Origin of the sequence: Legionella norrlandica (assembly GCF_000770585.1) — a bacterium.
In the GTDB taxonomy this organism is placed as follows: Bacteria; Pseudomonadota; Gammaproteobacteria; order Legionellales; family Legionellaceae; genus Legionella; species Legionella norrlandica.
The window spans coordinates 1-57,671 of the sequence record NZ_JNCF01000002.1 but is presented as its reverse complement, the minus strand read 5'-3'; the positions used below and the strand labels follow the sequence as shown (position 1 = coordinate 57,671).

Sequence of the window (57,671 nt, the reverse complement as noted above, 5' to 3'; positions counted from 1 at the left end):
CTAATTTCTCGAGATTGCGCATAACGGCCTAAAGCATCCAAACTGCTATCACCGATCCCGCGTTTTGGGGTAGTGACAGCTCGCAAAAAAGCAGCATCATCCGCTTCATTACAAAGCAACTTAAGATAAGCAAAAATATCCCTGACTTCTAGTTTAGAAAACCAGGATTGGCCTCCACTGATATGGTAGGGAATTCCATAATGTCTTAAGACCTTTTCAAATATTCTGGCTTGATGATTTCCTCTATATAAAATAGCGTAATCACCATAATCTGTTCGAGTTCGTAATTTATGACTTATCAGATCAGCAACTACATATTCCGCTTCATCCTGCTCATCTTTACAACTGATAACCCTTAGCATTTCACCATAACCTAAATCACTCCATAATCTCTTTTCAAATAAATGTTGGTTATGTGCGATTAAGTGATTTGCAGCATGTAAAATCCTGCTCGTCGAGCGGTAATTCTGTTCCAATTTAATAATTTTTAGCTGTGGATAATCTTTTTGCAGTTGCGCCAAGTTCTCAGGCTTGGCACCACGCCAAGCATAAATTGACTGATCGTCATCCCCTACTACAGTAAAGTGAGCACGAATACCAACTAATTTTTTTACTAAAAGATACTGACTGGTATTCGAGTCTTGGTATTCATCTACTAATAAATGGCGAATTTTATTCTGCCAATACTCCAACGCTTCAGGATAATCATTCAATAAACCCACCGGTAATCGAATGAGATCATCAAAGTCTACCGCATTATATGCTTTTAATGCTTGTTGGTAACGTGGGTAAATCATAACCGCTTCTTCACAGAAAGATGTCTGGGGACAGTTTTGAAGTATTGATTCAGGGCTTAATAAATCATTTTTCCAACGAGAGATTTGTTGTTGAATTTTTAGGACAAACTCTTTATCACTTGCCTTATTTATAGGCAAAAAACCATGCAAAATCTGTAAACAATCTTCATTATCAAAAATAGAAAATCCTGGTTTCAAATCACAAAAAGCAGCATGACGTTTTATAATGCTTAAACCTAATGTATGAAACGTTGCAACTTTTAATCCTCGTCGATTGGAAGCCGGCAAAAATGCTGCAACTCTAGCCCGCATTTCATTTGCTGCTTTATTTGTAAAAGTAACCGCGCAAATTGCACTAGCAGCATAACCGCAGGTATTAATTAAATAACCAATTTTTTGGTGATAACTCGTGTTTTGCCACTACCAGCCCCTGCAAGCACCAACAATGGCCCATCAATATACTTTACCGCAGCCATTTGTTGGCTATTCAACATACTTTATTCTCGTTCAAAAAAGGGGCATTATCACTTACGCTTTCATTTTTAGGCAAGATTTAATTAATAGAACGCTGTACATCAAATTCCTCTTCATTGTCCAATTCAATAAACTCAGGTTCTTTTTTTATTTCATTAATTTCTTCAATTCCAAATAGTAATTTATCTATTTTTTTAAATAAGGGGTCAAGTAAACCATCATTCTTCATGATATCTCCTTAGAATTTTTAAAAGGGTTTTTAAAGAATAGTTCATAAAAAGGATATAATCTAATATCAGTAACAATATCAGTGAACATTATGATAAAATGGCTAATTTGCCTTATGAGTTTGATATGAAAGAAGCCGATACATTACAGCGTTTTATTTTTGAAAATGCAAATATCCGGGGTGAAATTGTTCATATTGAAAAAACTTTTCAAAGCATTATGAAACAACACGATTACCCTCCCATGGTGAAAAACCTGTTGGGTGAGGCCTTGGTTTCTTGTCTACTACTAACCAGCAGCATCAAATTTAAAGGCAATTTAAGTTTACAATTCCAAGGTGATGAAAGGTTATCATTATTACTTGTTCAATGTGATCATGACTTAAATATAAGAGGTTTTGCAAAATTCAAAGAAGGCCTCGAAATTTCGGATTATGCATCAGCTTTTCTCCAAGGCCGAATGGCAATCACTATTAATCAATATAACCAAACTCAGTCTTACCAGAGTCTAATACCTATTCAATCTACTTCTATGAGCGAAAACCTGATGAGCTATTTTGCACAGTCAGAACAAATTGCTACTCGCGTTTGGTTAGCAGTCAATGAGGAAATGGCTGCTGGTATGCTACTACAACTTATGCCAGGACAAGACACGATTCAAAGAGAGCAGTTTTGGGAATATGCCATTCAATTGGGTCAGACCGTCACTGAAGGTGAGTTACTCACTATCGATAACCAAACGTTACTCTATCGTCTTTATCACGAAACAGAACTAAGAATTTTTGAAAGTCGTCCTACCAATTTTCAATGCCGTTGTAATGAAGATAAAATGAAACAAGTTATTTCTATTTTAGGTGAAGAAGAAGCGAAAGAATTAATTAAAGAAAAAGGTATCATAGAAATTACTTGCGATTTTTGCAATCAAAAGTACATTTTCGACGCCATAGATGTCACTATGCTATTCCATAAGTAAAGCAAAGATATCTTACTACATAGCGTTTAGAAAGAAGGCTATTGCAAGGGTAGGTCTGTATCCGCTATGATTCCACACTCTACTTTACCAAATTGCAGATACTCCCCCCTCATTGCCTGCAATATCTGCTGTAAAGTAATAAATTGCTCACTTAATTGGAAATATAGATCAGCTGTTTGATTTTCTTCTAATTCTCCAACTGTCAAATAAGCCGCTTGTCCCATGTCAGAAAAGTAATTCAAGCTCACATGACGTTTTTTAGCGATGCCAGGGAAAAGTCCACAAAATAATAAGCTCTTATCACCCACATCCCGTAATAGCTCTACTTGTAATTGGCGTGGTTTACGCATAGATTCTAGAAAATCTAGAGCAACAATGGATTCTATAAGTTTTGGACCTTGAGAAAAACGCATCAGCAGGAATACTAAATAACTTTCCGTATTTTCATTTAATACTAACCTTGTGGCAGCTTGTGCTTCATTAACTAAGGCATGCCATTGGCTAATATCGGTGGGATGTAATATTAGTTGTTTCATAAATACCCCCCATATTTACTTCTTACTATTAGTCTAGCAAAACCTATTAGTCTAGCAAAACAAATACGACTTGTTTTTAACTAATAATTTTGATTATTTGATTAATAGAATACAGGTAAATCATTTCGAGCCTATGGCACTAGCTATTACATTAAATATACAGTTTTTTCCACTCTGTCCATGTACCTGAATACCCCATCAGAGATTGGCGAGAAAACTCATAAAAATTAATTAAAAACTGAAGCCTTTGTTCATAATAAGGAGTTAGCTCAGGGGTTTCACGTTGAGTTACGGATAAATTATAAAAAGGGGAAATAGACGCTTGCCTTGCAATAATCTCCTCAAAGCTAACTTTATCCGCATTTTTTAACATATCAAACATGGCAAAAGCAGTCGTGGTACGCCCCTTCCCACCGCGGCAATGAATATGGTACCAAGTCTCTTCAGGATTGCTTTTTATTAGTGCGACCAGTGCATCGACTTCAGAATCTAAAGGAGCACGATGATCAGATATGAAAATACGATAATATTCAAATCCTTTTTTATTAGCATAATATTCTTCATTTTTTATTGAATTTACTACCAAAGATTTGCCCTGAGAGTATTCTTTAGCAGCATATTGAGGAACTGTTAGGACACCACCTACTACCCTCTTGGCTCTTAATGAGGCTAACCAATTTTCTTGATCTAATACGCTCTGAGTATTAGTCTTTCCTAAATTTATCCAGTTATAAGAATTAACCAGGGTGATTGCTCTGCCATTCAGGTAACCATGACTTTCCTGCCGCAAATCTAATGCCACTACCTTTTTGATCCCAGAGCTTCTTTTGTTAGCGATATAGTCTGCAATGAGATCCCAGCCTTTTTCACTTGGTTGCTCACTCCCTGATAAATAAATATCTTTGATGCCTCTCGTATTGCCAGTATAGACATCAGCTATCAATGAGGCGTCTCGCAACCAATTAACAGGTGAAAATCGAGTTTTACTGTCTTGGACAATACATGGATTTTCTGAAGTGGAATCGCAAACAGTAGGGGCGGCTTGTTGAGATGCAAAACTTTGCATAGATAGGAGCATCAAGAATAAAACAAAGGTAATAGCTTGATAGTGCATAATAAATCCCTTTAAAATGAACCACCGCATTCTATGTAAATGATTATCACTCTTCAAGATATTTTTGGTCAACATACCCTAATGAATGCAAAAATTTTCCGCATAAGAACTCCATTGGTAGATATTCTTTAGTAATTAACTAGTGTATAATGTTGAATCTATGAACAATTATCAGTTATTTTCTTAAAATAAATTTAAGTCTCGCTTATTTCCCCAATTAAAGGTTTTTTATGATTGAAAAAATTCGCAATATTGCCATCATTGCACACGTTGATCATGGCAAAACGACTCTTGTTGATAAACTCCTGCAACAAACAGGAACACTCAATGAAAGAGCACCCAAAGTTGAACGGGTAATGGATTCTAATGCTCTTGAAAAAGAACGTGGAATCACTATCCTAGCTAAAAATACTTGTGTCTATTGGAAAGGTTACCAAATTAATATTGTAGATACTCCTGGCCACGCTGATTTCGGTGGCGAAGTGGAACGCATACTCTCTATGGTTGATAGTGTTTTGTTATTAGTCGATGCCGTCGACGGCCCAATGCCACAAACCCGATTCGTTACTCAAAAAGCATTTGCGCGTGGTTTAAATCCTATCGTAGTGATTAATAAAATTGATAGACCAGGTGCAAGACCTGATTGGGTAATGGACCAAGTATTTGACTTGTTTGATAACCTGGGAGCTAATGATACTCAACTAGATTTTCCAGTAGTTTATACTTCCGCATTAAATGGCTATGCTAAAATCAAGCTGGAAGATAATACAAATGATATGAGTGCCTTGCTGCAAACAATTATAGATAAGGTAGCACCACCTAATGTCGATGCAAACGGCCCATTTCAAATGCAAATTAGCTCCCTAGATTATTCTTCTTATGTGGGCACCATAGGTATTGGCCGCATTACGCGGGGACAAATCAAAGCAAAATCCCCCATAAAAATTATTGATAAAGACGGTAATATGCGAAGTGGACGGCTATTACAGTTGCTGGGCTTTAAAGGGCTTGAACGTGTTGAAATCGAGGAGGCCAGTGCCGGTGACATCATTGCCATTACCGGAATTGAAAGTCTTAATATATCCGATACTATTTGTGACCCCAATCAAGTGGAAGCATTACCTGCACTTTTAGTTGATGAACCAACTATCAGCATGACTTTCCAAGTAAATGATTCTCCACTCGCTGGACAAGAAGGCAAATTTGTTACCTCCAGGAAAATCCGAGAGCGATTGAATACCGAGTTACTACACAATGTGGCACTCCGTGTGGAAGATTGTGATGACCCTGATAAATTTAGAGTTTCCGGACGCGGTGAGTTGCACTTGTCAATTCTAATTGAAAATATGCGCCGCGAGGGCTATGAATTGGCAATAAGCAAGCCAGAAGTGATCATTCGTGAAGCAAACGGCGAGCAACAAGAACCCTATGAGCATTTAACCGTTGATGTCGAAGAAATCCACCAGGGTACCATTATGGAAAAATTAGGTGAACGCAAAGGAGAAATGCAAAATATGGTGCCTGATGGTAAAGGCAGAGTGCGCTTAGACTATATTATCCCAACTCGAGGACTAATAGGTTTTCATAACGAATTTTTATCTTGCACCTCAGGAACAGGTTTGATGTATCATGTCTTCGATCATTATGGACCGTTGATTAAAGGACGCATTGGTAAACGTATCAACGGAGTAATGATCGCCAATTGCCCAGGAACAGCACGCGCTTTTGCTTTATTTAATTTACAAGAACGCGGGAGACTATTTCTAGAACCGCAATCTATCTGCTATGAAGGAATGATCGTAGGCATTCATGCCAGAGATAATGATTTGGTGGTTAACGTGACCAAAGAAAAGCAGTTAACAAATATCAGGCTTCAGGCTCTGATGAAAACATCATTTTGACGCCCCCAATAAAATTATCTCTTGAACAAGCACTAGAATTTATCGATGATGATGAATTGGTTGAAGTGACGCCGCAATCTATTAGATTACGCAAAAAATTTTTAAAAGAACATGATAGGAAAAGAGCTTCTCGAATTGCTACAAGTGAAGAATAGTAACTACTATGAAACAAAAATTTAAACGAGCTATCCTTTATGCTCGCTCTTACAGAGCCAACCACGAGGTAAGTGAAAGCTTACATCGTTTGGTTGATTTCTTGAATACTCAAGATATAGGGATCTATCAAGATCAAGATACTGCTACTGGATTTGAGTTGAAAATTCCCGTATTGCCCAGAGAAAATATGCGTGCCCAAAATGACCTGATCATTGTCATTGGCGGTGATGGAAGCATGCTTTCTGCATCACGGATGGCTATAAAAGTGAACACACCAGTCATCGGAATTAATCGGGGGCGTTTAGGATTTTTAACCGATATCTTACCCCAAGATATTGAATCTCATTTAGGCCCGTTTTAAATGGTCAATACAAAGAAGAAGAGCGTTTCTTATTACATACTCAAATTTATGATAAAGAAAATATTTATTTTGAAGGCGATGCACTTAATGATGTAGTACTTGGGCGAGGAAGTGAAACTCATTTGATTGAGTTTGATGTCTATATCAATCAGCAATTGGTAAGCCATTACCGATCAGATGGGATGATCTTATCCACACCAACAGGCTCCACGGCCTATGCTTTATCCGCTGGAGGCCCTATTATGCACCCACAACTCAATGCTATTGTATTAGTTCCTATGTTCTCGCACAGCTTAAGCTCCCGGCCATTGGTTATTGATGGAGAAGCCGAAATTGAGCTATTTATCAGTGAATTCAATGAAATAGATTTGCGCGTAAGCTGCGACGGACATGAATCAAAAATAGTTAAACCAGGTCAAAAAGTATCTGTCAAAAAAAATGGCAATCGTTTGCGTTTGCTCCATCCTCTTGATTATCATTATTATGATACTTTACGTAGTAAACTTGGCTGGGAATCAAAGCATCAGGGATAAACCATGCTCACGACATTGCGCATTGAACATTTTGCTATTGTTAAACAACTGGAATTAGATTTTAAACAAGGAATGACGACCTTTACAGGTGAAACAGGAGCTGGTAAATCAATCATGATTGATGCTTTAATGCTGGCTTTAGGTGACCGGGCAGATGCCTCAGTAATTCGTCCTGGTGGAGAAAAATGTGACATCACTGCAGGATTTCACTTTGATGAATCCTCTGAGCCAGCTCAATGGTTGGCGGAACATGACATCTCTTCTGATAATGGCGAAATCTATCTAAGACGCATTATATACGCTGAAGGTCGCTCTAAATCCTATATTAATGGGCAACCTTTTCCCTTACAAAAAATAAAAGAATTAAGCGAAAAACTAGTCCACATTCATGGGCAGCATCAACATCAAACCTGATGCAACATGCCACGCATAGACAACAACTGGATCGGTATGCCAATAACTATCTTTTGCTAAATGAAGTACATCAACTTTATAAACAACACCAACAAATACAACAGGAAATAGTTTCCTTACAAAATAAGGAACAACAAGCAGATAGGATAAAATTATTACAATTCCAAATTGATGAACTTCAAGCACTCAATATCCAAGAAGGTGAAATTGAAACTTTACATCAAGAGCATCAAATGCTACATCATGCCAGAGAGTATTTAGAATTAACTCAACATATCCATGAACTATTAAACAGTGATGAACAAGCCAATATTCGCTCTGGCTTAAACCAAGTTTTTCAATTTCTCCAACAGCTACCCCAAGAACAAACTCAAGTAAAAAACACTATTGAATTAATTAATTCGTCAATAATCCAATGTGAAGAAGCAATTAGTGAAATGCAACAACTTGCTGATAAAATTCAATTGGATCCAGAGCGACTACAATCCGTTGAAGCCCGAATGAGCTCTATTCATCAATTAGCTCGCAAATATCATATTGACAGTAAATATCTTCTGGAGCATGAAAAAACTTTACAAAGCGAGTTGGACAATTTACAAAATATAGAAAGCAAATTAGCTCATTTGCATTTGCAATTAGCTCAAATCGATAAAGCTTATGAAAAGGCCGCATTACAACTAAGAGAATCACGAAAAATTCATGCCATAAACCTAGCAAGAGAAATAACTGCTAGCATCCAACAATTAGGTATGCCTAAAGGTTGGATTGAAATAGAAATAACTCCTTTAGATAAAATGCACTCGCATGGACTAGATAAAGTAGAGTATAAAGTCTGTACTAATCCAGGTATGGAACCTGATTCACTGAGCAAAATTGCCTCAGGAGGTGAATTATCTCGAATCAGTCTTGCAATACAAATGATCACAGCACAAAAAGGATCAACACCCACCTTATTATTTGATGAGGTAGATGTCGGTATTGGCGGCTCAACAGCAGCGCTAGTTGGACAAATGTTACGAAAACTAGGCGAAAGACTGCAGGTTTTTTGTGTTACCCATCAACCACAAGTTGCTGCTTCAGCACATAATCATTTTGTTGTCACCAAAAAAAGTAATAACAACCAGACTTTTACTAATATTACTTTGCTCAAAACAACTGATAAAATTGCTGAAATTGCTCGAATGCTAGGTGGACTAACGATCACAGAACAAACCCTGTCTCATGCCAAAGAACTATTACTTCTTAGTCATGAACAGTTATCTTAATCTTCTATATTGTAAATTGATACAAACAAGACTCTAGAGCAAAATCATTTCTTTCACAAAGTAGACAGATTGATTATACCATCACCTCAAATTAAAATTTGAAAAAAATTAATAAAAAAAACAGGACAATTGATAAAATAATGCTACAATAGTTGCGTAACAATTTAGGAAATTAATATGTCAGAAAAAATTCGCGGTACTGTGAAATGGTTTAATGAGTCCAAAGGTTTCGGTTTTTTAGAAAGTGGCGGAAAAGATTATTTCGTACATTTTAGTGCTATCCAAGGCACTGGTTTTAAAACCCTCGCTGAAGGTGCTACTGTAATGTTCAAAGCTTGCAACGGCCAAAAAGGACCTCAAGCAGAAGAAGTTGAAGTAATCTAACTCATAAGATTAACCCTATTTCTTTTATTGATTATTAAAAGTAATAGGGTTTTTTTTATCAATCTTTTCATAAGATAAAGACTGAGTCTTGCTAACACAAATCCAAAACCTCAGGTATTATGCTTCTAAAATAAAATTTTCAAAGCTAGATTTTTGCAACCACTCTCAGTATCCTAAATAAAATAATTACGCTTCCAAATCTATTCATGTCATCAAAAAGATCTACTGTTTTAATGGTCCCTCCTGAGGGGTTTTGCTTCAACCATGAAACGGCAAGCAGCAACCTATTCCAATCATTAATTCCTGTTAAGGATATTAAAAACAAAGCTTTGGAAGAATTCGCTAATATGGTATTGCAACTAAAAAAAGAGGGTATACATGTATTAACTCTTTTTCAAAACAAACAATTACCAGATGCTGTATTTCCAAATAACTGGTTTTCAACCCATGTCAACTCCCAAAGAGGCAATTTTCTGATTATCTATCCCTTATTAGCTAAAAATAGACAAGCTGAAGTGAATATTAAAGGATTAATTGAAGTACTAAAAAAAGCACATTTTGAAATCAACGAAATAATCGACTTAAGAGATAGCAATGAAATCCTTGAAGGGACTGGAAGCCTAGTTTTAGATAGGGGACATCAACTTCTTTATGCTTCGTCATCACCTAGAACTTCTATAAATTTAGCAACCAAAGTAGCGGACAGCCTAGGATACACACCTATCTTATTTCATAGTGTAGATAGGCAGAATAACCCTATATATCATACCAATGTTATGTTGAGCCTAACTAAATATTGTGCAATTATTTGTCTGGAAGCAATTAAAGATTACCAGCAGAGAACAACCATTATAGAAAATCTAAGCAATACAGGCAAAACAATCATAGATATCAATTGGGATCAAATGCAACACATGTGTGGCAATGTTTTGGAGTTATATAATGACAAAAATGAGAGCCTTTTAATTCTATCAGAGCAAGCAAAAAGGTATTTTACTCATGAGCAACTTCGAATCCTTCAACAATTTTCAAAATTAGTATCAATAAATATCCCCACAATTGAAGCAATTGGAGGTGGAAGCGTCCGATGTATGATGGCGGAGATTCTTTATTAAAAATTTTTCGTTTTTCAATGACCCTCCTTAATTCATTCCTGGCTTAAATGTGTCCTTCTTTCTTGCATAGTTTCTACACTATTGATAACGGTTTGATAACATATTTCTTTCATTACAGGGATATCTTTCAATGGATATCCTTGATGAATGGCATAAGCGATTAAAAAACTGTCTTGCCATACTTTTTCATTTTTCTTATGTTTTGCTTTAACCCACAAGGCATTCCATAAAAAATGAAACTGCCACTTGTCTCGATTTAATTCCATTTCTTCTTCAAATACTGCGTCCATAGCATCAGCTAACCGGCAAACTTTCACCCCATCAACAAAACTACTATTATGATTGACAATTTTATCGACCATTGGATTTTCAATATACCAAGACTCTGTAAATTGTTTGGTTTTAAGCCAAGATTTTGAACGCTTTAGAGACTCGTCTATTTTCTGCTGGGTAAACGGTACAATTTGTACACTTAATTGCTCAATTAAATAATCCAAATCTAATTTATTCGGTCTAAAACGAACTCCTAAAAATTCCATCATTTCTAGAAAATGCAAACTTGGCATATCACCTTTTTCAACCATAATCGCTAAGAAATGCTCCACCATTATTTGCAAATAAGAAAAATCAACTGTCCTTAATGTCACACTTCCATCAAAAGCCTTGCTGTAATAATCTGCTACTTCAGTCAAAGGGATCTCTGGCGTGATCCAAGCGTCTTTTATTCCGAAATCATACTTTAGTAATAAACCACAAAGTCTGTTTCTTTTATTTTTTCGCCCGTGAATAAAAACACCTTGCGAACCAGTACCATCCACTTCTGTTGCTTTGATAGACATTTTTGCAGGGACTGGCTCTGAATCAAAAGTTACTCCTTTTTTTCTTTGTGTTTTAAGCCAGCGATCAAAAACTGCATGATAATGAGCAGGATACCAATATTTAATAATTTGCAATCTTGTGAGTGATGTGGATGTCAGCTTAATTGCTTTCATTAGTTGATCGATTGTCGATACTGCTATCTCTCGTATTTCGGCTTTTGGATGAAGCAACGTGAGTAGAGCAATGTCTTGTCCTTCATCAATGCTATATAAATCCAGGATTAAATCAGCAAAAAAATCAGGAGGCATAGCATAACTTTGGGCAAAAAAATTCTCAATTATATCAAATATACTCAAATCCGATAATTCATGTATTAAATCTCGGATTGAATCCAAGTGATTAAATGGCTCATCAGAACTAATCGCATCGTCCTCTTGGCTTGCCAACTCATAATAAGCATCTTTCAGCTTATCAGTTAATTCGACATGCACTTCATAAAATGCATTCAATACAGGCAACCAAAAACTTAAACTATGCTTGTGGGTACCAATCACTTCTGCCAAATGATTCATTAGTTGCGTTAATAATTTAGCAGCATTTTTGTTATTTGTTTCAGCTGATGCCTGCAATTGGGCAATACAGATATCCAGGGCAAAAATACATGCTGAGTAAATTGGTGGGCCATCATACTCCCATTCCTCACTTAAATTATTAATGAGCGTTATTAATTCAAAACTTATTTCTGGATGTTGGAAGAAAAAGGCATATAATTGAGGATCAGGTTCTGCATTTTGCTCAATTAATACAGCCATATCAGCTATCACCTGCTGCAATTCTTGAATATTATTAGTCATTCTGTTTTTGGTACCTGCCTTGGTTTTCCCTTTTCATCAATAGCAACAAAAACAAAGGTGCCTTCTGTAACCTGGTATTTTTCCATCTTTATTGATGAGTTAGTCCATACTTCAACATGAATAGTCATAGAGGTATTTCCCACCTTAACTAACTCCACATGACAACTCACAACATCACCTACGTGGACTGGTTTTAAAAAAGTCATTGAATTAATTGCAACTGTAGCAACACGCCCCTGTGATATTCGTTTGGCTAGCACACCAGCTGCCAAATCCATTTGAGATACTATCCATCCCCCAAAGATATCGCCATTGGCATTAGTATTTAAAGGCATAGCCAAAGTTTGGATAGTCAGTTCACCTTTGGGGGTTTGCATCTCTATTCTCCGCTACGTTTTAATTTAGCCAGCGCATCTGCCATTGCCGTATTGAATACGGTTTTTTTGACTAGTTCCGGTTTTTTGGTCTTATCTTGCTTTTTCTTAAATTCAGGTTTTTTCTTGGCTTCAGGCTGTTTTTGCTCAACTTGCTTTTTAGCTTGTGATTCTTTTGCAGTTTTCTGAGATACCTCTGACTCTAGTTCGCTACCCAATTTCATACTTAAACCGATTCTTTTACGCTCTTTATCCACTTCCACTACTTTGACTTTTACTATGTCACCAGCTTTTACAACCGAACGTGGATCAGTAATAAATCGATTTGTCATCGCTGAAATATGCACCAAGCCATCCTGATGCACTCCTATATCAACAAAAGCACCAAAATTAGTAACATTACTGACAACACCTTCAAGAATCATTCCTTCGTGTAAGTCCTTAATATCCTCTACTCCCTCTTTAAACTGGACTGTTTTAAATTCTGGCCTTGGATCTCGTCCTGGCTTTTCTAACTCGCGTAAAACATCTCTTATAGTGGGCAAGCCAAAACTTTCGTCAACATATTGCTCAGCATTAATACTTTGCAACAATGTTTTATTCCCTATAATTTCCTTTATATTAACTTTTTGATCTGAGATGATTTTTTCTACTAAAGGGTATGCTTCGGGGTGAACACAAGAGGCATCTAGAGCATTATCACCATTCATAATACGCAAAAATCCAGCTGCTTGCTGAAAAGCTTTTTCTCCCATTCGATTGATATTTTTTAATTGCTCTCTGTTTTTAAAAGCGCCGTGCTCGTTGCGAAATAAAACAATATTCTTAGCTAAAGTCTCATTGAGTCCTGAAATACGAGCTAACAAAGCCGCAGAAGCAGTATTAACATCCACCCCAACAGCATTCACACAATCTTCAACAACACCATCCAGAGAACGAGCCAGTTTCGCTTGATTAACATCATGTTGATACTGACCAACCCCAATGGATTTGGCTTCAATTTTTACTAATTCGGCCAAAGGATCCTGTAATCTTCGAGCAATCGATACAGCTCCTCTTAAAGAAACATCCAAATCCGGAAATTCATTGGCTGCGATTTCTGAAGCAGAATAAACAGAGGCGCCTGCTTCACTTACAATCATTTTTGTTAATTTTAAATCAGGGTACATTTTAATTAAATCACTAACCAAGCGCTCTGTTTCCCTAGAGCCTGTGCCATTACCTATACTGATTAAACTAACCTGGAATTTCGCGGCAAGTTTGGCCAAATCCGCAATAGATTGATGCCATTCGTTTTGGGGAGCAAAAGGAAAAATAACCATATAATCTAATAATTTTCCAGTAGCATCCACTACCACTACTTTCACACCAGTTCTAATACCAGGATCAAGTCCAATCGTGATTTGAGGTCCTGCCGGGGCTGCGAGCAGCAAGTCACGTAAATTCCTAGAAAATACTTTGATTGCTTCTTCATCAGCCATCTCACGCAGGCGCGTTAATAGCTCGAGCTCTAATTTAGTAAATAACTTTATTTTCCAAGTCATTCTAACCGTATCTAAAAGCCAATTATCTGCTTTTCTTTGTTGGTTGGTGATATTAAAATATGCAGCAACTCGGTTTTCTCCATAATTAACATCCTGTTCAGGCAAAACTAAACTTACTTGCAGAATGCTTTCGCGCCGCCCACGGAACAATGCTAAAGCACGATGCGATGGAATTTTCTTCACTGCCTCAGAATAATCAAAGTAGTCAGAAAATTTACTGACCTGTTCTTTTTTCTTGCTGTTTCCTATTGATTTAATTATACCATGTTGCCATAGGTACTCTCGTAATTCATTTATCAATTCAGCATCTTCAGCAAAATGCTCCATTAAAATATGCCGTGCACCTTCCAGTGCCGCTTTGGCATCCTCTATTCCTGCTTCTGTATTTATAAATTGAGCAGCTTGCTCTTCAGGATCCAAAGTAGGATCTTTCCATAAAGTATGAGCTAAAGGCTCCAATCCAGCCTCAATAGCAATCTGCGCTTTTGTGCGACGTTTCGGTCTATAGGGTAGATACAAATCTTCCAAACGCGTTTTCGTATCAGCTGCTAATATGCTTTGTTCCAGTTCTGGAGTTAGTTTTTCTTGTTCACCAATGGATTGTAGAATGACTCCGCGTCTTTCCTCTAACTCGCGTAAATAAAGTAATCTTTCAGCAAGATAACGTAATTGCACATCATTAAGTCCTCCAGTTGCCTCTTTACGATAACGAGCAATAAAAGGAATTGTCGCTCCCTCATCCAGCAACTGAATTGTAGATTCTACCTGTGACACTTTGACTTTGAGTTCTTGCGCAATAATTGCGGCTGATGCCAACATTACTTGTGCCATTCATATCCCCGTAAACATGATAAAAAAACATCTCATTAGACTTTTACATAACTTGTAGATTTTATTTTAGAGCAAGACACAAATGTTCTGAGGAACACGTTTACAAATAGTAAATAAGTACCTTAAGAGCATTTGCAGTATAGTTACTTTAAAACAAAAAGACGCTGGTTATACAAAAGGACTATTATATACTTATCACATATCATAATGCGATATAGAAATTGACCAAATATCCCAACAAACCCAAACACCCCCTAGACTGATTTGAAGTTTATTCTTTTTTAATAATCCAAACATGATCGGTAACTTGATTCAATCCATTCATAAATAAAGGATCATTATTATCATAGACTCGTACTTGTGACTTCAATAACTGTATTGCTGCACATTGCTGATATAAAGTAGCTACTTCTTCTGCAGAAACACTATAAGGAGGGCCTTGCATCTCCTCTTGTTGATATTCCAAAGTCTTTAATAAAATATTCCCCTCAGACTTAAGCCATTTTAAACAAATCTCTGCATAAAGCGATCTTAATTTTTTTGGTAAAGCAACTAAAGCAGCTCTATCATAAATTGCATCAACCGGCCTTACCAGCATAGGATTCAAAGTAAAAATATCGGCAACCCACAAACTCAATTTATCTGTAAAGAAATGTTTTACCTCGCCTATAGTTTCCTGTTGAAAAAGAATTTGATGTTCTTGAGCAAACTGAAGAACCGCAGACTCTATAAGTTCTATCCCGACCACATGATAGCCTTGATGATTCAACCAAAGCATATCCAGACTTTTTCCACATAATGGAACTAAAATTGTTCCCTTTTCAGGAACATTTAAATATGGAAAATAAGTAACTAAATCTTCGTTCACTTCTTCCTTATGAAAAAACGTACGGCCATCGCGCCACAGCTCAGCCCAAAAATGTTGGCCTTTATTCACTCTACAGTCACCGATTTCGCAAGATTTCGAGGCTGATCTACATCAGTTCCTTTGGCTACAGCGACATGGTAAGCTAACAATTGCAAAGGTATGGTATAAACAATTGGGGCAAGCCACACACCACAAGATGGTACTTTAACTAAACGAGCCCCATTAGCTTTCCAATTTTGAGAATCATCAACAAATACAAACAACTGGCCTCCTCTTGCGCTTACTTCATGTAAGTTGGATTTTAACTTATCCAAGAGCTCATCATTAGGTGCTACAGCAATCACAGGCATGTCCTTATCGACTAAAGCCAGTGGACCATGTTTTAATTCACCAGCAGGGTAAGCTTCTGCATGTATATAGGATATTTCTTTGAGTTTTAATGCGCCCTCCAGAGCCACAGGATATTGAACTCCTCGACCTAAAAATAAGGCATGCGCTTTATTCACAAATAAAGAAGCCAAAGATTCAATTTCGCCATTCATATGCAACACACGCTCACAACAGGCTGGTAATTCCTGCAACTGTTTGAGAACTGCCTCAGCTCGGACATCATCACAAAGCGCTGCTGCCAACATTAAAAATGCAGCCAACTGGGTGGTGAATGCTTTGGTCGAGGCGACACCAATTTCAATTCCTGCCCTGGTTAAAAAGACACAATTTGCCTCTCTCACCAAAGTACTGGTTGCCACATTACATATTGCCAAACTGGCTAAATAATTTAGCTGCTTTGCTTTATATAAAGCAGCAAGAGTGTCTGCTGTCTCACCTGACTGAGAAACAGTAATGAATAAAGTATTATCAGGAACAACAACCTCTCTATACCGATATTCGCTTGCAATTTCAACTTGGGTCGGCAACCCGGCTAGTGATTCAAGCCAATATTTGGCAACCATACCTGCATGATAACTAGTGCCACAGGCTACAATGTGAATTTGCTTCACTTTTGGAAACACATGTGATGCCTGCTCACCAAAACTAGCCCTAAGCACTTCAACACTATTAATTCGACCTTCTATTGTGTCAGTGATAACCTTGGATTGTTCAAATATCTCTTTAAGCATAAAATGCCTATAGGGGCCTTTGCTCACGATTTCGGAATCGCTATTTAAAGGATGGACTGGCCGTTGAACGGATGTTCGGCTTGAATTATACACTTTAATATCTTCTGTAGTAACGCAAGCACTGTCGCCTTCTTCCATATAAATCACTGACTGAGCAAAGGATCTTAATGCCAAGGCATCAGAAGCAATAAAATTCTCACCAATACCAAATCCCAAAACTAAAGGACTCCCTTTGCGAATAGCAACCAACTCATTAGGCCTTTGCTGATGGATGACTCCCAATGCGAAAGCCCCTTGCATTTCTGCTGCAGCTGTTTGCACAGCCAATAATAAATCCTCATGCTGTAAATAATAATAGTGAATTAAATGAGCAGCTACTTCGGTATCGGTTTCAGACGTAAACTGATACCCATTAGCAATGAGTTTTTGTCGTAAGTGCTCATGATTTTCAATTATACCATTATGTACTAAGGCTATTTCTCCATGAGATAAATGAGGATGAGCATTTTGCTCGGAAGGCTTACCATGAGTTGCCCAGCGAGTATGAGCTATACCTGTATTTCCAATAATAGCTGTTTCCTGCATGGCATCGGCTAAATTTTGTACTTTCCCCTGAATTCTTACACGTTTTAGACGACCTTGATTATCTATTACAGCAATGCCGGCAGAGTCATATCCTCTATATTCCAGTCGGCGCAAACCTTCCAATAGAATCTTACTAATATCCCTTTCTGAAACAGCTCCCATAATCCCACACATAACCCACTCCTCTCATCAACAACCGTTCCATAGAAAAAAGCTAACTTCATTCTTATTTCCTACTGGCAATAGAAAAAAAGTAAAGTGCATAGGAATATATGCTCGTTTCTTAAATATACGGTTATAAGGTGCTTTAAATTTTGTAAAAAATTTCCTCGTATGAATGAAGTATATCAATAAAAAGACGGAATTATGACATAAACATTTACAAATCACTAAGGCAAATTATCCTTAATGATATAAAACAGATAAATTATCATGAAATCGCCTTGAATAAAGTCTAATCTGCATGTGATAAACACATTCTGCAGCTAGCTGCAGAATGTGAGCTGTGTTTCGGTATCAGCATATTGAATATACTGCTGTCTATCCCACGGATTCCGGCATCTTACAAGTCACTTCGTAACCATGTTCTTCCATTGCTAAACACACCTGATAGGCCAGATAATTATGTGCTCGCGTACTTGGATGAATTTCATCCCAGAATAAATAGTCCTCTGGTTCACTACACATATGATAATTCGTTTCCCCTGGGGCAAATTGTTGATCTCGATATTGAAGGACTTGCGCATATTGCAAAATGTAGTTGCGAGCAAATGGGGAGTGAATAAATGCATTAAACATAGGGAATTTCACATCAATGCAAGCATCTTTTACATTATAAAATCCATATGTTTCAGGGTCGCTTAATGCCAATTTCAAATATTCTTCTGTATTTATGAATAAGAAATCAGCATCTGGATATTGCTCTTTCCATGTTTCTATCCGTTTTGCGAGACGCTCATTATGGCGGTCCACTGCAGCATTTAATATCTCACGATCTGTTGTCCGTACAAATTTGGGAGTGTCTCCAATATGAGGTATGCCCATAATAACAAAACGTCTTGCTCCGGCATTAGCTAGTTTTAGGACAGCAGAACTTAGTCCATCCAAAACATTGTCAACATAGGTGCTCATTACTTCAGTATTGTAATTATCTTCAAAAAGCAAGACATTGATGTAATCATTACTCCCTGAATAAACAAAATAAAGTGTTTCATTGCTTAATCGCTCATTCTCTAACAAATAAGCTTGAACCGTTAAACCTAAGCTAGGTGGGATTAATTTACCGACAATCAAAGTCTTAATTGTTCCCAGTGGATGACGTATCAAATTCCAAACAGTTAATTGATAATCATAAGTAGCAGCCCAACTACCTCCAAAAGCTTTATTTAAATAAACTTCTTCATCACTTTTTTGTATGGACAGCATTTCAGCCAAATATTCAACCCAGACTCTACCATTGGAAAAACGATTTTTCCAATAGGGCTTGCCTGGTAAAATTGGTACTAGTTTAACCTTGCTGACCAAGTTGGCGATGTAAGGAGCCAAATCATGATCAAAAAAATCCGTAACTGCTGCAATCCCTGCATCGAGTACCATTTGCGGAACATAATAATCGTTAGCAAATTCTATCATTTTGTTCACTACAAAAATCTTGAAAGGAGCAACCAAAAAGGCAGGATCCTCTTCTTGACGCAAACTTTTAAGTAAGTGAGTAGTATTACCGTTATCAGATAAACTATCCCCAAATACGACGATGGATTTTACCGGGGTAGCTGAAAAACTAACGAGAGGCAAAGAAAGGAATACAACAAAAAGCCAGCGACAAATCCTATTGTTTTGGATCATAAAAATCTCCTTATATAAAGCCCGCAGAACAAAATGGCAGCTTAGCCTCTAGAGTATGATCAGAATTTATTTATTGTCAACGGTTCTTTAATGAGGAGGTAGAATGCCTCTAATTCATTCCTATTGATTAAATTGTGAGTAAATGATAATTTCTTCAGATCAATTTTTGTTTATTTTAGGTAGCAACGTGAAAGAAATTATTATTGCATCATTCTATAAATTTGTTCCACTCAATGATTTTGAATCTATGAGAGAACCTATACTTGCGAAAATGAACGAAATAGGTATAAAAGGTACTATTCTTTTAGCTCAAGAAGGCGTTAATGGTGGATTTGCAGGGAAAGAAGATCAAATGAATACTTTTTATCATTACCTGCGCTCTGATTCACGATTCTCTGACCTGAATTTTAAAGAAACCTATGATAACAAAAATCCTTTTGAGAAAGCCAAAGTGAAACTTCGTAAAGAAATAGTTACTATGGGGGTTCCGGAAGTTGACGTTAACAAAAATGAAGGCACTTATTTAGATGCTGAGGAATGGCATCAGTTTATTCAAGATCCTAACGTTATTCTATTAGATACTCGTAACGATTATGAATATCAACTTGGCACTTTCAAAAATGCAATTAATCCGAACATAGAAAATTTCAGAGAATTCCCTGACTACGTTCAACGCCATTTAAGTGATAAAAAAGACAAAAAAATTGCTATGTTCTGCACTGGCGGGATTCGTTGTGAAAAAACTACTGCCTTTATGAAACAACTAGGTTTTCAACATGTTTATCAGCTTCATGACGGTATCCTCAATTATATTGAGTCTATTCCTGAAAGCGAATCGCTATGGGAAGGGAAATGTTTTGTTTTTGATGACCGTGTTGCAGTTGATCAAAAATTAGAACGTGTTTACCCACAATTACCTCAGGATTATAAACACGACAGAGAGCTACCTTAATATTAGATCAAATATGACCACCAAGAAACATCCAGATTCCACAATAGCATTAAATAAAAAAGCTGGCTTTAATTATTTTATTGAAGATCAATACGAAGCAGGTTTGGTTTTGGAAGGCTGGGAAGTGAAAAGCCTGCGAGCAGGAAAGATTAACTTATCGGACTCTCATGTGATCATCAAGCATGGGGAAGCTTTTCTGTTAGGAGCACAAATTCAACCTCTCCCCACTGCGTCCACTCATTTTATCCCTGATCCCATAAGGACACGTAAGTTGTTAATGAATAAAAAAGAATTAAACCATCTCATAGGTAGTGTGGAAAGGCAAGGATACACAATAGTCCCCCTTTCTTTGTATTGGAAAAAAAATAAAATCAAAATAAAAATCGCTCTTGCCAAAGGAAAAAAAGAACATGATAAGAGAGATACTATCAAAGACAGAGAGTGGCAAAGAGATCGATCGAGAATAATGAAAAAAAATACTTAAGGAGAGAGGCCTTATGAGGATAGGTGAAGTTGTTCCTAATTTTGAATTCACTGCTACTAACAATCTGCATGGACATCTTAGTGATTATAAAGGACAAATAGTTGTACTTTATTTTTACCCTAAAGATGCAACTCCGGGTTGCACTACGGAGGGTCAAGATTTTAGAGATGCTTATTCGCAATTTAAAGACTTACATGCCACTATTTTTGGGATTTCCCGAGACAGTTTGAAATCTCATGAGCAGTTCAAAACCAAGCAAAATTTTCCCTTTGAACTGATTAGTGATACCGATGAAAAACTATGCCAAATGTTTGATGTCATCAAGATGAAATCCATGTACGGCAAACAAGTTCGAGGAATAGAACGCAGTACTTTTATTATAGATAAAGCAGGTACTTTGAAGCACGAATGGCGGAAAGTGAATGTGAAAGGGCACGTAGAGGAAGTTCTCAACACAGTGAAATCTCTAGCATAATATCGTCTAGTCGTAGATTAATCCTAACCTACGGCTAACTATAAAATTTTTATCCAGTAAAAGATCTTCTGATCTAAAATAGTACTTTTTATAGAATATTTAATTAATTTTTGTTATTATGCCTATGGGCAAAGCCCCTCAAAATCATCCTTTTTCGAGTTCTCTATGTTTATTCGGAATCTACAACTCTTTATTGTTGTTGCCTCCTGCATACTTGTTTTAATCGGCACAGACATACTCTTGCCCAGTTTACCACATATTGCCTATTCACTCTCGGCATCATCCAATGAAGTAAAAATGCTCATTTCTATCTTCATGATAGGACAATTCGTGACTGTTCTTATTTGGGGAATAATTGCAGATCAATTAGGCAGAGGGAAAACTTTATTTCTAGGAATGCTCATTTTTTTTATTGGCTCAATCCTAAGTTTAGAAGCCAATTCAATTAATTTTCTACTGGCCTGCCGCTTTCTACAAGGCACAGGAGCAGTAGTGGTTCCAGTAGCGGGCTGGGCTTTGATCCAAGATCTTTTCCCCAAAGACGAAGGGGCCCGTATCATGACTTGGATTGGAACACTAACTGCTGTAATTCCTCTTTTTGCCCCAGCCCTGGGAGGTAAACTGGATGTATTATACGGCTGGCGCTCAAATCTTTATTGTATTGCATTTTATTCTTTTATTTTATGCCTAATGATGATGTGTTTACCCAAACATCCTACCATGCCAAAAAGACTAAATCTCAGCCTTAGAGAAAAACTGCACATCTATAATCGAATTGTAAAAAATAAAACATTTATATCCTATATTGCTCTGTTTGGATTACTCAATTGTGGGGAATGGTGCTTCCTTACCGTGGCGCCATTTTATTATTCTAATGCTAATATCGCACCCGACAAAATGGGAATTTTACTCATGGTTACCTCCATGGGATTTGTATGCGGTTCCTTACTGGCGTCCAGATTATTCAAGCAATTTGGAATCGATAAAATTATTGCGTTAGGAATCCAATTAGCTTTAATAAGTAGCCTAATGCTCTTAGTTGGGGAATACTTCCATTGGAGTCAACATCAATTTTATAATGCTGTAGACATTGGCATTTACATACTCAGCTCAGCTCTGCTGTGGGGCGCAACCACTTCAAGAGCACTACAATGCTTTGATGATTATAGAGGCGCTGCATCTGCAGTGCGAAGTTTGATATTGCTATGCTTTGCCGCATTTGGAACTTATTCCGGTCGATTAGTCAGCCATAATAGTCTCTATCCAGTTGGACTATTTTTATTTTTTATGGCATTGATTACATTAATTATTTTCAATAATAAAGAGTTAAAAACAGAACGACTCTCTGGAGAAGCCGCGATTTAAAAATAGGAAAATTGTTTATTAATTCGCTAAAATAGAGAACAATTGCTATTCCTTAACGCAGGTGCAACCAATTGCAGAAAATGAAAGCCATGTTCGTTTTTAACAGAATTAATTAGCAATCTCTAAGAAATTCTTGACGGAATTACGATACCTCAGCACAATGAATATAAAACTTAAGGCTCAGGAATTTAACTGTCATTACTGGATAGAAAAGCAATAAATTCTACTTGACTTAAAGTGACCTCTTATGAAACTTGCTGTGGAACAATTACGGTTAGCAATATCTTGTCGAAAGAGGTCTAAAGAAATATTTTAGCTGATAAGGTGACCTTATGGATAATACCAATACCAAGCTGTTCGTACTTGATACTAATATTTTGATGCACGATCCAACTGCTATTTACCATTTCGACGAACACGACATCTACTTGCCTATGGTAGTCCTTGAAGAATTGGATAGCCATAAAACAGGCACCTCAGAATTAGCCCGAAACGTTAGGCAAACCAACAGAATGCTAGTAGAACTAATGAGTAACGCTACCCATGATCAAATTGTCTCAGGGCTACCTATTCCCTCTTATATAAGCAACAGCAGCAATAAAAGCAGTGGGAGGTTATTTTTTCAAACGGATGAATTTGATCAAGTGGTGCCTTCGACTCTACCAGGTCATAAGGTAGACAATACAATCTTAGCTACGGCTTTAGGCTTGCAAAAAAAATATCATGGTCAAAAACAAGTTATCATAATTTCTAAAGACATCAACTTACGCATAAAAGCGGGAATACTGGGTATACATGCTGAAGATTATTATAATGACCAAGTACTTGATGATGTCAACTTACTTCATCGCGGCCTGCATATTTTAGACAATAATTTCTGGGATACTCATGCTAAAGATATCGGCTCTTGGCAAGAAAGTGGCAAAACTTTTTATAAGATAACAGGTCCTTTGGTAAACCAATGGAATCCAAATGATTGCCTCAGCACTGAAGATGATCAATTCCAAGCTGTAGTCAAAAAAATTGACGGGAATAATGCCGTAGTGCAATTAATACGCGACTATACTCAGCCCAAACACTCTGTCTGGGGGATTACTGCGAGAAACCGTGAGCAAAATTTTTCTCTAAACTTACTACTTGATCCGGAAATTGATTTTGTAACCTTACAAGGTTCAGCAGGGACAGGAAAAACATTATTAACCATTGCAGCCGGCCTAACCCAAGTCATGGATCAAAGTCGCTACAGCGAAATATTAATGACAAGAGTCACTATTCCTGTTGGAGAAGACATTGGCTTCTTACCTGGTACGGAAGAAGAAAAAATGACCCCCTGGATGGGAGCCTTAATGGACAATCTTGAGGTACTTCATAGTTCACAAGTAGGCGGTAGTTTTGGACGAGGGGCAACGCAAGATTTATTGCAAAATAAAATTAAAATTCGTTCATTAAATTTTATGCGGGGGAGAACTTTTTTAAATCGTTACATCATTATTGATGAGGCACAAAACCTTACATCCAAACAGATAAAAACTCTAGTCACAAGAGCTGGTCCTGGCAGTAAAATTATTTGTTTAGGAGATATCAAACAAATTGACACTCCTTATTTAACTGAAACTACTTCTGGATTAACCTTTGCCGTAGATCGGTTCAAAAACTGGGAACACAGTGCTCATATGACTTTAACCCGCGGAGAGCGCTCAAGACTAGCATTTTATGCAGCAGAGCATTTATAATACTTGTTTTACGAGGATTTAAAATGACCGATCAAGCGATCACCTTTGATGATGTCCTACTAGTTCCATCATATAACCATCATGAATCAAGACGAGTTGTTGCAATTAGCAATACAGACAGATTAGGGAAGCTAGCTTTAGATCTTCCTATTATTAGTGCCAATATGGACACAATTACAGAAAGTGGTATGGCTAATTTCATGCACAGTAAAGGGGCAATAGGCGCTTTACATCGGTTTATGACCATAGAAGACAATATAAAAGAATTTAAACAATGCAAAGGCCAAGTTTTTGTATCTGTGGGTTGTACTGAAACAGAATTACAACGAGCTGAAGCATTGCGAGATGCCGGAGCCGATTTCTTTTGTATTGATGTCGCACACGCTCATGCCAAATACGTAGGTAAAACTTTAAAAAGCTTGCGGCAATTATTAGGAAGCCGCTGCATCATGGCAGGAAATGTGGCTACTTATGCAGGGGCAGATTATCTTGCCTCTTGCGGTGCTGATATTATTAAGGCTGGAATTGGCGGTGGTTCGGTCTGTAGTACAAGAATTAAAACCGGCTTCGGCGTTCCTATGCTGACCTGCATCCAAGATTGCTCTCGAGCTGATCGATCTATAGTCGCCGACGGAGGGATAAAAACATCAGGTGACATTGTCAAAGCATTAGCTTTTGGCGCTGACTTTGTCATGATAGGAGGTATGTTAGCTGGTTCTACCCCTACTCCAGGAGAAGTCATTCAAAAGGATGATGGAACTAAAGTCAAACGATATAGAGGTATGGCATCCCGTGAAGCTCAAGAAGAATTCCTAGGGCAAATGCAAGAATGGAAAACTGCTGAAGGCGTTGCTACTGAGGTGCCGTTTAAAGATAATCCTGACGCCATTATTGCCGATATAGTGGGCGGATTACGTTCAGGCCTTACTTATGCTGGCTCAGACTCTATTAGTGAACTGCAAAGAAAATTAAATTATGTCCTTGTTACCCAAGCAGGACGTATAGAAAGCTTACCACACAAGTTATTGGAGCGATAAATCACAATTCTTGGTGAGCTAATATATTACTGGATTTTGGACATCTTTCAAACTCGCTGCAATGAGGGAAGTGCAAGGAGGCAAAGCACAGAACCTCAGTATACACGTTAGTATCTGAGGATTCGAGCAACCGTATCGACGCAATTTTCCATGGTAGTAGGGCTTCAGAAGAAATCTATTTTTGCACACTCTCCATGTTCATAACACTAACATGGAGAGGTACTTTTTACATATCCATCGATGGACCGGACTCCACATCTGAACTGACATCTGAGCCAGGTGATTGTGAGCCACTACCATTAACACTGCTTGAAGCGCTGTCATAGTTAGAGCTGACATCATCAAAAGATGGAGGGCCATTATTGGTATCGGGTGGAGGACTCATATCAGTTGTATCAGAACTTTGTGTTTCTTGCGTTTCTGAAGTTTGGCTACTTGTTGTATCTAAGTTTTGCGTATCGTCTGTCTCCGAAGTTTGGGAGGTTGTTGGCGTTGGGGTTGGTGTATTTGAACTTTGTGTTTGTGATGAAGATGAGTCTGAGTCTTCCGGTTTTGGATTTGACGAACCCAGTTCTTTCGCTTTTGCATCTCCGGCATCTTGTTTAACTTGCTTATCTCGCTGAGCTTCCTGAGTTTGCTTTTTATCATCTACCAGGTCTTCCTCCGCTTTATCATCTTTTGCAGATTTACTTTTAACACTCTCGAACGCCTTGTCTACAAGAGACTGGGCACCTTCTTTAATTTTATTGCCCAGATAAACAAAAGGGGAATTGAGAAAGCTTTGAATTTGCTCAACCAATTTCATATAATTTTCAAGCATCTCCTGGACATTTTTAGCAGCCTTATCTTCTTCTTTTTTATCATCTTTTTTTTCATTTCCTGGGCTGGCTTGACCTGCATTGGCTTTTAGCTGATTACCAAATTTTTCAGCTATTTTACCTACCCCCTTCCCCAGAGCACTACCTATTTTGCCTAGAGTACCCTGTTGAGAACTTGGCCCTTGAGTCTGGGAGTCTGACCCTGGATTTGGAGAACTCGGCCCCGCAGGTTTGGTAGTCGGTGGAGTTTGTGTTTTAGATTTTGGATCTTCTGCCATATTACATTACCATATTGAGTTATACACAAATTTATTATGTTATATGTAAATTATAGTACCTCATAAATATTATAAACATTTAATTAATACTCTTTTTCGAGATAGATTGTCTGGAAAAATAATCTTTTTAATTACTATATCAAAGAATGAAACTAGCCCACCTTCTGTTTAAATAATTTACATTTTTTTAACTAAACAAAAACCTAGCTCTCATTGCAGCATTTGCATCATCTTTGCGTTATAATTAGTCGTTTTATATCATGGTAGGTATCCTATAGTTATGACAAATGAACGTAAAATGTTAGTGACCAGCGCTCTTCCCTATGCCAATGGGCATTTGCATTTGGGGCATTTGGTTGAACACATTCAAACAGATATTTGGGTTCGCACTCACAAGATGTTGGATATTCTATGCATTAGTGTTTGCGGCGATGATGCTCATGGCACCCCAATTATGTTAAAAGCAGAACAGATGGGGATCACTCCAGAAGCATTAACCACTGAAATCAAACTCAGCCATGAACGTGATTTTAAAGCCTTTGCTATAGATTATGATTGTTATCACACGACTCATTCACCTGAAAATCAAACCTTGGCAACAAGCATTTACGAACAGTTGCAAGAAAATGGCGATATAGTCAAAAAAACAATTCGCCAATTTTATGACCCAGTTAAACAGATGTTTTTGCCGGATAGGTATGTTAAAGGCACTTGTCCTAAATGTGGCGCAGCCGATCAATACGGTGATAATTGTGAAGTGTGTGGCGGAACCTATTCTCCAACGGATTTAATTAACCCTGCTTCTGTTATTTCTGGCGCAAAACCTATAGAAAAAGAATCAGAACATTATTTTTTTGATTTGCCACGCTATGAAGAACTATTAAAAAATTGGACGATGACAGGTCACTTACAAACAGAAGTAACTAATAAGCTAAGGGAATGGTTTGAGGCTGGCCTAAAACAATGGGATATTTCTCGCGATGCCCCATATTTTGGCTTTCCTATACCTGGCCTCCGTGATAAATATTTTTATGTCTGGCTGGATGCCCCTATTGGCTATATGGCCAGTTTCAAAAAATATTGTGATGCACACGGCGTTTCTTTTGCTGAATTTTGGAATAAAGATTCGAAAACAGAATTGTATCATTTTGTTGGCAAGGATATCGTTTATTTTCATGCCTTATTTTGGCCTGCCATGCTAGCTGCTAGTGGTTATAGAACACCTACTGCAGTTTATACTCACGGCTTTCTAACAGTAGAAGGACAGAAAATGTCCAAATCTCGCGGCACTTTCATTGAAGCGCGAACTTATCTGAAACACTTGCACCCTGAGTACTTACGTTATTACTTCGCAGCGAAACTGAATGGGCGAGTCGATGATTTGGATTTGAATTTTGATGACTTTATCAATAGAGTTAATGCAGATCTAGTGGGCAAAGTGGTCAATATTGCCAGCCGATGTGCAGGATTCATCAATAAGCGCTTTGATAATCGCCTAAGTCAAGAGTTAAGTGATCCGAAACTATATAATGACCTGGTTAGCGTAAGAGAATCAATAATTGAAGCATTTGTTTCGAGAGATTATGCACGAGCAATAAGACAAATTATGGATTGTGCCGATAAAGTTAACCAATACATTGATGCTAATAAACCTTGGGTATTAGCTAAAGATGAAACACGACTGGCTGATGTGCATACCATATGCACAATGGGACTCAATTTATTTCGTATTTTAATCACTTATTTAAAACCAGTCCTGCCAATGATGGCAAAAGCAGCAGAACAATTTTTAAACTCAGCCCCCTTAACCTGGAGCTCCATTAATGAGCCCCTCTTGAATCATACAATTAATGACTTTCAACCTCTATTGGTCAGAGTAGAAAAAGAGAAAATTGAAGCCATGTTGGCTCAAAGTAAGGAATCCTTAATGAGCATACCCGCGAAAGAAAGCAAATCAGGGAACACTGATAATTTAATCAGCATCGAAGATTTCGCCAAGATTGATTTACGTATAGCCAAGATTATCAACGCAGAGCCCGTAGAAGGTGCCGATAAATTAATGCGCTTAAGCCTGGATCTAGGTGATACTCAAAAACAAGTTTTTGCTGGGATTAAGAATGCATACGATGCTGAAGAATTGATTGGACGTTTGACTGTAATGGTCGCTAATTTAGCACCACGCACCATGAGATTTGGTGTATCAGAAGGTATGGTATTAGCTGCAGGAGATGGTCAAGGAATTTACTTATTACAACCAGATGCAGGGGCGCTTCCCGGTATGAAGGTGAAATAATGGCTTCTGTTAAAGAAATTGACGCTTTATTACCTCAAACCCAGTGTGGTGAATGCGGCTATTCAGGTTGTTTACCCTATGCGGAAGCATTAGCTCAAGGCACAGCCCCTATTAATAAATGCCCACCTGGAGGTGTAGAGACGGTGGAAGCATTAGGGAATTTGCTGCGCATTGATACTGCCCCCTATTTAAAAGAGGCAATAGAAAATACCCGTCCTCCCTCAGTGGCTATGATACGTGAAGAAGAGTGCATTGGTTGTACCAAATGTATTAAAGCCTGCCCTGTTGACGCTATTATAGGTAGTAGCAAATTAATGCATGCGGTCATTGCCCATGAATGCACTGGATGTGGTTTATGTATAGAACCTTGCCCTGTTGATTGTATCGAAATGATTAATTTACCTACCACAGAATATGATAAGGAGTTAGCAAGGCAGCGCTTTCAGGCTAAACAAATGCGTCAAATACGCAATGAGCATGAAAAACAACAAAATTATAGAGAAAAAACAAGGCTTATAACTCATTCACACGATCGTTCTCTAGACATTCAAGCAAAACAGAATTATATTCTTCAGGCTTTAGCTCGGGTGAAAGCGAAAAAATCCCATGAATAAACAAAAATGCCAAGAAATTTTCAAACGTTTTCGCAAGCATAATCCTCATCCCACTACTGAATTGAAATACAACTCTACCTTCGAGCTGTTAATTGCCGTCATACTTTCAGCTCAAGCTACCGACGTCAGTGTCAATAAAGCCACAGCTAAATTATTCGAGGTCGCTAATACACCTCAAGGTTTCTTAGAATTAGGGCTAGATCGATTAAAAGAGTACATCAAATCCATAGGCCTATTTAACAGCAAAGCACAAAATATTATTAAAGCTTGTGCAATACTTATTGAAAAATATCATGGAGAAGTTCCCAAACAAAGAGAATCCTTAGAGGCATTACCGGGTGTTGGACGAAAAACTGCGAATGTAATTTTGAATACAGCATTTGGACAAGCGACCATAGCCGTTGATACCCATATTTTTAGAGTTGCCAATCGAATAGGAATTGCAAAAGGGAATACACCTCTAGCGGTTGAAAAAGAACTACTAAAAAAAATACCCTCTGAATTCCTGCATGATGCCCATCATTGGTTAATATTGCATGGGCGCTATGTATGCACAGCACGTAAACCACATTGCAAGGGGTGTTTAATTGTTGATCTTTGTGAATACACAGATAAAAATTTGTAAAATTTAATCACATACACATTATAAAATATTGTAATAAAGTTCAATAAAAGCGCTTTTTCCCTCTAGCATTTCTCAATTTTTATTCATAAAATGAAATCTCGCTGTAGCAGGGAGAGCGTTATGAAGTGGTTATTATCATCAGTAGTAAGTGGAGCAAAAACAATCGGGTCAAACCTCTGGGATGGAACAAAATGGGTATGGAATAATGCCTCATTATCAAAAATCTCGACCGGGTTATTCAGTTATACAGCCAATACAACCTTTCAAGTTTTAGAACAAGGTATCGCCTTACGCGATGCAATCCCCACCTTGGTAAATAACCCTCAAGCAAAAAAAATTGCTTATGGGATGGGTTACATCTTGGTCAAGGATGTGTTACCCATGGTTGCCTTAAATTTTGTAAATAATACCGCGCAAAATTATTTCAGAGATGGCTATGATGAAGACGCCGCATGGTATGCTCCTTATGCGCTATTTTTGTCAGGTTTATCTCTTGTAAATTATGCTGTTGCCGCGTTTACATGGCGGCAAGGAGCTCAAACTTTTGCCCATGTTGCAACCCTGGATTCCGTAGGTCCCCCCGCCTTTAATTCAAATAAAGAAACACTACCACATTCAATATGTGACGAATTAGATTGTAATTTTAAACGTAAATTCAAAGGATGGGGAAGAGAACCATTGATACTGCTAGGTAACAGTCTTCTGACTTCTGCGATAAAAATAGTACCCTACGTAGGTGAACCACTTGCCAAGGCAGCGAGTATTTATTTTAATGGTCGCTATATTATTCGTTTAGCCACACCAGAATTATGCGAGCGGCATAAATTCTTGGCTATGAAACCAGAATCAGTCTTAGGATTTGGCCTAACTGCCGAAGCAGCAAACATGCTAATGGATAAGGCCTTAGAATCCACCGTCGGAATGCCACCTTATTTATACTACATGGCATTACGTCATTTATTACTGTTATTTCATGTCAATGTTGCTGCTCACATGACATTACCCAAAATGGATATAAAAGACAATTCACCTTATTTGGATCCATTTACTATTTATGAACGAATCAATCGTTTTGTAGTAGATGTAATATTTTCTGGTTTGATAAAAAGAATACCGATTGACTTTAAGCCCGATAAAGATGCCAAACCCTTAATTCCTTTATCCCCAGCCTTGCAATTTGGCACTATGGTGTTAAATATGGATTTAGAGCTTGAACAAAAGCAAAAAAAAGCTCCAGGATTTTTTAGAAATGCCCTCGGCAAAGCCTATGTTTTGGTTGCCCCACCTATTTTTCAAGGAGTCGACGGTTTAATTAAGGATCCCATTGTATTTATGTACTGGCCCAACATCAGCTCAGGAGTGATTTCCGCTGTTGAATTCATAGAAAAAGTTGGGAAAACAAAGACTATGGCCACTCTGGCTTGGGCCCCTAAAACCGTAGCATCTGCAGTAAATTTTAAATTTGGAATACCCAAAAAATTGACTAAATTTGTGTTGATGCTGAGTAAAGAGGAGGATTTTTGGAATTTGGCTACCGCATTAAAATTATGGTTTGAGCGACATAGTGTAAATGGAGAAATCAAATTAGCAACAAGCTCCAATTTTACCTTAAATGGGGTAAAAGCTCTTGAGCCTACTCCAATACTTACTGAACCGCATACTTTACCGCCTCCTGAGCAACTGCATAGTGAAAGAGATAAAGAAATGGTTATCCCCGCTGATAGTTTAGTTCCCAGTAAATCTCAAAAACAACAACCTGTTCTGATTTCCTTTACTATCACCCCTGATAACTTATTCACCACAAGAAGACGAAAAGGGAATCAGGAGAATCAAGAGAGTCGAAAGGAGCAGGAAAGAGGAAAAGTAATAGGCGAGCTTAGTCTTGTACAATGAGGCCCTTGCTTTATAAAGATTTATTGAATGAAGCGAGTTATTTTTCATTTTCTTAGAATATTTGGTGCTAGCTAAGCACCAATCTTCAATGAACAATAGGGTGTTGACAATTGCATCCCATTAACTTAATCCTAAAATAGTTTCTTTCGCTTAAAAAAATACAACATAATTATTGCCAAGAGAACCATAGTTCCAAGGATCAAGGGATAACCATAACGCCAATCAAGTTCAGGCATAAATTTGAAATTCATACCATAGACACCTGCTATAAAACTTAGGGGAATAAAGATACTGGCAAACAAAGTCAGAATTTTCATAGACTCGTTCATTCGATTGTTAATTGTCGATAGATAAATATCTAGCATGCTAGCAGACATTTCCCTATGCAAATCAATAGATTCCACGAGGCGAATGCAATGATCATGCAAATCAAGAAAATATAGGCTGTATTTTTTATTTATTAACCCACTATCATCAGTTAATAATAAATGGACTATATCTCTTAAAGGGGGGATCGTTTTTCTAAGAGTGATTGTTCGTCTTTTAATAGTGTATAAGGTTCTGAGTTTTATAGTTTCTGGTTTATTAATTAATTGCTCTTCCAACGTTTCCAGCAGTTCAGCGGTGGCTTCAACAAAATTAAAATAATCATCAACAATATAATCCATTATAAGGTAAGTCAGATAATCACTGCCATGCTCTCGAGTTAAAGAATGCGTCCCATTAAGGCGGTGATAAAGAGTAGATAAGTTATATCTTGGAGATTCCCTGAATGTTAACAAGAGCTTATGCTTGATTATTAAGCTGAATTGTTCAGTATTATAAGTTAAGAGATCTGATGAAGATTGCAATAACTTAAAAACAACAAAAATAGAATCTTCAATTACATCCACTTTGGGTCTTTGTTTAGTATTAAGTAAATCCTCGATAATTAAGGGATGAATACTATAGAATGAACAAATTTTTGTGATTTTCTCTATATCAGCAAGCCCTGAAATATCTATCCAGATATTTTTTCCTGCATCAAAAGCTTCCTTTACCTGCTGTTCGTCAAATAACTCCAGAACTTTATAATGGAATTTATCATAAATATGTATAAGAACCTGGGTTGGTTGAGGCGGTTGCTCGCCTACATATACTGCAGTTCCAGGTAACAACCCTGTTTTTGCCGAAGCCTCTTTTTTATGATTGCTCATGAGATGCTCTCATTTCATGCCTTAGGAATTTATTATTTTAGACTCTTTCGAAACTCTGCAAAGCAAGAAGCGCAAAATTAGAGTGCGCCATTCTCCTTTGCAATAGAGTTTCTCAAAAACTTTCTATTATTAAATTATCATTTAGTTATGATTCAAGTCGATAGTTTTCGTTTGTCTTGCTAAGATAAGGACTATGGTGCTATATTTGCGAGCTGATTAACCTAATAAGGGACAATATTTGTCTGTGGATTAATATTATAAAAGGAACCAATAACCTTATAGTCAATCCTTTTCAGCAGTAACCGTTCAGGGTACAAAATTTGAATCTTGGTGGAAAGCCAAGGTTGCGTCCAGTTTTTCGCGCAAGATGGAACCCAATTGGGCACTCTGCCGATAACGCGTGAACAGTTACTATCAATAAGATAGGATTAGTTAGTATATTAGGAAGCTCGCATCGCATGAATCAGTCTTTGTTTCCGCAACAATCACCAGGTTTTATATTCATTGCTGTGAGTATGATAACTTGCCTGATATTACTGATTAATATTTCTTTTAAAATCGTTCTACTTGACGGGCTTATATTTGCAATCAGCAGTTTAATTTGTCCCTTAATTGCAACTTTATACTTATTTGCATTAAGGAACTGTACATTTAAAGAACAGCGCCATCTACTCAATATTTGTCTGATTACTCTATATATGTTTTGTATTGGAGTTTATGTGCTTGTTAATTTACCTGCTGCCGAATACATGAATGATAATCCGGTATATCAGGTTATTTTTGAGGACATCCCCAAAAAGTTTTTCGCTACAACTATTGCATTTGCACTGAGTTTTTACCTCCCCCACCTGTTGTTTTGTAGCAAATCTAATAGGGTTTTGTCTACACCCAAACAATGCGTATTATTGGCTTTATTGGGAGGAATCAGCTTTTTTTGCCTGGATTTTTATCTTTTATTTTATACACCGCATGCACATAGCTTTAAACAAATTTTTATTGATTCTCTTCTGATTGTCTCTCTTTTGCTTCTAATCATTGGTGTAATTTATTTGACATTTTTGCTAAATGACAAGGTATTAGCTCAGACTTCCCCTTTCCCCGGATTCAACATACAAACCACGGGATACCATCATAAGACAGTGAGCCATTGCAACGACAAGCGCTGCCAAGATAAGACAATAATAACAAATTCTGAAGGATCTTTTTTTCCAATTTACCAATACTTGATTTGCTTTACCGTGACCGTGATGTTGATAAGTCTAGCCTGTGAATACCGACTTATAGCAGTAAGTAAAGACACCATCTTGTCAGCCAGCTGTATCTTTTTTCCTATTACTATGATAATTAGTTCAATAGTAGGTGAGTTATGGGGTTATCATGCCAATCTAAAATTAGCCTTGGCTCTTCTTGCAGCGCAATTCGTTTTTGACATTTTATTAATAGCAACTGTTGCCTTACCCTCCCCTCCTTTTTTTAATTTAAATCCTTTTTATAATTTCATTATGCCTAGGAGATTATCGGCAGCCTCCCTCTCCTTATTTGTTACTTTCCTTAGTAATGCAATGATGTTGCATTACTTAAAGCGTTCAAAGTGGCAAATTAATAAGCCAGTGCGGATAGCAGTTGCTAATATAGTGGCCAATTCCTTATTATGCCTCGTTGATTATAGTTTGTTATACGGTGGCATCTATTCTTATGAACAAATCATTAATTTAGCTATTAATGTTTGGCAGTATAAGTTATTAACTACATTAATTTCTCTTCCTCTTATTATATGGGCATGCAAGGCTTTAGAAAAAAATTATTCATTAGTTATGCAACCTAATTCCCATATTACACTATCTTCTAAGTGATCTCGTACTCGCCACTTTGTAGCGACGACTAATCAAAATCATACCCTACAGAACTCTTTTATTTAGTCCTCTTGACCTCTCTTAGACGGTCTTTTCCAGCCATAAATGGTTTTTTGTCGTGATTCAGTTAAAGTCAATTCGTCAGGGGGTACATTTCTACGTATAGTACTACCTGCACCTATTGTAGCATTAGCACCTACTGTAACTGGAGCCACTAATTGTGTATCGGATCCGATAAAAACACCGTCCTCTATAATAGTTTGATGCTTATTAACCCCATCATAGTTACAAGTAATAGTACCTGCGCCAACATTCACATTTTTACCTAATTTGACATCTCCCAGATAACTTAGATGACTGGCTTTAGTGCCTTCATCAAAAATAGCTTTCTTGGTTTCTACAAAATTGCCAATTTTACAATGTGCAGCCAATTGTGTCCCTGAGCGAAGCGCGCAAAAGGCCCTATATGACAACCCTCTGCAATCTCGCATCCTTCTAATAGACTGTTGGCGTAAACTTCACATCCATCTCCCAAAGTAACATTGGTTAAACTGCAATTGGGGCCTATTTTGCATCTATCACCGAGAATAACCTTACCCGTAAAGACACAATTAATATCGATATACACATCCTTGCCACAATACAATTCACCCCTCAAATCAAAGCGGTTGGCATCCGCTATAGTAACCCCTTCCTCCATTAATTGATTAGCAACCCTTTGTTGCCAAACCCGTTCCAATTGCTGTAGTTGCAACCGATTATTAATACCTTGGATTTCATAACAATTTTTTGCAGTTAATGAAGTAATCGGTGTTTTGCTTTTTACAGCCAGTGAGATTATTTCAGTTAGATAATATTCGCCTTGAGCATTATCATTGGTTAGCTGGGGTAACCATTGTTGTAAACTACTGGCCAGAGTGCAGCAAATACCCGTATAAATTTCTTTTATATTCTTTTCTTGCTCATTTGCATCCTTTTCTTCTACAATGCTATAAATTTCACCTTGGTTATTTCTGAGAATACGCCCAAGTCCACTTGGATTTTCAAGCTCTGCAACCAAGAGTGCTAAAACAGAATGCTCTGTATTGTGAGGTTGGCTGCATTCAATCAATGATTGAAGTGTCTCTACTTGAATCAGTGGGACATCCGCAGATAAAACCAGAACACGTGCATCAGCTGGGATATGAGGTAAAGCCTGTAATACAGCATGGCCAGTTCCTAATTGCTTTGCCTGATGCACCCAATGAACAGGTAGATCAGGGAGTGAATTTCTTATTTGTTCACCCCCGTGACCATAAATAACATGAATTGCATCAGGATTAAGCTGTTGGGCTGTTTCCACTACCCGGGTTAACATGGGCTTACCAGCTAAATGGTGAAGGACTTTGGGCACATCCGAATACATTCTTTTACCTTGCCCTGCGGCTAAAATAATAATTTGTAAATTCATGAGATTTGTGTTTTCCTAAGTTAAGCATCATAACGGTGTCGATTTAAACAGTCTGACCCAATGTTATGAATGATGTAAAGAGCTATATGATAAATAAGTTGCAGTTAAAGGAGTAGAGCAATGACAATATTTCTATTGGTTTTAAAGAAATTAATAAAAGAGAAATTAAGCGCGTTATCTGGCAGTTTAGACAGCAAATCAAAATCTTTGATTCACAACAGAGAGCTGTCAAAAGATCAGAAAGGAGTTATTGATACATTAGAAGAAAAGATTACACGTTTTGATGGCACGAATAATGATCATGATGATTTGCAAAAAATTATTAAAAAACTTGAAAAAGCTCGGGTGTCAATTCAATCGCTTAGAGAGAGTTACTCTGAACCGAGAGATGAAGGAGAAACAATATCATGTCTGAACAATTTGCGAAATCATTCCACAGGATTTTTCGATAAGTTAGCTTCTTTTAAATTCAAGCTATTAGATAAATCCTATTCAGAGACTCCTGAATATATAGTATATTATCACGCCGCTGTTTATTTAGGTGATGAAATATTTACCCCTAAACCAGGCATTGACATTAGTATTAGAAATCAAAAAGAAGACCAGGTGGCCAAAAGACTTCAGTCTTTAAGTGAGCTAATTAAATCCAATTACAATCTGGAAGAACAAAGAGAACGGGCATTACAAGTTCTCAGCGATCTTGCCGCAGACAATAAAAAGATTATTAAAAAAGATGAATCGTCTCTCCCATCCTTTAGCCTTTTTTGGGGCGCTTCTATAGTGGCACCAGCCGAATTGTTTTCAGCAAGAGAAGGGCGTTTTGGTGATGAATTTAATATGGCAAACCGTCGAATTAAAGCCATGACTGAGAAGCAATTTAAGCCGTCAGTAATACAACAAGTAGAAAAAAAACCTGAATTAAAACAAGAAGGTATAAAAAAATCAGATCAAGAGCATGATGAGGATGAGGAAAACTCCTCTCAACCTGCTCATACAATGTAAGCTTTGCTTTACCCGGATTGCGGCATCGTCTAATCCGGGCAATGGCTTAACGCTGGTGAAAAATGTCCGAGTCCTGTAACTCCCCACACAAACTGGTTTCAATCAATTTTTTAACCTCAGGGATAGCCAGATTTTTACTTAATAAATACAATAACTTGCAATGGGCTGCTTCCGGAGTCATATCATGGCCGCTAATCAAACCAGCCTCCTTTAAAGTATGGCCTGTTGCATATTGATTCATTTCCACCTTACCCTGATGGCATTGAGTACAATTAATAATAATCACACCCCTCTCACAAGCTTCTTTCAGTAAATGCAAAAACTTGGGATCATTGTTTTGAGCGTTCCCGGCCCCATAAGTTTCCAGTATTAATCCACGTAAAGGTTGATTCAATATATATTCAAGGACATCTGAAGCAAAACCAGGGAACAACCTAAAGTTGGCAATGAAATGTGGCGTAATTGTCTGCAAATGAAATGGGGCTTTGGGGCGTGGTAGTAAAAGGTGTCGTTGCAACTCTATCTCTATGCCTATGGCGGCCAAATGGGGATAGTTAGGTGAATCGAAAGCATTGAAACGTTGAGCGCTAATCTTTTGAGTACGATTCCCTCTAAGTAAACGCTGATTAAAATAGATGCATACTTCGTGAATGGGTTGATGAGCACTAAGCCATAAAGAAGTAATGACATTATCTGTGGCATCATTTCTGATTTCAGACAGAGGAATCTGAGAACCAGTCACTATGACAGGTTTACCTAAGTGTTCCAACATAAAAGACAAAGCAGAAGCAGTATAGGCCATGGTATCAGTACCATGTAAAACAACAAATCCATCAAATTGATCATATTCATGTGCGATATCTCTGGCAATCCTGTTCCACTCCGTTACAGTCATGTTAGAAGAATCCAGCAATGGTTGGTATTCTTTTATAACGTATTCCGGCATGTCTTTATGTTTCAAAGCCGGAATTTCTGCCAGAGCTTTTTGTACAAATCCTGGCGAAGGCTCATAGCCATGCGATTTTTTTATGCTACTAATAGTGCCGCCAGTATTTATGATTAAGATTCGTTTTTTCATAAAGATTTTTAATCAATGATTTATTATTGTTTTGGTAATTATAGCGAAAACTTAGCTAGTTATACCAATAACAACTGGTTTTATAATTTACTGCTCTTTAATCCGCTCCCTTATAGTCATGGCTCGGCTTGATCATAATCAGAGCCATAACCATTAGGAAGTGATAATAAATGGATTTTTTAAATACAGTCTCAAGCAAACCAGGAGGCATCATGACGAACTATTTTTGACCTATAATTAATCAAAAAATATAATATAAAAACAGAGACTAATTTTGTCCTAATAATATTTACAGATTTAATTGTAAGCTCTTGTACTTTGTGAAAAAATCAAGTTATTAACGGTTTAGTCTAAGCAATGACATCATGGTGATCGATCGCGCCGGTTATCGTTTGAATGTAGGTATCATCCTCGTTAACGATTCCGATAGAGTTTTTTGGGGAAGACGAAGTGGGCATGATGCTTGGCAATTCCCACAAGGTGGATTAGCACCTGGTGAAACCGCTATGGAAGCAATGTATCGTGAATTGCATGAAGAAGTAGGTTTGGATAAAAGCGATGTTGAAGTGCTAGGATCAACAAGACGTTGGTTAAAATACCGACTCCCAAAACAATACTTGCGACATGGCAGCGAGCCTTTGGTTATAGGCCAAAAGCAAAAATGGTATTTGTTAAAACTTAAAACAAATGATCAAAAGGTAAGATTGGATTTGAGCGATTCTCCTGAATTTGATAGCTGGCGTTGGGTAGATTTTCACGAGCCTGAAAAGCAAGTTATCTTTTTTAAGAGACAAGTCTATACTCAAGCTTTAAAGGAATTAGAACCTTTATTGAAAAAAGAACGCCGTACACCTTACGGCTTGAAACGAAAAAGAGGCAATCATAGAGGCTAGATGCTTAAAGTACTTAAACGGATAGTTCAAGATGTTACCGCTGCTAGTGATTTAAAAGAGGCACTTGGCATTTTGGTACAGCGTATTATTAAAGCCATTAATGCTGAGGCCGTTTCCGTTTACCTTATTGATAATAAAAATGCGGAGTATGTATTAATAGCCACTGAGGGTTTGAACAAGCAAGCAGAATTTAGGGTCCGAATCGCTCTTGATTGTGGATTGATAGGTTTAATAGGACGAAGAGAGGAACCTATCAATGTTGAAGATGCACCCTCTCATCCTGATTTTTATCATAACCCATTAATCGGCGAAGATCATCTGAAAGCGTTTTTGGGTGTCCCCATTATTCAGCATAGGAAATTATATGGTGTTCTCGTTGTTCAACAACTTGAGCAACGTTATTTTGACGATGCAGAAGAATCATTTCTTATCACCTTGGCTGCTCAATTAGGGGGAATCATTGCTCATGCTGAAGCAACGGGGGAATTGGCAGAATTAACCCAACCTAAAAAGCCCGTCGGGGTAGCTAAAGCAGAATCCTCTCATGCAGCTTTGACTGGAATAGGTAGTGTTCCCGGTATAGGAATTGGCACAGCAGTAGTAGTATATCCTCCTGCCGATATTGATGCGGTGCCTCGGAATCCTGTGGAAGAACTGGAAGATGAGATTACAGCGTTTTATGAAGCGTTGGAAACAGCACGCGATGATATGAAACGTTTAAGTAAACGCATGAAAGAAACTGTTGCCGAAGAAGAGCATGCTCTATTTGATGTTTATTTAAGAATTTTGGATAAAGACAGCTTGGGTGCGGAAGTAGAACACGTCATTCGCGAAGAGCGAATCAGTGCTCAAGCGGCTTTAGCCACAGTAATCAAGAAACACGTGCAGCAATTTGAAAGCATGGGAGATGATTATTTTCGCGAACGAGCCAGTGATTTTCGCGATCTCGGTCGGAGAGTTTTAGCGGAATTGCAACGTTCTCAACGCGAAGAAATTATTTACCCCAAACGGACAATTTTAATTGGTGAAGAAGTTACTGCAGCAGCATTAGCAGAAGTTCCAGAAGGTCAATTGGCTGGGGTTGTTTCAGCCAAGGGCTCTAATAACTCTCATGTCGCTATTTTAGCCAGAGCACTTGGGGTTCCTACGGTCATGGGCTTGCGTGGTTTAAAGGTAGAATTGGTATCAAGACGTGCTTTAATTATTGATGGTTACTATGGTCATGTCTATGTTTCCCCCACCAAATCATTGCTAGCTGAATTTAAACAATTAGCTCAAGAAGAACAAGAATTAAATCAAAGCCTAGTAAGCTTGCGTGACAAACCAGCAGAAACCATTGATAGCTATAGAGTTTCCCTACAAGTCAATACTGGTTTAGCTATGGACGCGGGTTTGTCTATGAGTGTTGGAGCAGAGGGTGTGGGATTATATCGCTCGGAAGTGCCTTTCATGAGCCGTGATCGCTTCCCATCTGAAGATGAGCAAACCATCATTTACCGACAAACTCTTAAAGCCTTTGCCCCTCGTTTGGTCACCATGCGAACATTAGATATCGGTGGCGATAAAGTTCTACCCTATTTTCCTGTGGAAGAAGAAAATCCTTATTTGGGATGGAGAGGAATCAGGATAACACTTGACCATCCTGATGTTTTCTTGATGCAAGTTCGGGCAATGATACGGGCCAGTGAAGAATTAGATAATTTGCGTATTATGCTACCAATGGTTACTACCCTTAGCGAAGTAGAAGAAGCTGTTTATTTGATTGAGCAAGCATTTGAAGAATTGGTAGAGGAAGGATGTAAAATAGTTAAACCTAAGATTGGAGTTATGATTGAAGTGCCTGCTGCTGCTTATTTAGCACGCGAAATGGCGAAAAGAGTCGACTTTATTTCAGTAGGCAGTAACGACCTAACTCAATATTTATTAGCGGTAGATAGAAATAATGCTCGTGTCGCTGGGCTTTACGATCCACTACACCCTGCTATGCTGCGTATGCTACTTAAGATAGTAGAAGGAGGACATGCGGCAGGAGTGGAAGTTAGTATCTGCGGGGAAATGGCTAGCGATCCTTTGGCGGTCATCTTGCTAATCGCTATGGGCTTTGACACATTAAGCATGAACTCGGCAAGCTTACCAAGGGTAAAATGGGTTATACGTAATTTTGCTATTGCGAATGCCCGTAAAATCTTAGCGGAAGTTCTTGAATTTGAGCATCCTGCTGAAATAAGGTTCCATTTGCAAAAAGCCTTAGAAGATGAAGGATTAGGAGGATTAATAAGAGCAGGAAAATCATAATGTCGGCTGAGTTGTTAGTTAATGGAATAATTTATATTACCATTGGCGCTTTTGCTGGGATAATGGCTGGAGCCTTAGGGGTTGGCGGCGGTTTAGTTGTGGTACCTGGCTTGGCTTATATTTTTCAACATTCGCAAATTATTCCTGCCGATGCCGTTATGCATGTTGCTGCAGGTTGCTCTTTGACTGTGATGATTTTTACTTCCTACGCTTCCTTAAAAGCACATAACAAGATGGATGAAATATTGCTGCCTATTTTTAAGAAATTATGGCCTGGATTAATGTTTGGGACTGTTTTTGGTGCCCTAATAGCTTCTGTGATTTCAACTAATTTGTTAAAAATAATATTTGGGCTATTTTTGATTGCTATAGCCATTAAAATGTTTCTAGATGGGCATGTAAGTCATTCTGATCAGTTCCCAGGACATTGGGTTAATGCCTTATTAAGCTCCGCCATTGGCTCCGTCTCTGGTCTTTTGGGTGTTGGCGGCGGGGTAATGGTTATCCCCTATCTCACTTATTGTGGGGTACCCATCAGAAAAATTCCAGCCATATCGAATTTAGGTACATTCGTTGTTGGAATAGTAGGAACAATCATGTTTATGATTACCGGTACTCTGGAAATGCCAAAAATATCATATTCTTGGGGGTATATCTATTGGCCTGCTGTTTTAGGAGTAACAATACCCAGCACACTGATTGCACCCTTGGGAGTAAAATTAAATTATATTTTACCTATAAACTATTTAAGATATGGCTTTATTGTGATTTTATTTATAACAGCAATTCATATGTTACTGTGAAGGAAATTAGAGCACCATGCTGACCTACCCAAATATTAACCCAATCGCTTTTTCCTTAGGGCCTTTAAAAATCCACTGGTATGGATTGATGTATTTGATTGGTTTTATTGGCGCTTGGTTGCTAGGTTATTGGCGCATAAAACATTATAAATTGAACTGGAATCCTGATCAGCTCAGTGATTTGATCTTTTATTGTGCACTTGGCGTCATTCTGGGAGGCAGAATAGGTTATATGATGTTTTATGATTTTCAGGAATTAATTCATAATCCATTGGTATTATTTAAGATTTGGGAAGGCGGAATGTCTTTTCATGGCGGCTTAATTGGGGTCATTATTGCGGCATGGCTATTTTGTCGAAGATATAACAAAACTTTTATGGGGGTTGGAGATTTTGTTGCACCATTAGTCCCTTTAGGTTTGGCAGCTGGCCGCCTAGGCAACTTCATTAATGGTGAGTTATGGGGACGCGTTACTGATGTTCCATGGGGCATGGTGTATCCACATGTCGATGATCAACCAAGACATCCCTCACAACTGTATGAATTCGGCTTAGAGGGAATCGCGTTATTTATTTTGATTTGGTGTTATGCATCAAAACCTAGGCCAGAAGGACGAGTTAGTGCTTTGTTTTTAATAGGATATGCGACGAGCAGGTTGATTGCTGAAAGCTTTAGACAACCTGACTCACAATTGGGCTTTATAGCATTTGGCTGGTTAACGATGGGACAAATTTTATCCATTCCTATGTTATTGGTTGGAATTTGGTTATGGTGGGCTAAACGATGAGAACATATTTACAACTGTTAGATCACATTTTACAACATGGTATAAAGAAATCTGATAGAACTGGTACTGGTACATTATCAGTATTTGGATATCAAATGCGTTTTGATTTGACAAAAGGGTTTCCTCTGGTTACAACTAAAAAATTGCATATGCGAAGTATTGTACACGAGTTACTTTGGTTTTTGCGTGGTGATACAAACATATCCTACCTCAGAGAAAATGGAGTAACAATCTGGGATGAATGGGCAGATAGCCATGGTGATTTAGGCCCTATTTATGGTAAACAATGGAGAAGCTGGCCAACTACCGATGGGCACACCATAGATCAATTGAGTGAAATAGTACAACAAATTAAAAACAATCCTGATTCTCGTCGATTAATTGTAAGTGCGTGGAATGTCGGTGAATTGGATAAAATGGCTTTAATGCCCTGTCATGCCTTATTTCAATTTTATGTTGCAAATAACAGCCTTTCTTGCCAATTATATCAACGTTCGGCTGATGTATTTTTAGGAGTTCCTTTCAATATCGCATCTTATTCTCTACTCACTCATATGGTGGCGCAGCAGTGTAATTTGGACGTGGCTGAATTTATTTGGACTGGAGGAGATTGTCACTTATACCTCAACCATTTGGATCAAGCCCGGACACAATTAGCAAGAGAACCTTTAGCCCCCCCCTCATTGCTAATTAAGAGACAACCGGCGTCTTTGTTTGATTATGTGTATGAGGATTTTGAATTTATAAACTACCAATCACATCCTGCAATCAAAGCTCCAATTGCAGTTTAATTTTGAGGTAGCTATTCATCCTCTTGAATGAATTCAATTTTCACCAAAACTGGATTTTTATTGACGCTTATGGTTTAATATTGCCTTAAATGCCCATATGGAGTCCAATGTCGTGAAAAAAATTATTATGCTTCTTCTACTCACTGTTTGTTGTAGTGTTGGTTTTGCCAGTAAGCTGAGTAAGTTTTTGAATAAATTGGATGCAGAACAAAAACAAAGAGATGCTCAAGAATTGCAACAAGATATGAACTTTGGAGACTATGCCTTCCGTTTGAAAGATCGTTATGTCGATGATCGTGGTCAACGTTGTCGTGAATATGAATTTCGCGGTCGATCTAATCCTTATCGTCATGGTTATTTTACAGTATGCGATGAGCGTTGATTGATGGATGCAATTTTCTTAATTTATTATCCTAGCTGTGAGCGTCAAGAGGAGAATTATTTAAGCAATTCAACCATATTAAAAATAAACAAGGTTTCTATATTAAATTTCTTATAATATCTGGCAAAGGAACTGATTTATTCTGAAGGTAGTCAACCCAAACAATTTTGCTAACTCCTTGTGCCATAAGGATTTCTTCTTGATATAGATCATGATCCATCATCATGCTGGAGTTGCCAAGACTATGCACTCTGCTACAAATCGTGACCGTAGAAGGATAAACTAGTGGCTTCAAGAAAGTGCAAGCTACATGAATAACAACTGGGCCAGTTTTACCTGTCATTTTGATGTCAAGCCCCCTAAGCCAATCAATTCTTGCCTCTTGAAAATAATCAAAATAACGAGCATTGTTTACATGTCCTAAGGCATCCATATCACCCCAGGCAATATTAAAGGTTTTCTGATGTACTGCTTTTTTTATTTCAATCATGATAAATCCATAGGATCAACGTCCACATTCCACCGAATGCCATTACTTAATTTGTTCATTGTTAACCACTCCCTTAATTGCGTCAATGAACTTTTAAGAACTTTTCTTGAAGGGGATTTAATTAATAATTGCATTCTATACTGATTTGCTTTCTTGAATAAAGGGGCTGGAGCAGGCCCCATTACAGCAAGAGGGTCAATCTGGATTTGATTCTTAGTAGCTAGCAGAAACTGGGTCACTTTGTTAATAGTTTTTCCTTGTGCCCTGATCACAGCTAAAAATTGAAAAGGAGGTAATTCAGCTTCTTCTCTCGTAACCAAGAGAGCCTTGGCAAATTCATCATATCCTTGCTGGATGAGTATATTGAGCAAAGGATGATGTGGTGAGTGCGTTTGAATTAAGACTTGCCCAGGGTTTTCTGCTCGCCCTGCCCTTCCGGATACCTGTGTTAATAATTGGCCTAAATGTTCAATTGCCCTAAAATCCTGGTTGTAAAAACCAGCATCTGCATCAACAATTACTACTAAAGACAAGCGGGGAAAATGATGGCCTTTAGCTAACATTTGAGTTCCAATGATAAGTTGAGCTTCTCCTTTATTGATTTTATCCAAATGGCTGTTGAGAGAATTTTTTTTGCGTACTTCATCTCGATCAATTCGCAAAATAGTTTTATCCGGAAACCGATAACTTAAAAATTCATAAATCCTTTGGGTACCAGCCCCTACAGGAATTAATTCATTGCTATGGCAACTATTGCAAATGACAGGTACCTCTGGGTAAAACCACAATGATGACAAATCATTCGTCCCGATTGTTTATGAAGGGTTAAATGGCTATCACACGCCTTGCAATCAACCATCCACCCACAGTGATGGCAAAGTAAAACAGGAGCAAACCCACGTCGATTAATAAAAACCAACACCTGATTTTCTTGTCTTAAATGATCTTCTATAATGCTGAGTGTTGGTTCTGCAAGCCCATGTTGTAATACTTGAGAGCGTAAATCAATGAGTTGAAAATGAAGTGGAGTAGTGGATAAGGCTTTGTGAGTCAAACGCAATAGCGTGTATTTCTTCTGCTTGCAATTATGAATAGTTTCCAGACTAGGAGTGGCCGTGCCTAGAATAATAGGAATATTGGCAAGATGAGCACGCATTAAAGCGGTGTCCCTGGCGGAGTATCGAACTCCCTCCATCTGTTTTAATGAACTATCATGCTCTTCGTCTATCACAATTAAGCCCAAATCTGGCATGGGAGTAAAAACCGCTGAACGAGTCCCAATAACTATTTTAACTTGATTTTCTTTTGCCAGTTGCCAAGCTATTTGTCTTTCTGATTCATTTAAATTGGAATGCAATACCGTGATGGGCTGATTAAAGCGAGCTGTAAAACGAGATAAAAGTTGAGGGGTCAATCCAATTTCAGGCACCAATATCAATACTTGTTTACCCTGTTCCAATATTTTGGCAATAACATGCAAATAAACCTCTGTTTTACCGCTGCCAGTAACTCCTTGAAGCAAAAAACACTGATAATGATGAATATGCTCTAAAATAGAAGCTACCGCTATGGTTTGTTCAGGATTTAATGCCAAGGGGGGGCTTAATTCATCAGGAGAGTTTACAGGTAAAGTAATTTGTTGCGATAAAGTAATTGCTTGAACAGCAAGCAATGCCTCTATTTGAGTTGTACTATAACCATATAGTTTTAAAGTTTGTTTTGCTATAGGCTCTTGATGTTTATATAAAAAATCAATCAATTCATGCTGTTTTTTTGCTCTTGCTGAAATTAATTTTTTCGCTTCTTCAACAGGAAGAGTCAATTGATAAAAATCATCAATAGGAAGCAAACAAGGTAATCCTAACCGATATTTTTTAGGTATTACTAGAGGGATTACCTCAGATAAAGGCGATTGATAGTAACTTCCTACCCATAAACAGAGGTCTAGAAGATCTTTTGTAATTAAAGGTTCGTTATCTATTACTGAAATAATTTGTTTTAATGCATTGTCTACTTGCCGTTTTTTAATTCTATTTATTACAATTCCTAATCGGGTTTGATTGCGAAAAGGGACCAAACTCTACCGCCAATGCAAGGAGTAATCCCAAGAACTTCATAATCAAAATAATCCCTATTAGTGTGGGGGATACAAATCTGATAGACATCCTTCATTTAACTTCTAAGCCATTCATGACTTGCTGACTGCCCTGGGGCAGAAAAAACTTTCACCACTATTTTTTCAATGCGATGCTTGTCTAATTCTTCCTTTTCTTTAATCAGTTCATTGATAAACCAACGCGATAACTCTTCTACAGTAATGTTAGTAAGCGGCATTAAAGTAACATCTTCTTTAAGGAAAGGAATTTTTTTCTTGTTGAAAGTGAAATAATAATACTCTTTATCTTCGGAATATTCTAAAAAAGGAGAAAATTGCGGCATAAGAAATGTCTGATTTAAATAACGACATAATTTATGAATTCGTTCTTTATAATAACGGTAGTCGAAAGTCATGCCATTTTCTTCCACCCAGGTGGTAAGAGCTAAATACACTGAATACAAATGGCCATGGAGGGGTTCTCTCTCTGTTGCCGAAAATATAGTGGTATGTCCGGCAGAAAATTTCATGGATTCTTTTTGTAATTCCACGGTTGTTAGATATTTTTTCATAATTATAAATTCACTCGCTTATCATTTATTAGAAAACCATTTAAATCAATGTCAAGATCTTTGGTTAACGCAATGACTTTGAATAATTCCCCCATTTCGCTGGGTTGAGTTAGCTGTTTAATGGCTTGTTTTGCTTTAAACAATTCATGTTCATTATCAAGAGTGTGAATTAAGCTTAGCAAACCGTTTGCTAGCAAAAAAGAGGCTTGGTTAGTATAGCCTGCAATATGAAATCCTGCTTGATATCCTGCCTCAGCTACATGTGTAAAATCAACATGTGCGGTAATATCCTGTTCTCCAGGGTTAGCCAAGGGATCAGGGTGGGAATGATGTTGATAATGGCACATCAATGTGCCTTGATTACGATCGGGATGATAATATTCATGCCGTGGGAAACCATAATCAATAATAAATAAAGCACCCTTTGTCATTATATTACTGCAGTTCAATAGCCAATCATCAAGAAATAAATTAGCTTCAGTGAGGTAAGGAGGATTGAGGGATGGTAAATTATCTTTGATATAGTTTAACAAACGATGGTTTTGGGTTGGCTTAAATATTTCAGTGAATTGCCCCTGTTTGTCCAAAGTGACAAAACTTTCTAAAATCCCCGTTTCAGATTGCATAAAGCGATAAATCGGCATGGCATCCAATACTTCATTAGCCAACATTATTCCATTAAAGGAGGTTTCTGGCCATTTATCCAACCAGTGAACCAAATTGGCCAATTGGGGAATTTTTTGCTGGATCAATTCCTGTTGACGATGACGCAAATTACCACTTACTTCTAATATAAAATACGATTCTGGTAAACAATTCAATTGTTCCAAGTGACTTAATATATCTACACATAACTTTCCAGTTCCCGCACCGAATTCGAATAACACCGGTGACTCCAGTAAGGGTAGAATTTGGTAACATTGATTAGCTACAGTTTTGCCAAATAAAGAAGTCAACTCTGGAGCAGTAATAAAATCACCGTGTTTTCCTAATTTTTGCAATCCTGAACTGTAATATCCTTCGTTGGGCGCATAAAGCGCCATCTGCATAAAGTCTACAAAAGGGATGTCTTTTTGTAGTTTTAGTTGGTTTAGTAGTGTTTGTTTTAAATTCATAATCGCTTAAACTACATTATACTTCTATCAAAACTCGCAGCAATGGGAGAAGTGCTAGAAGAAACGGAACACGGAACCACAGTGTACACGTTAGCGCATGAGGATTCGAGCACCGTATCGACAAAGCAATTCTCCAGGACAGTGAGTTTCGAAAGAGGTCCATTACAAAAATAGGGAACATACCTTGAATCAGGCAAACAAACAAGAAGCAAAAGTCGCTTTAGTTACGGGGGGAACCAGGCGTATTGGCGCTGCAATTATTAAAAAATTGCATGCTTCGGGATATCGGGTTGTTATCCATTGCCGTTTCTCCTTACAGGAAGCAGATAAACTTGCCCAATATTTGAATGTGCAACGTATTGATAGTGCTATTGTTTTGCAAAAAGAATTAACTGAATCTAATGCAGCAAATGAAATCATAGCAATAGTCGATAATTGGGCAGGACGTTTGGATTTATTGGTAAATAATGCCTCTGTTTTTAAGCGAACTGACTACCATTTTTCGATCGAAGAGGACTGGCAATATCTTTTTACAGTGAATGTCCAGGTTCCTTTTTTATTAAGTGTTGCTGCTCGTTCTTTATTGTCTCGATATAAAGGTGCCATCATTAATTTAACAGATATCCATGCAGAGAAACCTCTGAAAGGTTATTCCGTATATTGCCAAACCAAAGCAGCGTTGGAGATGCAAACCAAATCTTTGGCCCGAGAATTCGCACCCGATATAAGAGTCAATGCAGTCGCACCTGGTGCAATCGCCTGGCCAGAGGATGAAAATAGCCTGAGTGAGGAAGCCCAACAAAAAATTATTGAAAAAACTCCATTAAAAAGTCATGGCAGTCCTGAGTTTATTGCTCAAGCTGTCCTTGCTTTAGCAGAAAATTCATTTATTACGGGCCAAACATTAAAAGTAGATGGCGGTAGAAGCTTGAGATGACTTCATCTAACATCAATATTCCATGTTAGGTCAAAAATGACCCAACCTTTACCGTAGCTAAGAAATTTTGAATTCCTGCTAAAGTTGCTAGCTGATAAAACTGTTGTAATTCGGATTCGTCCAATTGGCCTCTGAAATAAAAGCGAATCAGAGATTTGCTTTGTAATACCGCTTTATGCTCATTTTCAAGGAGAGATAAGCCATCAAGATGCGTCATAAACAATTTTAATTTTTCGTCAAAAGAAATGTGTGTAGTGTGTTGTGTTAGTAGGTCTTGATAAAGCCAAGGCTTGCCTGTTCCTGCGCGTGAAATCATAAAACCATCGCATCCACTAATTTCGAACGCACTTTTTAAGCTAAGAGGATTGCTAATATCTCCATTTGCAATTACAGGGATTTTGACGGACTTCTTGATATTTGCAATTTGACCCCAATTACATGAAATATCATAATCATCTGTCCAACGTCTTCCGTGCACAATAAGAGCATCAGCACCAGACTCTTCTATTTGCTTAGCCAAGATTAAATCTTTTTCATTATTTTGAATACGTATTTTAATGGTGAGAGGGATAGTGATTGCGAAACGTACCTTGGAGATAATCTCAAGGAGTTTTTTAGGATCTTCCAGTAAGGCACTACCTGCTCCTTTTTTGCGAATTTTAGTTTTTGGGCAACCACAATTAATGTCAATCATATCAGCACCCAATGATTGTAATTTAGTGGCGGCTTCTGCAAGCACATGCGGCTCGCTTCCGGATATCTGATACGCAAGATGTTTTTCTTTAACTGATCTATAGATATAGCGGGATTGAATCGAATGCTTATTGAGAATATCAATTGCGGAGCTCATTTCTGAAACACAATAAGCTGGTGGAACATAAAGATTAAATAACTCCCTGAAAGGAGCACAACTATATCCTGCTAAAGGGCCTTGAATGAGCCGGTGAGGCAGTTTAAGAGATCCGATTTGCAAAGAACTATTAATAAAAGTGTGCATCACGAGAATTAAAAGATATAATCGCTTTTTATTTTAACATGATTAGCCATGAGTCACAAAAAAGGGAGAAATTCCCATATGGAAAGGAGATACTTGTCTCCTTTAGAACTTCTTAATATTGCAACACAACATGCTTATACTGCAGACTATATGTTAAAGCAAATCGCCAATGGAATATATAGACAGGGCGAAGCTATTGAAGTCTTATCTCCGATTACTTCGTTAATGTATTCAGCATTCCAATTAACTTTTAAAGCCTATTGTATACACGATCATAGGCCAGTCAAAGAATATAAAAATTTAATGGAACTGGTTGAGTTAAATAGTCATCTCGGTTTATCCAGTAATGATATTTTTCTTTTAAAGACCTTATCAAGACAACAGGCTTTTAATAAAGGCGTGGATTATGATCTTTGGGAAAACCAGCAACAGTTACACGTTTTTTGTGAAGAAGTTATTTCCCTATATGAAAGAGTACAAGCATTAATGCCCCTAGAGTTGCAAAGTGATTATCAGGAATGAGGCTAAGAACTAAGAGGTAGTAGGCCAGCAAATACCCATTCGAATCTTTATCGATGGCTCATCATATAAACATAAAATTCAGTTCAATTCCCTATCAATAATCTGTCTCTCGATCACACCTCTGCCCACACCCCGCTGCTTGTCAGCGGGACGTCGGAGAGCAGAGCTGGACTGGGTTTCCAGAGATGTGTAGAAGATTCAGAACAATAATAAGGGGCTATTTTACATAAAATTTTATCGATATTTAACACCATAATTAAAGCAATTCGCAAATATGCTACTAAACCATTGCAAGAATGACATGGAACAATCCTCTCCCCTCTTTTAATTTGAATCAACCAAAGTTAATTCATATAGCCACCCGAATTGGAAATTTTATAATCAATATGCTATCTATTAAATTATAAAGAATAAATATAACTCTTTTAGTACATATAAAGTACTCACTGTATTAGTTTGGGGGTAAAAATGCTTACTAAATTCTTAAAAGTTGTTATCGTGAATGCAGGAATAGTAGGAACAGGGGTAATTAAAGAGCGATTCGAAAATCCGGAGCTGCTTGTTACTCTTCCATTTAGCATCATGACGCATGCAATATCTCCTAGCCCGGAAGTGGAATTTGCTTGCCCATATAGAAAACAATTACACGAAATGTGTAGTGATGCAACTTTTTTTGACAGAATGACTATTATTCCTGTGAATAAATACTTAGAACGGCAAAAAGTGCCACTAAGCAAAGAAGCTTTTATTGCCATAAAAAATGATATAGAACATTCTAAACAAATGGAGGAACCTCGCGATCCTCATCAACAAATACGAGATTTCTGGCAACAATCGAGGAATCAGAGAGAGATTGCTCAAGCATTTCATAATTCTGGTGAAAGGGAAGGAGCGGCCTTACATAATAGCTTAGCATCTGGTTTTTCACTAAAGGCTACTCTTGCGGAACACGCGTTAGCTCATAATATGAATGCTGTGGATGAAAATGTGCACGGATTTAATATATAGATTAAAAAGAGGATATTTTTATGAGTGAATGTGCAATAATTTCTTTAAAACCCAAAGAAAAATTTTTAATGAAATTAAAAGATATTTGTGAGGATTTGCTTGATTTAGATGAAAATGAACTCAATAAAATTCTAGATAACGAACTCCTCGAAAGTCATACTATACCAGTTTGTATTCCACTATTGACTACGCCCGAGGATCTTTATTTATTTGTTAAAAACAATAGCAAAATATTATTTGACTTTATGTTAACTGCTTGGCCATTTCCAATAGGTCAATGGAACTTTAACCAAAAAAATATTGAGCTATTTGAAGAACTAGTAGATGTTAAATATTTTCCAGCCGTATGTAAAGCGATACCTAAACCTGTTAAGAATACAATGGATTTGGCGGTAACCTTCGCTGTACCTACAAATGAATTTTTTAATTACATTGTTGAGAGCATTATCTCGAAAAAAATAATATTAAGTGAAAAGGAAATGACGCAACTCGAGTTTCTATTATCTAGCGGGATCGCCATAGTGACTAACAAAGTAGGGAAAAAAGAAAATCAGGACATTGGGGAATATTTATTGGAACTAAATGACTCAAAAAGCTACCTGGCTCCCATGCAAGAGGACATTGTAAAAACACTTTTTTATTTCTATTTTAAGAATAAAGATGAATTTCCTCAAGAAAGTAGTAATGAGTTCCTTAATAAATGGTTTAATACAAAAACCTACCTTGGGATGTATATGTTTACTGACCCATCCATTGTAAAAAACTATAACTGAAAAAGTTCTCACCATCACATCAACCACCAAATCTTTTTTTGGTGGTTGAAATTAGCAAGTAGCAAGAATGGCATCCTATTATCTAATATCTAAATCACCAAGATTCTAAGATTTTCGTGGTAGCCTCATATTAAAATAAATAATTCAACAAAATGAATAATCTTAACTCAAATTACCCTCGTCCTACTTGGCATCCTTATTGATTCACGCTAGGATAATATTTTTTTAAAAAGGTAATCGTAATGGAGCAATTGGACGATAAAGTCTTAGATAATGTGCAGCAGCAAGTACTGCAATTAAGTCACCATCTTAATTCGCGTATTTTAGGCCAAAAAGATTTGATCTCCCGTTTGTTAATCGCTTTACTCGCAGACGGTCACTTATTAGTTGAAGGAGCTCCTGGTTTGGCGAAAACCAGAGCGGTTAAAGAGTTATCAGATGTTGTAGAGGGTGATTTTCATCGTATCCAATTTACCCCGGACTTATTGCCTGGCGACTTAACTGGAACAGATGTCTACCACCCCCAAACCAGCTCCTTTGTATTTCAACCTGGCCCTATATTCCACCATCTGATCTTGGCAGACGAGATAAACCGAGCTCCTGCCAAGGTGCAATCCGCGCTTCTTGAAGCAATGGCAGAAAGACAAGTCACTATTGGTGGCAAAACATACCCGTTGCCTGAGCTATTCCTGGTGATGGCAACCCAAAACCCCATTGAACAAGAAGGAACCTACCCCTTGCCAGAAGCGCAGTTGGATAGATTTTTAATGTATGTAAAGATAAGCTACCCTGAAGCAAAAATTGAGCATGATATTTTAACTTTAGCCCGCAAAGAAGCATTAGGCACATCGATAGGAAACCAAGTCAAAGTTACTCAACTCTCACAAAAGACTTTATTTGAAGCTCGCAAACAAGTCCTTAAAGTGCACACCAGCGAAGCGCTGGAAAATTATCTGGTTCAATTAGTAGTTGCTACCCGTAATCCCGGCGTTTATAGTGAAGAATTAGGACGATGGATACGGTTTGGTGCAAGTCCACGTGCGACTATTGCTTTGGATCGATGTTCTAAAGCACATGCTTGGCTTGCTGGCCGTGATTATGTGACCCCAGATGATATACATGTTATTGCCCATGATGTCCTTCGCCATAGAATTTTACTGAGTTTTGAAGCGGAAGCAGAAGGGATTAGCAGTGATGATTTTATAGATTCTTTACTACGCTTGGTCGCTGTCCCTTAGAGGTTTTTTATGACTAATGGTGTTATCGCGGAATTAAGTGAATTAATTGATTTAAGACGCTATGTTCATTCGGTCCATTATAAACCGCAAGGTAGAGCATTACGATCTGGAAACCATATTTCAAAATTTCGTGGACGGGGGATGGATTTTGCAGAAGTAAGAAACTATCAGGCTGGGGATGAAATTCGTCATATGGAATGGCGTGTTACAGCCCGCACTGGTAGGCCGCATGTTAAAATTTATCAAGAAGAACGAGAAAGACCGGTTATTATGCTGGTGGACTTTAATCCCTCCATGATTTTTGGAACCAAAATAGCATTCAAGTCAGTAGTTGCAGCAAGATTAGCCTCCTTATTAGCATGGACTGTAATAAAGCAAGGTGACCGTGTCGGCGGTTCTTTTTTTCTGCTACGGAACACAGCGAATTTATTCCCCGAGGAAGAGATTCAGGAGTCCTCCCCCTGTTGGCTTCCCTAAGTCAATACACAGCACAGACAGAAGCGCAACGAGAAGAGAAACCACGAATGCTCAGTGATGCCTTAGTGAAATTGCGTCGCGTCATTCGACCAGGAAGCATACTGGTATTGATCAGTGATTTTTATTCTTTGGATGCTGAATGCGAACAACATTTGAATCGCTTGCGAGGTCATAATGACATATTAGCCTATCATATCTGTGACCGAGTTGAGCTTGCCCCCCCAAAACCGCAGCAATACGCGATCACCAATGGAAAACAGGAAATAATACTAGACACAAGCCTGGAAACAGTTAATACAGCCTATCAGCAATATTGCCGACAAAGAATAGAACTCTTAAGCGAGCAATTTAAGCGTTTGCAAATTCAGTATGTACAAGTTACTGCTGATACAAATTTAACTCAGCTGGTACGTTTTACATTTCCCCGGAGGACTCGTGGCTAAAGCAGAACCATTAGCTCAATTACGGGACATCCACCTTCCTGAACCTATCGGCTGGTGGCCACTGGCACCAGGATGGTATGGATTAATGATTCTGTTATTAATGATAATAATAGGAATTACTTATTTTATTTACAGAAAACATGTTCATGCTTTGCCAAAAAAACAGGCTCTTAATTTATTAAAAATTTACAAAGAACAATATGAAAAAGACAAAAATACTCAGTTAGCTAGTGCTCGTATTTCTGAGTTATTAAAGCGAGTAGCCTTAGTTTATTACCCAAGATCGGAGGTTGCCAGCATACATGGGGAAGCATGGTTTGAGTTTTTAAATAACACCAGTAGAGGAATAGATTTTAAACCAGTTAAATCCATGCTATTGGATTCTCCTTTTAAAGCATCAGAGACCCTGGATTTGAATCCTTTAATTACACGTGCAGAACAATGGATCAAGCAAAGGAGAGTGCCATGTTCGAATTAGCAACTCCTTGGGTATTATTACTTATTCCTCTTCCATTATTTCTTTGGTATTTACTACCACGAGTAAAACTAAAACTACCCTCTGCTTTAAAAGTTCCTTTTTTTGAAGCAATGCAAGGTATCGTCGAGCATGAAAAACGATTTATTATAGCTAAATCCTTATTACTCATACCCGTATTAGTTTGGCTATTGATAGTGATTGCGCTCTCGGGGCCGCGTTGGATTGGTGAACCAAAGCCAGTAGAGCGCGAAGGATACAACATTATGATGGTAGTGGATTTGTCAGGCAGCATGGAAATTACTGATATGTTACTCCACGGCAGACCAGTAAGTCGTTTGATGGTGGTGAAAAGAGCTGCAGAACAATTTGTAGAAGACAGAATTGGAGACAGAATTGGGTTAATTTTATTTGGAAGCCGGGCATATCTGCAAACTCCATTAACGTATGATCGACATAGCGTGTTAATGAGAATTGAAGATGCTACTGCCGGGTTAGCCGGTAAAACTACCTCTATTGGTGACGCGGTAGGGTTGGCTGTTAAACGATTGCAGGATGTGCCTTCACAGGGACGGGTTATTATTTTGCTGACTGACGGAGCTAACAACTCTGGTGTTTTAGCTCCTTTAAAAGCAGCAGAATTAGCTAAGCAAGATGGGATTAAAATTTATACTATAGGCTTAGGTTCTGAAACTGATCCAAGAGCACTAACCAGTGATTTTTTTGCACCAGGCCTCTCTGCAGAGCTGGATGAACCAACATTACAAGAAATGGCTAAAATGACAGACGGTCGGTACTTTAGGGCAACGGATCCTGAGTCTTTACAGGCTATCTATCAAACTATTAATCGATTAGAAACCGTGGAACAACAGCCAGCATCGGTTCGACCGCAAAAAGATTACTACCCCTGGTTTGTAGCTATTGCTTTATTTTTATGTTTTTATTGGTTGGTTGCCAGAGCAGATTTATTGGTGTACTTAAGATCCTTTTTTCAACATAAAGAGGAGCTTAGGTCATGATTAGCGAATTTCATTTCTTAAGGCCTTGGTGGCTATTGATGATAGTACCTTTAATTGCCTTAGCCGTGACTTATTGGTATCAAGCACCAAAATTACATGCCTGGGAAGAAGTATGCGACCGCCATCTCCTCGATCACTTGCTCCAACGTAAAAGTCAGGGTAAGCGGATGTTTTCCTTGTCTTTTTTATTTCTTAGTATTTTATTTATGATTTTAAGCATTTCTGGTCCAACTTGGTATAAGTTACCTCAAGCAACCTACAAACCAATTCAACCAAGAGTTTTATTATTAGATATGTCAGATAAAATGATGCTTGGCGATTTATCCCCAAACCGACTTAGTCGAGCTAAATTTAAACTGCATGATTTATTTACTCGAAAAGATATAGGCCAATTTGGTTTAGTTGTCTTTACCAGTGAACCTTTTGTTGTGTCACCTTTGACAGATGATGGACAGACGATATCTTCCTTATTATCCGCTTTGACACCTGATATTATGCCAGTTGGAGGCTACAATTTAAGCAACGCTCTGGAGGAAGCAAGTCAGTTAATTAAACAAGCAGGTTATAACCATGGACAAATTTTAGTTCTAACTGCCGAAATACCGTCTTCCGAATCTATTGAGAAAGCCAAAAAACTAGCGGAATCAGGAATTTTTTCTTCCATTATGCCCATTAGAGCAGATAAAAATTTGAACCCCCTATTTCAACATTTTGCGGATTCAGGAGATGGACAACTATTAGTGTATTCACCTGACTCCAGTGATTTGGAAAAATGGTTGAATGCTTCCAAGGATAACAAACAGTTTGCTCTCAATAAAAATGATGATATCCGCTTTGGCGTGATGAAGGTCGCTGGTTTTTAATTCCTGCACTACTTTTACTATTACCCGTATTTCGACGAGGTTGGTTGCAAAGGGTGACTGTATGATGAAAGCGTTTTTTATTTTAGTAGCAGCTACTTTTATTTCGCTTCAAGCAGAAGCATTTAGCTGGCCCGATTTATGGTCTACTCCCGATCAACAAGGCCAGTATCTGATGGAAAAAGGCCAATTTATAAAAGCTAAGGATACTTTTGAGCGAAATGACTGGGCTGCGAGTGCTGCTTATAGGGCTGGCGATTATGAACGTGCAGCGGAATTATTCAAAGAATTAAAAACCGAACAAGGTTATTATAACCAAGGGAATGCTTTAGCTCATATGGGGAAATACGAAGAAGCGATTCAAGCTTACGATAAAGCTTTAGCATGGAATCCCAATGATCAGGATGCTCTCTATAATCGGAAATTGGTCAGCGATTTATTGAAGCAAGAAAAAGAAAAAAA

At 37.8% G+C, this 57,671-nt stretch carries 45 protein-coding genes and 8 pseudogenes (1 of these 53 running past the window's edge); 34 read left to right on the top strand and 19 right to left on the bottom strand.

Annotated features, from left to right (window positions below; genetic code table 11):
- Window positions 1-1,291: pseudogene (locus OK13_RS15680) on the bottom strand (UvrD-helicase domain-containing protein); it reaches 706 nt to the left of the window's first position.
- 59 nt (window positions 1,292-1,350) lie between these two features.
- Window positions 1,351-1,500 carry a hypothetical protein gene (locus OK13_RS14725; RefSeq protein WP_162833789.1) on the bottom strand — a complete coding sequence of 50 codons (150 nt, stop codon included), beginning with the start codon at window positions 1,498-1,500 and terminating at the stop codon, window positions 1,351-1,353.
- Between the two features lie 125 nt (window positions 1,501-1,625).
- On the opposite strand from OK13_RS14725, the gene hslO reads away from it, so the two are divergent.
- Window positions 1,626-2,471: an Hsp33 family molecular chaperone HslO gene (gene hslO / locus OK13_RS00845; protein ID WP_035886816.1), complete on the top strand. Its 846-nt coding sequence runs from the start codon at window positions 1,626-1,628 to the stop codon at window positions 2,469-2,471.
- Between the two features lie 38 nt (window positions 2,472-2,509).
- On the opposite strand, the gene OK13_RS00840 is transcribed toward hslO, so the two are convergent.
- Window positions 2,510-3,007: a hypothetical protein gene (locus OK13_RS00840; protein WP_035886565.1), complete on the bottom strand. Its 498-nt coding sequence runs from the start codon at window positions 3,005-3,007 to the stop codon at window positions 2,510-2,512.
- A gap of 151 nt (window positions 3,008-3,158) precedes the next feature.
- Complete coding sequence (locus tag OK13_RS00835; RefSeq protein ID WP_035886807.1) at window positions 3,159-4,121, bottom strand: phosphatase domain-containing protein; 963 nt, start codon at window positions 4,119-4,121, stop codon at window positions 3,159-3,161.
- 230 nt (window positions 4,122-4,351) lie between these two features.
- Between OK13_RS00835 and typA the strand changes: the two are divergent.
- The 5 genes and pseudogenes from typA to OK13_RS00810 all read left to right on the top strand — a co-directional run bounded on the left by typA (window position 4,352) and on the right by OK13_RS00810 (window position 10,250).
- Window positions 4,352-6,177: pseudogene (gene typA, locus OK13_RS00830) on the top strand (translational GTPase TypA).
- A gap of 8 nt (window positions 6,178-6,185) precedes the next feature.
- Window positions 6,186-7,072 (top strand): annotated as a pseudogene (locus OK13_RS15970) (NAD(+) kinase).
- A 3-nt stretch (window positions 7,073-7,075) separates the two neighbouring features.
- Window positions 7,076-8,751 (top strand): annotated as a pseudogene (gene recN / locus OK13_RS00820) (DNA repair protein RecN).
- Window positions 8,752-8,928: 177 nt separating this feature from the next.
- Window positions 8,929-9,135, top strand: a complete 207-nt coding sequence (locus OK13_RS00815) for a cold-shock protein (RefSeq protein WP_035886557.1) — start codon at window positions 8,929-8,931, stop codon at window positions 9,133-9,135.
- 206 nt (window positions 9,136-9,341) lie between these two features.
- Window positions 9,342-10,250 carry an arginine deiminase-related protein gene (locus tag OK13_RS00810; protein WP_152571514.1) on the top strand — a complete coding sequence of 303 codons (909 nt, stop codon included), beginning with the start codon at window positions 9,342-9,344 and terminating at the stop codon, window positions 10,248-10,250.
- Between the two features lie 32 nt (window positions 10,251-10,282).
- Here OK13_RS00810 and OK13_RS00805 read toward each other — a convergent pair whose 3' ends face one another.
- The 6 genes from OK13_RS00805 to plaC form a co-directional block, all read right to left on the bottom strand.
- Window positions 10,283-11,923 (bottom strand): hypothetical protein, encoded by a 1,641-nt coding sequence (locus OK13_RS00805; protein ID WP_035886545.1) that lies wholly within the window; start codon window positions 11,921-11,923, stop codon window positions 10,283-10,285.
- Window positions 11,920-12,300 (bottom strand): acyl-CoA thioesterase, encoded by a 381-nt coding sequence (locus OK13_RS00800; protein WP_035886539.1) that lies wholly within the window; start codon window positions 12,298-12,300, stop codon window positions 11,920-11,922. Before OK13_RS00800 ends, OK13_RS00805 begins: the two co-directional genes overlap by 4 nt.
- A 2-nt stretch (window positions 12,301-12,302) precedes the next feature.
- Window positions 12,303-14,672: a Tex family protein gene (locus OK13_RS00795; protein WP_035886537.1), complete on the bottom strand. Its 2,370-nt coding sequence runs from the start codon at window positions 14,670-14,672 to the stop codon at window positions 12,303-12,305.
- 271 nt (window positions 14,673-14,943) lie between these two features.
- Entirely contained in the window at window positions 14,944-15,609 is a 666-nt protein-coding gene (locus OK13_RS00790) for a thiopurine S-methyltransferase (protein WP_035886532.1), read from the bottom strand.
- Window positions 15,606-17,420: a glutamine--fructose-6-phosphate transaminase (isomerizing) gene (gene glmS / locus OK13_RS00785; RefSeq protein WP_035886526.1), complete on the bottom strand. Its 1,815-nt coding sequence runs from the start codon at window positions 17,418-17,420 to the stop codon at window positions 15,606-15,608. Before glmS ends, OK13_RS00790 begins: the two co-directional genes overlap by 4 nt.
- A gap of 366 nt (window positions 17,421-17,786) precedes the next feature.
- Entirely contained in the window at window positions 17,787-19,091 is a 1,305-nt protein-coding gene (plaC, locus tag OK13_RS00780; protein WP_035886520.1) for a lysophospholipase/glycerophospholipid:cholesterol acyltransferase PlaC, read from the bottom strand.
- A 187-nt stretch (window positions 19,092-19,278) separates the two neighbouring features.
- Here plaC and trhO point away from each other — a divergent pair, with 187 nt between their 5' ends.
- From trhO to OK13_RS00750, 6 genes are all read left to right on the top strand, one after another.
- Window positions 19,279-20,043: an oxygen-dependent tRNA uridine(34) hydroxylase TrhO gene (gene trhO, locus OK13_RS00775; RefSeq protein ID WP_035886800.1), complete on the top strand. Its 765-nt coding sequence runs from the start codon at window positions 19,279-19,281 to the stop codon at window positions 20,041-20,043.
- Window positions 20,044-20,056: 13 nt separating this feature from the next.
- The gene (gene smpB, locus OK13_RS00770; protein WP_035886512.1) at window positions 20,057-20,527 is read left to right on the top strand and encodes an SsrA-binding protein SmpB; all 471 of its coding nucleotides are present in this window, start codon (window positions 20,057-20,059) and stop codon (window positions 20,525-20,527) included.
- A gap of 13 nt (window positions 20,528-20,540) precedes the next feature.
- Window positions 20,541-21,002 (top strand): peroxiredoxin, encoded by a 462-nt coding sequence (locus OK13_RS00765; RefSeq protein ID WP_035886507.1) that lies wholly within the window; start codon window positions 20,541-20,543, stop codon window positions 21,000-21,002.
- Window positions 21,003-21,080: 78 nt separating this feature from the next.
- Complete coding sequence (locus OK13_RS00760; RefSeq protein WP_338151663.1) at window positions 21,081-22,367, top strand: MFS transporter; 1,287 nt, start codon at window positions 21,081-21,083, stop codon at window positions 22,365-22,367.
- 332 nt (window positions 22,368-22,699) lie between these two features.
- The gene (locus OK13_RS00755; protein ID WP_035886496.1) at window positions 22,700-24,100 is read left to right on the top strand and encodes a PhoH family protein; all 1,401 of its coding nucleotides are present in this window, start codon (window positions 22,700-22,702) and stop codon (window positions 24,098-24,100) included.
- Between the two features lie 23 nt (window positions 24,101-24,123).
- A complete protein-coding gene (locus OK13_RS00750; RefSeq protein ID WP_035886494.1) occupies window positions 24,124-25,137 on the top strand; it encodes a guanosine monophosphate reductase in 1,014 nt (337 codons plus the stop codon).
- A 226-nt stretch (window positions 25,138-25,363) separates the two neighbouring features.
- Here the strand turns inward: OK13_RS00750 and OK13_RS00745 are convergent, their stop codons facing one another.
- The gene (locus tag OK13_RS00745; RefSeq protein ID WP_035886491.1) at window positions 25,364-26,233 is read right to left on the bottom strand and encodes a hypothetical protein; all 870 of its coding nucleotides are present in this window, start codon (window positions 26,231-26,233) and stop codon (window positions 25,364-25,366) included.
- A 280-nt stretch (window positions 26,234-26,513) separates the two neighbouring features.
- Between OK13_RS00745 and metG the strand changes: the two genes are divergently transcribed.
- The 4 genes from metG (at window position 26,514) to OK13_RS00725 (ending at window position 31,658) form a co-directional block, all read left to right on the top strand.
- Window positions 26,514-28,526 (top strand): methionine--tRNA ligase, encoded by a 2,013-nt coding sequence (gene metG, locus OK13_RS00740; protein ID WP_035886485.1) that lies wholly within the window; start codon window positions 26,514-26,516, stop codon window positions 28,524-28,526.
- Complete coding sequence (locus OK13_RS00735) at window positions 28,526-29,140, top strand: RnfABCDGE type electron transport complex subunit B (protein ID WP_035886478.1); 615 nt, start codon at window positions 28,526-28,528, stop codon at window positions 29,138-29,140. Before metG ends, OK13_RS00735 begins: the two co-directional genes overlap by 1 nt.
- The gene (gene nth / locus OK13_RS00730) at window positions 29,133-29,765 is read left to right on the top strand and encodes an endonuclease III (RefSeq protein ID WP_035886471.1); all 633 of its coding nucleotides are present in this window, start codon (window positions 29,133-29,135) and stop codon (window positions 29,763-29,765) included. Before OK13_RS00735 ends, nth begins: the two co-directional genes overlap by 8 nt.
- A 120-nt stretch (window positions 29,766-29,885) precedes the next feature.
- A complete protein-coding gene (locus OK13_RS00725) occupies window positions 29,886-31,658 on the top strand; it encodes a hypothetical protein (RefSeq protein ID WP_052117506.1) in 1,773 nt (590 codons plus the stop codon).
- Window positions 31,659-31,789: 131 nt separating this feature from the next.
- On the opposite strand, the gene corA is transcribed toward OK13_RS00725, so the two are convergent.
- Window positions 31,790-32,854, bottom strand: coding sequence for a magnesium/cobalt transporter CorA (corA, locus tag OK13_RS00720; protein WP_035886470.1), 1,065 nt, complete (start codon window positions 32,852-32,854; stop codon window positions 31,790-31,792).
- A 458-nt stretch (window positions 32,855-33,312) separates the two neighbouring features.
- Here corA and OK13_RS00715 point away from each other — a divergent pair, with 458 nt between their 5' ends.
- Window positions 33,313-34,707, top strand: coding sequence for a VUT family protein (locus OK13_RS00715; RefSeq protein WP_035886469.1), 1,395 nt, complete (start codon window positions 33,313-33,315; stop codon window positions 34,705-34,707).
- A 62-nt stretch (window positions 34,708-34,769) separates the two neighbouring features.
- Here the strand turns inward: OK13_RS00715 and glmU are convergent.
- A pseudogene (glmU, locus tag OK13_RS00710) lies at window positions 34,770-36,157 on the bottom strand (bifunctional UDP-N-acetylglucosamine diphosphorylase/glucosamine-1-phosphate N-acetyltransferase GlmU).
- 120 nt (window positions 36,158-36,277) lie between these two features.
- Here glmU and OK13_RS00705 point away from each other — a divergent pair.
- Window positions 36,278-37,159 carry a hypothetical protein gene (locus OK13_RS00705; protein ID WP_035886468.1) on the top strand — a complete coding sequence of 294 codons (882 nt, stop codon included), beginning with the start codon at window positions 36,278-36,280 and terminating at the stop codon, window positions 37,157-37,159.
- A 46-nt stretch (window positions 37,160-37,205) separates the two neighbouring features.
- Here the strand turns inward: OK13_RS00705 and ansA are convergent, their stop codons facing one another.
- Window positions 37,206-38,237, bottom strand: coding sequence for an asparaginase (gene ansA / locus OK13_RS00700; protein ID WP_035886467.1), 1,032 nt, complete (start codon window positions 38,235-38,237; stop codon window positions 37,206-37,208).
- Between the two features lie 365 nt (window positions 38,238-38,602).
- On the opposite strand from ansA, the gene OK13_RS00695 reads away from it, so the two are divergent.
- From OK13_RS00695 to OK13_RS00670, 6 genes are all read left to right on the top strand, one after another.
- Window positions 38,603-39,130 (top strand): RNA pyrophosphohydrolase, encoded by a 528-nt coding sequence (locus OK13_RS00695; RefSeq protein WP_035886466.1) that lies wholly within the window; start codon window positions 38,603-38,605, stop codon window positions 39,128-39,130.
- The gene (gene ptsP / locus OK13_RS00690) at window positions 39,131-41,425 is read left to right on the top strand and encodes a phosphoenolpyruvate--protein phosphotransferase (RefSeq protein ID WP_035886465.1); all 2,295 of its coding nucleotides are present in this window, start codon (window positions 39,131-39,133) and stop codon (window positions 41,423-41,425) included.
- Window positions 41,422-42,228, top strand: coding sequence for a sulfite exporter TauE/SafE family protein (locus OK13_RS00685; protein WP_035886464.1), 807 nt, complete (start codon window positions 41,422-41,424; stop codon window positions 42,226-42,228). Before ptsP ends, OK13_RS00685 begins: the two co-directional genes overlap by 4 nt.
- A 16-nt stretch (window positions 42,229-42,244) precedes the next feature.
- The gene (lgt, locus tag OK13_RS00680) at window positions 42,245-43,015 is read left to right on the top strand and encodes a prolipoprotein diacylglyceryl transferase (RefSeq protein ID WP_035886463.1); all 771 of its coding nucleotides are present in this window, start codon (window positions 42,245-42,247) and stop codon (window positions 43,013-43,015) included.
- Window positions 43,012-43,806: a thymidylate synthase gene (gene thyA / locus OK13_RS00675; protein ID WP_035886462.1), complete on the top strand. Its 795-nt coding sequence runs from the start codon at window positions 43,012-43,014 to the stop codon at window positions 43,804-43,806. The genes lgt and thyA overlap by 4 nt, the downstream gene beginning before the upstream one ends.
- Before the next feature lie 112 nt (window positions 43,807-43,918).
- Window positions 43,919-44,188, top strand: a complete 270-nt coding sequence (locus OK13_RS00670; protein WP_035886461.1) for an FtsB/FtsL family cell division protein — start codon at window positions 43,919-43,921, stop codon at window positions 44,186-44,188.
- Window positions 44,189-44,285: 97 nt separating this feature from the next.
- Here OK13_RS00670 and OK13_RS00665 read toward each other — a convergent pair whose 3' ends face one another.
- The 4 genes and pseudogenes from OK13_RS00665 to OK13_RS00650 all read right to left on the bottom strand — a co-directional run bounded on the left by OK13_RS00665 (window position 44,286) and on the right by OK13_RS00650 (window position 48,460).
- The gene (locus OK13_RS00665; protein ID WP_035886460.1) at window positions 44,286-44,678 is read right to left on the bottom strand and encodes an acyl-CoA thioesterase; all 393 of its coding nucleotides are present in this window, start codon (window positions 44,676-44,678) and stop codon (window positions 44,286-44,288) included.
- Window positions 44,675-46,850: pseudogene (locus OK13_RS15965) on the bottom strand (primosomal protein N'). The gene OK13_RS00665 and the pseudogene OK13_RS15965 overlap by 4 nt, the downstream one beginning before the upstream one ends.
- On the bottom strand, window positions 46,851-47,345 hold the full coding sequence (locus OK13_RS00655; protein ID WP_035886459.1) for a 6-pyruvoyl trahydropterin synthase family protein: 495 nt from the start codon (window positions 47,343-47,345) through the stop codon (window positions 46,851-46,853). It abuts the pseudogene before it with no gap.
- Window positions 47,346-47,347: 2 nt separating this feature from the next.
- Complete coding sequence (locus OK13_RS00650; RefSeq protein ID WP_035886450.1) at window positions 47,348-48,460, bottom strand: class I SAM-dependent methyltransferase; 1,113 nt, start codon at window positions 48,458-48,460, stop codon at window positions 47,348-47,350.
- Between the two features lie 184 nt (window positions 48,461-48,644).
- On the opposite strand from OK13_RS00650, the gene OK13_RS00645 reads away from it, so the two are divergent.
- Window positions 48,645-49,397: a pteridine reductase gene (locus tag OK13_RS00645; RefSeq protein ID WP_035886447.1), complete on the top strand. Its 753-nt coding sequence runs from the start codon at window positions 48,645-48,647 to the stop codon at window positions 49,395-49,397.
- A 25-nt stretch (window positions 49,398-49,422) separates the two neighbouring features.
- Here OK13_RS00645 and OK13_RS00640 read toward each other — a convergent pair whose 3' ends face one another.
- Window positions 49,423-50,394 carry a tRNA dihydrouridine synthase gene (locus tag OK13_RS00640; RefSeq protein ID WP_035886445.1) on the bottom strand — a complete coding sequence of 324 codons (972 nt, stop codon included), beginning with the start codon at window positions 50,392-50,394 and terminating at the stop codon, window positions 49,423-49,425.
- A gap of 78 nt (window positions 50,395-50,472) precedes the next feature.
- On the opposite strand from OK13_RS00640, the gene OK13_RS00635 reads away from it, so the two are divergent.
- The 9 genes and pseudogenes from OK13_RS00635 to OK13_RS00595 form a co-directional block, all read left to right on the top strand.
- Window positions 50,473-50,916, top strand: a complete 444-nt coding sequence (locus OK13_RS00635) for a hypothetical protein (RefSeq protein ID WP_035886788.1) — start codon at window positions 50,473-50,475, stop codon at window positions 50,914-50,916.
- Window positions 50,917-51,384: 468 nt separating this feature from the next.
- On the top strand, window positions 51,385-51,924 hold the full coding sequence (locus OK13_RS00630; protein WP_052117505.1) for a hypothetical protein: 540 nt from the start codon (window positions 51,385-51,387) through the stop codon (window positions 51,922-51,924).
- Window positions 51,925-51,944: 20 nt separating this feature from the next.
- Window positions 51,945-52,697: a hypothetical protein gene (locus OK13_RS00625; RefSeq protein ID WP_035886441.1), complete on the top strand. Its 753-nt coding sequence runs from the start codon at window positions 51,945-51,947 to the stop codon at window positions 52,695-52,697.
- Between the two features lie 242 nt (window positions 52,698-52,939).
- Entirely contained in the window at window positions 52,940-53,935 is a 996-nt protein-coding gene (locus OK13_RS00620) for an AAA family ATPase (RefSeq protein WP_035886436.1), read from the top strand.
- Window positions 53,936-53,944: 9 nt separating this feature from the next.
- Window positions 53,945-54,855, top strand: a pseudogene (locus OK13_RS15960) (DUF58 domain-containing protein).
- Window positions 54,848-55,333, top strand: coding sequence for a DUF4381 domain-containing protein (locus OK13_RS00610; protein ID WP_035886428.1), 486 nt, complete (start codon window positions 54,848-54,850; stop codon window positions 55,331-55,333). The pseudogene OK13_RS15960 and the gene OK13_RS00610 overlap by 8 nt, the downstream one beginning before the upstream one ends.
- The gene (locus OK13_RS00605; RefSeq protein WP_035886421.1) at window positions 55,321-56,349 is read left to right on the top strand and encodes a vWA domain-containing protein; all 1,029 of its coding nucleotides are present in this window, start codon (window positions 55,321-55,323) and stop codon (window positions 56,347-56,349) included. Before OK13_RS00610 ends, OK13_RS00605 begins: the two co-directional genes overlap by 13 nt.
- Window positions 56,346-57,277 (top strand): annotated as a pseudogene (locus OK13_RS00600) (VWA domain-containing protein). Before OK13_RS00605 ends, OK13_RS00600 begins: the two are co-directional and overlap by 4 nt.
- Window positions 57,277-57,671: tetratricopeptide repeat protein (locus OK13_RS00595; protein WP_420911413.1), on the top strand; the 395-nt coding region annotated here is incomplete at its 3' end. The pseudogene OK13_RS00600 and the gene OK13_RS00595, both read left to right, overlap by 1 nt.

Bases quoted from the DNA above. Each gene is read 5' to 3' on its own strand.
- lgt (WP_035886463.1), top strand. From the start codon at position 42,245: ATGCTGACCTACCCAAATATTAACCCAATCGCTTTTTCCTTAGGGCCT.
- corA (WP_035886470.1), bottom strand. From the start codon at position 32,854: ATGAGCAATCATAAAAAAGAGGCTTCGGCAAAAACAGGGTTGTTACCT.
- OK13_RS00835 (WP_035886807.1), bottom strand. From the start codon at position 4,121: ATGCACTATCAAGCTATTACCTTTGTTTTATTCTTGATGCTCCTATCT.
- OK13_RS00750 (WP_035886494.1), top strand. From the start codon at position 24,124: ATGACCGATCAAGCGATCACCTTTGATGATGTCCTACTAGTTCCATCA.
- ptsP (WP_035886465.1), top strand. From the start codon at position 39,131: ATGCTTAAAGTACTTAAACGGATAGTTCAAGATGTTACCGCTGCTAGT.
- OK13_RS00815 (WP_035886557.1), top strand. From the start codon at position 8,929: ATGTCAGAAAAAATTCGCGGTACTGTGAAATGGTTTAATGAGTCCAAA.
- OK13_RS00840 (WP_035886565.1), bottom strand. From the start codon at position 3,007: ATGAAACAACTAATATTACATCCCACCGATATTAGCCAATGGCATGCC.
- OK13_RS00805 (WP_035886545.1), bottom strand. From the start codon at position 11,923: ATGACTAATAATATTCAAGAATTGCAGCAGGTGATAGCTGATATGGCT.
- OK13_RS00810 (WP_152571514.1), top strand. From the start codon at position 9,342: ATGTCATCAAAAAGATCTACTGTTTTAATGGTCCCTCCTGAGGGGTTT.
- OK13_RS00705 (WP_035886468.1), top strand. From the start codon at position 36,278: ATGACAATATTTCTATTGGTTTTAAAGAAATTAATAAAAGAGAAATTA.
- OK13_RS00735 (WP_035886478.1), top strand. From the start codon at position 28,526: ATGGCTTCTGTTAAAGAAATTGACGCTTTATTACCTCAAACCCAGTGT.
- OK13_RS00630 (WP_052117505.1), top strand. From the start codon at position 51,385: ATGCTTACTAAATTCTTAAAAGTTGTTATCGTGAATGCAGGAATAGTA.
- plaC (WP_035886520.1), bottom strand. From the start codon at position 19,091: ATGATCCAAAACAATAGGATTTGTCGCTGGCTTTTTGTTGTATTCCTT.
- OK13_RS00665 (WP_035886460.1), bottom strand. From the start codon at position 44,678: ATGATTGAAATAAAAAAAGCAGTACATCAGAAAACCTTTAATATTGCC.
- OK13_RS00795 (WP_035886537.1), bottom strand. From the start codon at position 14,672: ATGGCACAAGTAATGTTGGCATCAGCCGCAATTATTGCGCAAGAACTC.
- OK13_RS00640 (WP_035886445.1), bottom strand. From the start codon at position 50,394: ATGCACACTTTTATTAATAGTTCTTTGCAAATCGGATCTCTTAAACTG.
- OK13_RS00755 (WP_035886496.1), top strand. From the start codon at position 22,700: ATGGATAATACCAATACCAAGCTGTTCGTACTTGATACTAATATTTTG.
- hslO (WP_035886816.1), top strand. From the start codon at position 1,626: ATGAAAGAAGCCGATACATTACAGCGTTTTATTTTTGAAAATGCAAAT.
- OK13_RS00620 (WP_035886436.1), top strand. From the start codon at position 52,940: ATGGAGCAATTGGACGATAAAGTCTTAGATAATGTGCAGCAGCAAGTA.
- OK13_RS00745 (WP_035886491.1), bottom strand. From the start codon at position 26,233: ATGGCAGAAGATCCAAAATCTAAAACACAAACTCCACCGACTACCAAA.
- metG (WP_035886485.1), top strand. From the start codon at position 26,514: ATGACAAATGAACGTAAAATGTTAGTGACCAGCGCTCTTCCCTATGCC.
- glmS (WP_035886526.1), bottom strand. From the start codon at position 17,420: ATGTGTGGGATTATGGGAGCTGTTTCAGAAAGGGATATTAGTAAGATT.
- OK13_RS00715 (WP_035886469.1), top strand. From the start codon at position 33,313: ATGAATCAGTCTTTGTTTCCGCAACAATCACCAGGTTTTATATTCATT.
- OK13_RS00625 (WP_035886441.1), top strand. From the start codon at position 51,945: ATGAGTGAATGTGCAATAATTTCTTTAAAACCCAAAGAAAAATTTTTA.
- OK13_RS00695 (WP_035886466.1), top strand. From the start codon at position 38,603: ATGGTGATCGATCGCGCCGGTTATCGTTTGAATGTAGGTATCATCCTC.
- thyA (WP_035886462.1), top strand. From the start codon at position 43,012: ATGAGAACATATTTACAACTGTTAGATCACATTTTACAACATGGTATA.
- OK13_RS00605 (WP_035886421.1), top strand. From the start codon at position 55,321: ATGTTCGAATTAGCAACTCCTTGGGTATTATTACTTATTCCTCTTCCA.
- OK13_RS00765 (WP_035886507.1), top strand. From the start codon at position 20,541: ATGAGGATAGGTGAAGTTGTTCCTAATTTTGAATTCACTGCTACTAAC.
- OK13_RS00725 (WP_052117506.1), top strand. From the start codon at position 29,886: ATGAAGTGGTTATTATCATCAGTAGTAAGTGGAGCAAAAACAATCGGG.
- nth (WP_035886471.1), top strand. From the start codon at position 29,133: ATGAATAAACAAAAATGCCAAGAAATTTTCAAACGTTTTCGCAAGCAT.
- OK13_RS14725 (WP_162833789.1), bottom strand. From the start codon at position 1,500: ATGAAGAATGATGGTTTACTTGACCCCTTATTTAAAAAAATAGATAAA.
- OK13_RS00635 (WP_035886788.1), top strand. From the start codon at position 50,473: ATGGAAAGGAGATACTTGTCTCCTTTAGAACTTCTTAATATTGCAACA.
- OK13_RS00655 (WP_035886459.1), bottom strand. From the start codon at position 47,345: ATGAAAAAATATCTAACAACCGTGGAATTACAAAAAGAATCCATGAAA.
- OK13_RS00650 (WP_035886450.1), bottom strand. From the start codon at position 48,460: ATGAATTTAAAACAAACACTACTAAACCAACTAAAACTACAAAAAGAC.
- OK13_RS00800 (WP_035886539.1), bottom strand. From the start codon at position 12,300: ATGCAAACCCCCAAAGGTGAACTGACTATCCAAACTTTGGCTATGCCT.
- ansA (WP_035886467.1), bottom strand. From the start codon at position 38,237: ATGAAAAAACGAATCTTAATCATAAATACTGGCGGCACTATTAGTAGC.
- smpB (WP_035886512.1), top strand. From the start codon at position 20,057: ATGACCACCAAGAAACATCCAGATTCCACAATAGCATTAAATAAAAAA.